The organism is Labrenzia sp. C1B70 (genome assembly GCF_000475395.1).
GTDB lineage: Bacteria > Pseudomonadota > Alphaproteobacteria > Rhizobiales > Stappiaceae > Roseibium > Roseibium algicola.
The window spans coordinates 1-54,710 of record NZ_AXCE01000034.1 but is presented as its reverse complement, the minus strand read 5'-3'; the positions used below and the strand labels follow the sequence as shown (position 1 = coordinate 54,710).

General features: G+C 58.1%; 62 protein-coding genes, 1 tRNA gene, 1 pseudogene and 1 riboswitch. Of the genes and pseudogenes, 15 read left to right on the top strand and 49 right to left on the bottom strand.

The window, feature by feature from the left end; all coding sequences use genetic code 11:
- Nucleotides 1–108: 108 nt before the first annotated feature.
- A tRNA-Leu gene (locus tag Q666_RS54985) sits at nt 109–195 on the bottom strand.
- Between the two features lie 132 nt (nt 196–327).
- The gene (locus Q666_RS54980; protein WP_022998287.1) at nt 328–594 is read right to left on the bottom strand and encodes a FliM/FliN family flagellar motor switch protein; all 267 of its coding nucleotides are present in this window, start codon (nt 592–594) and stop codon (nt 328–330) included.
- Nucleotides 595–692: 98 nt separating this feature from the next.
- Here Q666_RS54980 and lipB point away from each other — a divergent pair, with 98 nt between their 5' ends.
- Both lipB and Q666_RS54970 read left to right on the top strand, forming a co-directional pair.
- On the top strand, nt 693–1,400 hold the full coding sequence (gene lipB, locus Q666_RS54975) for a lipoyl(octanoyl) transferase LipB (protein ID WP_022998286.1): 708 nt from the start codon (nt 693–695) through the stop codon (nt 1,398–1,400).
- 291 nt (nt 1,401–1,691) lie between these two features.
- Entirely contained in the window at nt 1,692–3,614 is a 1,923-nt protein-coding gene (locus Q666_RS54970) for a methyl-accepting chemotaxis protein (protein WP_051990176.1), read from the top strand.
- Nucleotides 3,615–3,703: 89 nt separating this feature from the next.
- Here Q666_RS54970 and Q666_RS54965 read toward each other — a convergent pair whose 3' ends face one another.
- The 8 genes from Q666_RS54965 to Q666_RS54935 form a co-directional block, all read right to left on the bottom strand.
- Entirely contained in the window at nt 3,704–4,612 is a 909-nt protein-coding gene (locus tag Q666_RS54965) for an NAD-dependent epimerase/dehydratase family protein (protein WP_022998284.1), read from the bottom strand.
- Complete coding sequence (locus Q666_RS54960; RefSeq protein WP_022998283.1) at nt 4,588–5,454, bottom strand: glycosyltransferase; 867 nt, start codon at nt 5,452–5,454, stop codon at nt 4,588–4,590. Before Q666_RS54960 ends, Q666_RS54965 begins: the two co-directional genes overlap by 25 nt.
- 8 nt (nt 5,455–5,462) lie before the next feature.
- Nucleotides 5,463–6,683: an NAD-dependent epimerase/dehydratase family protein gene (locus Q666_RS54955; protein WP_022998282.1), complete on the bottom strand. Its 1,221-nt coding sequence runs from the start codon at nt 6,681–6,683 to the stop codon at nt 5,463–5,465.
- Nucleotides 6,684–6,827: 144 nt separating this feature from the next.
- On the bottom strand, nt 6,828–7,115 hold the full coding sequence (locus Q666_RS54950) for an acylphosphatase (protein WP_022998281.1): 288 nt from the start codon (nt 7,113–7,115) through the stop codon (nt 6,828–6,830).
- A gap of 73 nt (nt 7,116–7,188) precedes the next feature.
- Entirely contained in the window at nt 7,189–8,079 is an 891-nt protein-coding gene (locus tag Q666_RS54945; protein WP_031268330.1) for a DMT family transporter, read from the bottom strand.
- Between the two features lie 86 nt (nt 8,080–8,165).
- Nucleotides 8,166–8,339, bottom strand: a riboswitch (FMN riboswitch).
- Between the two features lie 77 nt (nt 8,340–8,416).
- Nucleotides 8,417–9,709 (bottom strand): diguanylate cyclase, encoded by a 1,293-nt coding sequence (locus Q666_RS0133755; protein WP_022998279.1) that lies wholly within the window; start codon nt 9,707–9,709, stop codon nt 8,417–8,419.
- A gap of 110 nt (nt 9,710–9,819) precedes the next feature.
- Nucleotides 9,820–10,473, bottom strand: coding sequence for an HAD family hydrolase (locus Q666_RS54940; RefSeq protein WP_031268327.1), 654 nt, complete (start codon nt 10,471–10,473; stop codon nt 9,820–9,822).
- A 116-nt stretch (nt 10,474–10,589) separates the two neighbouring features.
- Nucleotides 10,590–12,602, bottom strand: coding sequence for an acetyl/propionyl/methylcrotonyl-CoA carboxylase subunit alpha (locus Q666_RS54935; protein ID WP_022998277.1), 2,013 nt, complete (start codon nt 12,600–12,602; stop codon nt 10,590–10,592).
- Nucleotides 12,603–12,826: 224 nt separating this feature from the next.
- Between Q666_RS54935 and Q666_RS54930 the strand changes: the two genes are divergently transcribed.
- The 3 genes from Q666_RS54930 to Q666_RS54920 all read left to right on the top strand — a co-directional run bounded on the left by Q666_RS54930 (nt 12,827) and on the right by Q666_RS54920 (nt 14,368).
- Nucleotides 12,827–13,303, top strand: a complete 477-nt coding sequence (locus tag Q666_RS54930) for a hypothetical protein (protein ID WP_022998276.1) — start codon at nt 12,827–12,829, stop codon at nt 13,301–13,303.
- Between the two features lie 119 nt (nt 13,304–13,422).
- Nucleotides 13,423–13,893, top strand: a complete 471-nt coding sequence (locus Q666_RS54925; protein WP_022998275.1) for a hypothetical protein — start codon at nt 13,423–13,425, stop codon at nt 13,891–13,893.
- Between the two features lie 163 nt (nt 13,894–14,056).
- The gene (locus tag Q666_RS54920) at nt 14,057–14,368 is read left to right on the top strand and encodes a hypothetical protein (RefSeq protein ID WP_022998274.1); all 312 of its coding nucleotides are present in this window, start codon (nt 14,057–14,059) and stop codon (nt 14,366–14,368) included.
- 117 nt (nt 14,369–14,485) lie between these two features.
- On the opposite strand, the gene Q666_RS54915 is transcribed toward Q666_RS54920, so the two are convergent.
- Nucleotides 14,486–16,018 carry an acyl-CoA carboxylase subunit beta gene (locus Q666_RS54915; RefSeq protein WP_022998273.1) on the bottom strand — a complete coding sequence of 511 codons (1,533 nt, stop codon included), beginning with the start codon at nt 16,016–16,018 and terminating at the stop codon, nt 14,486–14,488.
- 308 nt (nt 16,019–16,326) lie between these two features.
- Between Q666_RS54915 and Q666_RS54910 the strand changes: the two genes are divergently transcribed.
- From Q666_RS54910 to mgtE, 6 genes are all read left to right on the top strand, one after another.
- On the top strand, nt 16,327–17,277 hold the full coding sequence (locus Q666_RS54910) for an OmpA family protein (RefSeq protein ID WP_022998272.1): 951 nt from the start codon (nt 16,327–16,329) through the stop codon (nt 17,275–17,277).
- 468 nt (nt 17,278–17,745) lie between these two features.
- On the top strand, nt 17,746–19,170 hold the full coding sequence (locus Q666_RS54905; protein WP_031268326.1) for a circularly permuted type 2 ATP-grasp protein: 1,425 nt from the start codon (nt 17,746–17,748) through the stop codon (nt 19,168–19,170).
- 9 nt (nt 19,171–19,179) lie between these two features.
- Complete coding sequence (locus tag Q666_RS54900) at nt 19,180–20,130, top strand: alpha-E domain-containing protein (RefSeq protein ID WP_022998270.1); 951 nt, start codon at nt 19,180–19,182, stop codon at nt 20,128–20,130.
- 28 nt (nt 20,131–20,158) lie between these two features.
- Nucleotides 20,159–20,977 carry a transglutaminase family protein gene (locus Q666_RS54895; RefSeq protein WP_022998269.1) on the top strand — a complete coding sequence of 273 codons (819 nt, stop codon included), beginning with the start codon at nt 20,159–20,161 and terminating at the stop codon, nt 20,975–20,977.
- Between the two features lie 132 nt (nt 20,978–21,109).
- Nucleotides 21,110–21,841 (top strand): proteasome-type protease, encoded by a 732-nt coding sequence (locus Q666_RS54890; protein WP_022998268.1) that lies wholly within the window; start codon nt 21,110–21,112, stop codon nt 21,839–21,841.
- Nucleotides 21,842–21,918: 77 nt separating this feature from the next.
- Nucleotides 21,919–23,343, top strand: a complete 1,425-nt coding sequence (mgtE, locus tag Q666_RS54885) for a magnesium transporter (protein ID WP_022998267.1) — start codon at nt 21,919–21,921, stop codon at nt 23,341–23,343.
- Nucleotides 23,344–23,379: 36 nt separating this feature from the next.
- Here the strand turns inward: mgtE and Q666_RS54880 are convergent, their stop codons facing one another.
- A complete protein-coding gene (locus Q666_RS54880) occupies nt 23,380–24,153 on the bottom strand; it encodes an ATP12 family protein (RefSeq protein ID WP_022998266.1) in 774 nt (257 codons plus the stop codon).
- The gene (locus Q666_RS54875) at nt 24,153–24,833 is read right to left on the bottom strand and encodes an HAD-IA family hydrolase (protein ID WP_022998265.1); all 681 of its coding nucleotides are present in this window, start codon (nt 24,831–24,833) and stop codon (nt 24,153–24,155) included. Before Q666_RS54875 ends, Q666_RS54880 begins: the two co-directional genes overlap by 1 nt.
- A 401-nt stretch (nt 24,834–25,234) precedes the next feature.
- On the opposite strand from Q666_RS54875, the gene Q666_RS54870 reads away from it, so the two are divergent.
- From Q666_RS54870 to Q666_RS54865, 3 genes are all read left to right on the top strand, one after another.
- Nucleotides 25,235–26,524: a tlde1 domain-containing protein gene (locus tag Q666_RS54870; RefSeq protein WP_022998264.1), complete on the top strand. Its 1,290-nt coding sequence runs from the start codon at nt 25,235–25,237 to the stop codon at nt 26,522–26,524.
- 162 nt (nt 26,525–26,686) lie between these two features.
- Nucleotides 26,687–26,857, top strand: a complete 171-nt coding sequence (locus tag Q666_RS66445) for a hypothetical protein (protein ID WP_022998263.1) — start codon at nt 26,687–26,689, stop codon at nt 26,855–26,857.
- 47 nt (nt 26,858–26,904) lie between these two features.
- Nucleotides 26,905–27,411, top strand: coding sequence for an ATP-binding protein (locus Q666_RS54865; protein WP_022998262.1), 507 nt, complete (start codon nt 26,905–26,907; stop codon nt 27,409–27,411).
- Nucleotides 27,412–27,437: 26 nt separating this feature from the next.
- Here the strand turns inward: Q666_RS54865 and Q666_RS54860 are convergent, their stop codons facing one another.
- From Q666_RS54860 to Q666_RS54835, 6 genes are all read right to left on the bottom strand, one after another.
- Nucleotides 27,438–28,457, bottom strand: coding sequence for an RluA family pseudouridine synthase (locus Q666_RS54860; protein WP_035909367.1), 1,020 nt, complete (start codon nt 28,455–28,457; stop codon nt 27,438–27,440).
- A 123-nt stretch (nt 28,458–28,580) separates the two neighbouring features.
- Complete coding sequence (gene crcB, locus Q666_RS54855) at nt 28,581–28,964, bottom strand: fluoride efflux transporter CrcB (RefSeq protein WP_031268324.1); 384 nt, start codon at nt 28,962–28,964, stop codon at nt 28,581–28,583.
- Nucleotides 28,965–29,066: 102 nt separating this feature from the next.
- Nucleotides 29,067–29,855: a sterol desaturase family protein gene (locus Q666_RS54850; protein WP_022998259.1), complete on the bottom strand. Its 789-nt coding sequence runs from the start codon at nt 29,853–29,855 to the stop codon at nt 29,067–29,069.
- 56 nt (nt 29,856–29,911) lie between these two features.
- Complete coding sequence (locus tag Q666_RS54845) at nt 29,912–30,694, bottom strand: sterol desaturase family protein (RefSeq protein WP_031268323.1); 783 nt, start codon at nt 30,692–30,694, stop codon at nt 29,912–29,914.
- The gene (locus Q666_RS54840; protein ID WP_022998257.1) at nt 30,691–31,476 is read right to left on the bottom strand and encodes a sterol desaturase family protein; all 786 of its coding nucleotides are present in this window, start codon (nt 31,474–31,476) and stop codon (nt 30,691–30,693) included. The genes Q666_RS54845 and Q666_RS54840 overlap by 4 nt, the downstream gene beginning before the upstream one ends.
- A gap of 102 nt (nt 31,477–31,578) precedes the next feature.
- The gene (locus tag Q666_RS54835; RefSeq protein ID WP_022998256.1) at nt 31,579–33,972 is read right to left on the bottom strand and encodes a patatin-like protein; all 2,394 of its coding nucleotides are present in this window, start codon (nt 33,970–33,972) and stop codon (nt 31,579–31,581) included.
- Nucleotides 33,973–34,448: 476 nt separating this feature from the next.
- Between Q666_RS54835 and Q666_RS54830 the strand changes: the two are divergent.
- A pseudogene (locus tag Q666_RS54830) lies at nt 34,449–35,282 on the top strand (adenylate/guanylate cyclase domain-containing protein); the annotation flags it as partial.
- An 18-nt stretch (nt 35,283–35,300) separates the two neighbouring features.
- Here Q666_RS54830 and Q666_RS54825 read toward each other — a convergent pair.
- The 30 genes from Q666_RS54825 to rpsJ form a co-directional block, all read right to left on the bottom strand.
- A complete protein-coding gene (locus Q666_RS54825; RefSeq protein WP_208984281.1) occupies nt 35,301–36,542 on the bottom strand; it encodes a replication-associated recombination protein A in 1,242 nt (413 codons plus the stop codon).
- Between the two features lie 71 nt (nt 36,543–36,613).
- Nucleotides 36,614–38,065 carry a DegQ family serine endoprotease gene (locus Q666_RS54820; protein WP_031268321.1) on the bottom strand — a complete coding sequence of 484 codons (1,452 nt, stop codon included), beginning with the start codon at nt 38,063–38,065 and terminating at the stop codon, nt 36,614–36,616.
- Nucleotides 38,066–38,192: 127 nt separating this feature from the next.
- Nucleotides 38,193–40,295 carry a methyl-accepting chemotaxis protein gene (locus tag Q666_RS54815; protein WP_022998252.1) on the bottom strand — a complete coding sequence of 701 codons (2,103 nt, stop codon included), beginning with the start codon at nt 40,293–40,295 and terminating at the stop codon, nt 38,193–38,195.
- 261 nt (nt 40,296–40,556) lie between these two features.
- Entirely contained in the window at nt 40,557–40,982 is a 426-nt protein-coding gene (gene rplQ, locus Q666_RS54810) for a 50S ribosomal protein L17 (protein WP_055654713.1), read from the bottom strand.
- An 81-nt stretch (nt 40,983–41,063) separates the two neighbouring features.
- Complete coding sequence (locus tag Q666_RS54805) at nt 41,064–42,086, bottom strand: DNA-directed RNA polymerase subunit alpha (protein WP_006936426.1); 1,023 nt, start codon at nt 42,084–42,086, stop codon at nt 41,064–41,066.
- Nucleotides 42,087–42,176: 90 nt separating this feature from the next.
- Nucleotides 42,177–42,566: a 30S ribosomal protein S11 gene (rpsK, locus tag Q666_RS54800; RefSeq protein ID WP_006936427.1), complete on the bottom strand. Its 390-nt coding sequence runs from the start codon at nt 42,564–42,566 to the stop codon at nt 42,177–42,179.
- 71 nt (nt 42,567–42,637) lie between these two features.
- Nucleotides 42,638–43,006 (bottom strand): 30S ribosomal protein S13, encoded by a 369-nt coding sequence (rpsM, locus tag Q666_RS54795; RefSeq protein WP_031268319.1) that lies wholly within the window; start codon nt 43,004–43,006, stop codon nt 42,638–42,640.
- A 179-nt stretch (nt 43,007–43,185) separates the two neighbouring features.
- Entirely contained in the window at nt 43,186–43,782 is a 597-nt protein-coding gene (locus tag Q666_RS54790; protein WP_022998251.1) for an adenylate kinase, read from the bottom strand.
- Nucleotides 43,779–45,110 (bottom strand): preprotein translocase subunit SecY, encoded by a 1,332-nt coding sequence (gene secY / locus Q666_RS54785; protein ID WP_022998250.1) that lies wholly within the window; start codon nt 45,108–45,110, stop codon nt 43,779–43,781. Before secY ends, Q666_RS54790 begins: the two co-directional genes overlap by 4 nt.
- 47 nt (nt 45,111–45,157) lie before the next feature.
- Nucleotides 45,158–45,625 carry a 50S ribosomal protein L15 gene (rplO, locus tag Q666_RS54780; protein ID WP_022998249.1) on the bottom strand — a complete coding sequence of 156 codons (468 nt, stop codon included), beginning with the start codon at nt 45,623–45,625 and terminating at the stop codon, nt 45,158–45,160.
- A gap of 23 nt (nt 45,626–45,648) precedes the next feature.
- Nucleotides 45,649–45,846, bottom strand: a complete 198-nt coding sequence (rpmD, locus tag Q666_RS54775; RefSeq protein WP_006936433.1) for a 50S ribosomal protein L30 — start codon at nt 45,844–45,846, stop codon at nt 45,649–45,651.
- Nucleotides 45,847–45,887: 41 nt separating this feature from the next.
- Nucleotides 45,888–46,454: a 30S ribosomal protein S5 gene (gene rpsE / locus Q666_RS54770; RefSeq protein ID WP_006936434.1), complete on the bottom strand. Its 567-nt coding sequence runs from the start codon at nt 46,452–46,454 to the stop codon at nt 45,888–45,890.
- A gap of 41 nt (nt 46,455–46,495) precedes the next feature.
- Nucleotides 46,496–46,858, bottom strand: a complete 363-nt coding sequence (gene rplR / locus Q666_RS54765; RefSeq protein ID WP_022998248.1) for a 50S ribosomal protein L18 — start codon at nt 46,856–46,858, stop codon at nt 46,496–46,498.
- 12 nt (nt 46,859–46,870) lie between these two features.
- Nucleotides 46,871–47,404, bottom strand: coding sequence for a 50S ribosomal protein L6 (rplF, locus tag Q666_RS54760; RefSeq protein WP_022998247.1), 534 nt, complete (start codon nt 47,402–47,404; stop codon nt 46,871–46,873).
- 41 nt (nt 47,405–47,445) lie between these two features.
- On the bottom strand, nt 47,446–47,844 hold the full coding sequence (gene rpsH, locus Q666_RS54755; RefSeq protein WP_006936438.1) for a 30S ribosomal protein S8: 399 nt from the start codon (nt 47,842–47,844) through the stop codon (nt 47,446–47,448).
- A gap of 12 nt (nt 47,845–47,856) precedes the next feature.
- On the bottom strand, nt 47,857–48,162 hold the full coding sequence (gene rpsN / locus Q666_RS54750) for a 30S ribosomal protein S14 (RefSeq protein WP_006936439.1): 306 nt from the start codon (nt 48,160–48,162) through the stop codon (nt 47,857–47,859).
- 21 nt (nt 48,163–48,183) lie between these two features.
- Nucleotides 48,184–48,741 (bottom strand): 50S ribosomal protein L5, encoded by a 558-nt coding sequence (gene rplE, locus Q666_RS54745; RefSeq protein WP_022998246.1) that lies wholly within the window; start codon nt 48,739–48,741, stop codon nt 48,184–48,186.
- Nucleotides 48,734–49,051: a 50S ribosomal protein L24 gene (gene rplX, locus Q666_RS54740; RefSeq protein ID WP_006936441.1), complete on the bottom strand. Its 318-nt coding sequence runs from the start codon at nt 49,049–49,051 to the stop codon at nt 48,734–48,736. Before rplX ends, rplE begins: the two co-directional genes overlap by 8 nt.
- A complete protein-coding gene (gene rplN, locus Q666_RS54735) occupies nt 49,051–49,419 on the bottom strand; it encodes a 50S ribosomal protein L14 (protein WP_006936443.1) in 369 nt (122 codons plus the stop codon). Before rplN ends, rplX begins: the two co-directional genes overlap by 1 nt.
- A 69-nt stretch (nt 49,420–49,488) precedes the next feature.
- Nucleotides 49,489–49,719 (bottom strand): 30S ribosomal protein S17, encoded by a 231-nt coding sequence (rpsQ, locus tag Q666_RS54730; RefSeq protein ID WP_022998245.1) that lies wholly within the window; start codon nt 49,717–49,719, stop codon nt 49,489–49,491.
- Between the two features lie 10 nt (nt 49,720–49,729).
- Nucleotides 49,730–49,930, bottom strand: a complete 201-nt coding sequence (gene rpmC, locus Q666_RS54725; protein ID WP_006936445.1) for a 50S ribosomal protein L29 — start codon at nt 49,928–49,930, stop codon at nt 49,730–49,732.
- 21 nt (nt 49,931–49,951) lie between these two features.
- Nucleotides 49,952–50,365 (bottom strand): 50S ribosomal protein L16, encoded by a 414-nt coding sequence (gene rplP, locus Q666_RS54720; protein WP_022998244.1) that lies wholly within the window; start codon nt 50,363–50,365, stop codon nt 49,952–49,954.
- 47 nt (nt 50,366–50,412) lie between these two features.
- Nucleotides 50,413–51,141: a 30S ribosomal protein S3 gene (rpsC, locus tag Q666_RS54715; RefSeq protein ID WP_006936448.1), complete on the bottom strand. Its 729-nt coding sequence runs from the start codon at nt 51,139–51,141 to the stop codon at nt 50,413–50,415.
- Entirely contained in the window at nt 51,141–51,521 is a 381-nt protein-coding gene (gene rplV, locus Q666_RS54710; RefSeq protein WP_006936449.1) for a 50S ribosomal protein L22, read from the bottom strand. The genes rpsC and rplV overlap by 1 nt, the downstream gene beginning before the upstream one ends.
- Nucleotides 51,522–51,523: 2 nt before the next feature.
- Nucleotides 51,524–51,802 carry a 30S ribosomal protein S19 gene (rpsS, locus tag Q666_RS54705; RefSeq protein ID WP_022998243.1) on the bottom strand — a complete coding sequence of 93 codons (279 nt, stop codon included), beginning with the start codon at nt 51,800–51,802 and terminating at the stop codon, nt 51,524–51,526.
- A gap of 12 nt (nt 51,803–51,814) precedes the next feature.
- On the bottom strand, nt 51,815–52,645 hold the full coding sequence (gene rplB, locus Q666_RS54700) for a 50S ribosomal protein L2 (RefSeq protein WP_022998242.1): 831 nt from the start codon (nt 52,643–52,645) through the stop codon (nt 51,815–51,817).
- Nucleotides 52,646–52,663: 18 nt separating this feature from the next.
- Nucleotides 52,664–52,957, bottom strand: coding sequence for a 50S ribosomal protein L23 (locus Q666_RS54695; protein ID WP_006936452.1), 294 nt, complete (start codon nt 52,955–52,957; stop codon nt 52,664–52,666).
- Nucleotides 52,954–53,574, bottom strand: a complete 621-nt coding sequence (gene rplD, locus Q666_RS54690; RefSeq protein WP_022998241.1) for a 50S ribosomal protein L4 — start codon at nt 53,572–53,574, stop codon at nt 52,954–52,956. The genes Q666_RS54695 and rplD overlap by 4 nt, the downstream gene beginning before the upstream one ends.
- Complete coding sequence (gene rplC, locus Q666_RS54685; protein WP_031268311.1) at nt 53,574–54,284, bottom strand: 50S ribosomal protein L3; 711 nt, start codon at nt 54,282–54,284, stop codon at nt 53,574–53,576. Before rplC ends, rplD begins: the two co-directional genes overlap by 1 nt.
- 23 nt (nt 54,285–54,307) lie before the next feature.
- Nucleotides 54,308–54,616 carry a 30S ribosomal protein S10 gene (gene rpsJ / locus Q666_RS54680; protein ID WP_006936455.1) on the bottom strand — a complete coding sequence of 103 codons (309 nt, stop codon included), beginning with the start codon at nt 54,614–54,616 and terminating at the stop codon, nt 54,308–54,310.
- Nucleotides 54,617–54,710 lie beyond the last annotated feature (94 nt).

The window sequence follows — 54,710 nt, the reverse complement described above, 5'->3', positions numbered from 1 at the left end:
CTGAATTTTCCCAGAGCAATCAGGTATTTTGCGGGCAGTGCGGAAAAGCAAAAAGGCCGCCCGGAGGGGCAGCCTTTTGAGGAAGCATCGGTAGAAATGCTTCGAATATGGTGCGGTCGAGAAGACTCGAACTTCCACGGGTTTTACCCCACAGCGACCTCAACGCTGCGCGTCTACCAATTCCGCCACGACCGCATATTCGATTGTTCCCGGCGCCTCTCAGCGTCGAGGCGCTCCATGTAGCAAAAGGAATTTGGGGGCGCAAGAGGCCTTTTTGCATTAATTCACAGGCACGCGATTTTTCTTATGCAGAAATGCTTTAGTCCCTCACAGAGGGCCATCGGTACGCATGGGCCGGATGTCCGGCGGACGCATCAGAACTTCCGTGATCGAGATGCCTATCCGCTCACCGAGCAAAACCACCTGCCCCTTGGCGACCAGCGTATTGTTGGCATAGATCTTCACATCGTCGTCTTCGGCCACATCAAGGTCGATAACGGCGCCACGCCCCATGCGGAGCAACTGGTGGACAGGCATCTCGTTCTCCCCGAGAACGACGGAAATATCGACTTTGATTTCATCGAAGGTAGTCATCGGACGCCTTGATCCTTAAATAGGGCTACTGACCCGCCAGCGCTTAACCATACCACGGCATGGCAAGCCAGCTCAAAAAACAATGAAGTGTCATCCACATGTCACCCGCCGATAGAGACGCTCTTTCCCTTAGTTTTCTGCCAGTTTCCGGCTCGCGGCCGGTCGAATGGCGGATTTCCGACGAACTGGTCGATTATGAGACCGCTCTTCGGGAAATGGATGAAAGGGTCCAGAGAATCATTGCCGGCGAAGCCGACGAACAGGTCTGGCTGCTGGAGCATCCCCCGCTCTACACCGCCGGCACCAGCGCCAAGGACAGCGATCTTGTCGCTCCCGACCGCTTTCCGGTCTACCGGACAGGGCGCGGTGGACAGCACACCTACCATGGGCCCGGGCAACGCGTAGCCTATGTCATGCTCGATCTGAAGCGGCGTCAGCAGGATGTGCGGGCTTTTGTTTCCGCACTTGAAGCCTGGCTCATCAGCACGCTCTGGCACTATCACATTCGCGGCGAACGCCGGGAAGACCGCGTCGGCGTCTGGGTGCGCCGGCCAGACCGCGGGGCGACGGTCGAGGACAAGATCGCCGCAATCGGCATCCGCCTGCGCAAATGGGTCACATTCCACGGCATCAGCTTCAACGTGGAGCCTGAACTGGATCATTTTGACGGCATCGTGCCCTGCGGCATTACCGAACATGGCGTAACCAGTCTCGTGGATCTCGGCCTGCCCGTTACCATGGCCGAAAACGACAGCGTCCTTCGGGCCGAATTTGAAAAGATATTTGGCCCCACGGTTTCCGTGTGAAGCCACTCGCGCGGCGCAGGCTTCAAACAGGCACATTGAACTCTAGGTAATATCGAGTTCAAACTTGAGTTGTGTCAAAAACCAAAAAGCAACCTCAAGAAATTCCATTGTTATTTTTGCGAGTAACATTTAAAATCGCATGAAGTTTTCATTTTTTTAGTTCAAAGACGGCTTGGAAGCCGGTCGGATTTAGTATTCCTTCATTCAGATGAGCGAATACAGACACAAACCTTCTCAACTATGGGAATGAAGTTTGTGACCCAGGCTCTCTCAGTTCGCTCCCGTCGGAGCGTGATCACCAAAATCCTGCTGGCAGCCGCCGGCGTCATTGTTCTGATCTTCGCCGGCTTCGGCCTCTTCAACGACACCCTTCAGCGCAACGCAAAGACGGACGAAGTTCGCGACTACATGACCGGTGTCGGCCAGTCGGAAGTCAATATCGTCACAAACTGGTTCGAAGCGCGCATGCTGCTCATCGAGGCGTTGTCCGAACGCATTGCCAAGCAGCCCGAGGTAACGCCCGAGTTCTTCGACCTCAAGACCCTGACCAGCAATTTCAGCGCGACCTATTTTGGTGTGGAAGCAGACGGCGCCTTCAACATGTGGCCGCCGGCAGATCTGCCCGAAGGCTACGATCCGCGCGTGCGCCCCTGGTACAAGGATGCCGTCGCAAAAGGTGGACCCGTGATCACCGCCCCCTATCAGGACGCCTCAACCGGCAATCTCATCGTGACGGCTGCAACACCGGTAAAAACCGGCGGCACCCTTTCCGGTGTGGTCGGTGGTGACTTTGACATCACCACCTTGGCGAACATGCTTGCCTCGTCGAACATGAGCGGCCTCGGATACGTCTTTGTGGCCGACTCCAAGGGCACCATCCTGGTGCACCCGGACAGCAACATGATTTCCAAGCCGCTCAGTGAGCTGTTTCCCAACGAGCCGGTCAAGGTCAGTGCAGAACCGCAATACGCGTCCAGTGTGAATGGCGACCGTATTGTCCAGTTCGTTCCGGTCACCGGTTTGCCGGTCGACTGGCAGATTGGCCTCTCCGTTGATCGAAACGCCGCCTTTGCGAGCCTGACGAGCTTCCGCTATTCGGCACTCTTTGCGACCGTGATTGCAACCGTGCTGATGCTTGCCATCCTCGGTACCTTGTTCCAGACACTGCTGGCCCGTCCGCTCGCGTCCGTGACCAGTTCAATGGCCCAGATTGCGGAAGGCGATCTGGAAACCCCGGTCCAGGGCCTGGAGCGGAACGACGAGATCGGCTCGATCGCCAATGCCGTGGAGGTGTTCAAGACCAACGGCAAGGAACAGCGTCGCCTGGAAGCCGAACGCGCCACCGAGCAGGAAGCAAAGCATCGCAGGGCAGCAACCGTCGACCAGTTGCTTGGTGGTTTCAACCAGGAAATCCGCAGCGTTCTGGAAACCGTTTCCAACGCCACAGAAGAACTGGAACGCACCGCCCGCGAGCTGGCGCAAACTTCCGAACAAAGCTCGACCGATGCGGAATCGGCTGCCCGGACTACCGGCGATACTGCCGCCAATGTCCGCTCGGTTGCCGCAGCCTCCGAGGAACTGACGTCCTCTATCGCCGAAATCGCCCGGCGTGTCGAAGAGCAGGCCGGCATTTCCGAACGGGCCTCCAGCGCGGCTTCCCAGACGGATCAGACCGTACAGAGCCTCGTGGCAACCACCGACCGGATTAGCCAGATCGTCAGCCTGATCAACGACATTGCTGCCCAGACCAACCTTCTGGCGCTGAATGCCACCATTGAGGCGGCCCGCGCCGGTGAAGCCGGCAAAGGCTTTGCGGTTGTTGCATCGGAGGTGAAATCCCTGGCCAACCAGACTGCCCAGGCGACAGAGGAAATCGCAACGCAGATCCAGGCGATGCAGACAGTTTCGAACCGCGCTGCTGAAGCCATACGCGATATCAGCAACGTCATTGCGGAAATGTCCGAGATCTCCAAGGACATCTCTGTGTCGGTTGAACAGCAGAGCCTGGCGACCAACGAGATTTCGCGAAACGTCAACGAAGTCTCCACGGGTACGGACGCCATCTCCGAGACGATTATCCAGGTCTCCAGTGGCGCTCAGTCAACCGGCCGAAACGCTGCGGATGTTCTGTCTACAGCAGAGGCACTGACCAGCGAATCCGCCAACCTCAGCTCGAAGGTCGACCGCTTCTTCGACGACATCCGCGCTGCCTGATCTGGCACAAAGGCAAATGAAAAAGGCGGGCCGTTGAGCCCGCCTTTTTTTTGCCATACCGGCAAAAACACCCGATCAAAAGCTGAGCGTCAGGTGCCGGCCGCACCGCGCCCGGCTATTGAGCGCAGAAACACTTTCAGCTTTTCAGTTCCGCCAGGCGACCACCCAAGTGCCCGCAGCCGATCTGTCGACATTTCGCCTGGCGCCTGGTCCGATGCTGCCGGCACCTCAAGGTTCAAACCTGCTTCGGCCGCATAAAGTGCCAGAAGGTCCTGGCGGTCGAGCAGAAGATCCGAGACATTGTAGATCTGAAATGGTTCTTCATTTTCCCGTCGCTCTTCCAGAACCAGGGCAACGGCAGCAGCAAGGTCGTCCCCGTGAACTTCCGTCCCCCTGCGCGGGGCAATCGGAATACCGGCTGCAAAATCCCTGAAAAGCCCCGACCATTTGTGGTCTGCCGAGCCTGACCCAGGGCCGTAAACACCGGTCGCGCGCAAAACGATGCCGCGCATACTCTGGCCGCATAAAACCTTGAGTGCCCTCTCCCCTGCAAGCTTCACGTCGCCATAAAGCGTATCGGGTGCAGGTGCATCTGTTTCCGTAAGCTTTTCGCCTTGTCGGTGATCACCGTAAACAGCCCTGCTGGAGAGGAAAACGACTGTCCGGCATCCCATCTTCGCGGCCGCTTCAAAAAGACGTCGGGTACCGTCGACATTCAGCTTCCTGAACCGCTCTGGATCGTCCCCCTCACCGCCCCGGAACTTGCCGGGCTCATGGACCAGCGCACAATGAACGAGAGCATCGGCTTGCGGGAGTTGAGGATCCGAGTCAGCAAGGTCATAGGCCTGAAAGGCTGCCACGACGCCGTCAACCGGACGTCTGCCAAGAACCGTGACCGTGCAGCCATCGTCAAGCAGCCGCTTCTGGATGAATCGGCCAACCGTTCCGCTTGCCCCCGTCAGAAGTACATGCATCAGGACGCCTGCTTTGCCGCCCACTCCAGAGGTCCTGGCAGGCCGGCCATATCGTCCGGAATGTCGACCCCGGTCGCAAAAGCCTGCCAGAGATCGATCAGAGGACGCAACTTGGCGGTCTTTTCATGCCCCTCCTGCCAGGGCTTTTCATACTGGTAATGCAGCACATGGATCTGCTTCCAGTTCCAGAGTTCCGGCAGGTTGAACCAGACATACTGGAGCGTGTTGAAGAACACCGGCAACCCGTGCCAGTCGGGAAAATAGTCTTCCAGAAACGTCTGGTCCGTGCGCCGCCAGAAGGCCTCCGGCCTGTCCAGACGCGCCAGCATGGCCTCGAACGTGGCCCTATTCGGCCGGGCGGTAAAGACACCGCTGTTCAGACGGTGGAAGTCCTGCAGGCTTTCGTAGACATTGGGCGCTGCGCAGAACTCGGGATAGCCAAATAGCTTGTCGCAGTTCTGCAGCACGATGGCATCGGCATCGATGAAGATGACCTGGTCATATTCGTCGAGTTGCCACAGCCGCAGCTTGACGAAGTTGTCCAGAGGCGTGTGAAAGACCGGCTTTCCGCCCTTTGTGAACGGGGCCGCCTTGTGAATGCGGCCGCGTTCATGGCGCGCGTTGAAGCTTTCGCTCGTTGGCAGGCGCTCGCACCGGCCAAGCCGAGGTCTGAATTCCGCAAGGGCGGCAAGATCCGCCTCACCGACCCCGGGCGTATAGAGGACCACGAGGTCGGCTTCGGTTCCCGAATGCCGGAGCGAGCGCAGAAGCGCCGTCGCCCCGAGCACATAGTCCCGGTTCGTCACCAGTGTCACATAGGCACATGTGCTTCCAGGTGCCCGGTCGAACTGAGGAGTGTCTTGCATTCCCGGCCTCAGGAGACGGATTTCAGACGCGGATGTTCCGGATCCCGTTCAATCTCGTCGGCAATTTCCTTGGTCCAGGCGGACACTGCCGGTACGCGGCTGCGGTCGACGCGGTAGGCGAAGTTCTTCGCGACGTCCACCACCTCGCTCAACAGGCCTTCTTCCAGCGTGATCGGATTGAGGCCCAGTTCCAGGAACTGCTTGTTCTCGACAACCAGATCGTTTTCTGCCGCTTCCTTGCGCGGGTTTGGCAGATAGGCAACCTTCGCGCCGGTAAGGCGGGAGATCAGTTCTGCCAGATCCCGCACCCGGTGGGTCTCGGTCATCTGGTTGAACACCTTGACCCGGTCGCCCTTTTTCGGCGGGTTCTTCAATGCCAGCTCAATGCAGCGAACCGAATCCTGGATATGGATGAAAGCCCGTGTCTGGCCACCGGTGCCATGAACCGTCAGCGGATAGCCGATGGCTGCCTGGATCAGGAACCGGTTCAGAACCGTGCCATAGTCGCCGTCATAGTCGAACCGGTTGATCAGCTGTTTGTGGCGAAGGGTCTGTTCCGTATGCGTACCCCAGACGATCCCCTGGTGCAGGTCAGTGATCTTTAGCCCGTCGTTCTTGGCGTAGAACTGGAACAGCAGCTGATCCAGGCACTTGGTCATGTGATAGATCGAGCCGGGGTTGGCCGGATAAAGGATTTCCTGAGCCGCTTTGGTGCCGTTCAGGGTCTCGACGTCAACCGACAGGTAGCCTTCCGGAATTGCCGCACCGACACTGGAATAGCCGTAGACGCCCATGGTGCCGAGGTGGACAAGATGCGCATCGAGATCCAGCTCCACCATCGCGTTGAGCAGATGGTGCGTGGCGTTGACGTTGTTGTTGACCGTGTAGTTCTTGTGCTGATCCGATTTCATCGAATAGGGCGCAGCGCGCTGTTCGGCGAAATGGATGATGGCATCCGGCCGGTTCTCAGCAAGCCAGGCCTTGAACACTTCGTAGTCGCGGGCAATATCGATCAGGTGGAACCGGATTGTATTGCCGGTTTCCTGCTTCCAGATCCGGGTGCGTTCCTGGATTGAATCCATGGGCGTCAGCGATTGCACACCAAGCTCGGCATCGATCCAGCGACGGCTCAGATTGTCGATGATATGAACTTCATGGCCCTGATCCGACAAATGCAAGGATGTGGGCCAGCCGACAAAACCATCACCGCCAAGTATCGCAATCTTCACTGAAAATCTCCCGGTTTCACGTTTCGGCGCCGACCGTGCGGCACCGATTGCTTCATCTGAAAGATCAGATCATTGCGATATTTCCGTGACAACTCAACTTCGAATGTCGCGATTGATATAGAAAAGACGATTGGCCACAGCCGGTTAAGCCGTATCGCGCACCTCAAAGGCACCCGAGCAGGGCTCTACCGGCTCAAGATCCTTGACCAGGTTTACCCTTGCAAGAGACGGCCCATGCCAGAGCACATCCAGCATGTCGACAACGGTATCGGATGGGCCTGAAAACACGGCTTCGACCCCACCGGAGCTGAGATTGCGCACCCAGCCGGCCAGTGCCCTGTCTTCAGCTTCACCCGCACACCAGGCGCGGTACCCAACACCCTGGACCCTGCCCTCAATCAGCACGTGAACGGTCAATGGATCGGCGGTCATTCAGGTCTCCGAAGTTCGCGATGCTGCAAAAGCTTAGTGCAATCCTGTCTGTTCGCAAACGTCTGGGTGTGCTTCAGGCTGTGGACACTTGCGTATCGCGCTTTTGCTCGTCCAGCATGACCAGCAGCGACGCACCGACAATCACCAGCGCTCCCGGCCAGAATGCACCGCTCGGGGCAAAACCGAAAGCGAAGAAGCCGACCGCGATATTCAGCGGAAGCTTCAGGTGGTCGAAAGGCTGCACGAAGGCCGCATCGGCCTTCTGGTAGGCAAGGGTCAGCAAGTAGTTTGCCAGCACCGTCAGGGCACCGGCCCCCACGAGCAGCCACAGCGCCGGACCGGTTGGCACGATACCGCCCTCTCCCAGCGCAAGCAGTGCATTGACCGGTGTCAGGAGCAGCAGCAGGTAGATGGTGATGGAATCGGCATCTTCAGTTGCAGTCAACTTTTTGGTGACGAGAGAAGTTCCTGCCCAGAATGCAGCTGCCCCGACCGGCAAAAGTGCTGCCAGGCTGAAGCCTTCCGTCCAGGGCTCCAGAATGACCATGCCACCGGAGAAGCCCGCCAACGTCGCGAGCCACCGGATCAGGCCAACCCGTTCCCTGAAGAACAGCTTGGCGCCAATGATCACGAAAAACGGCGAAGTCATCACCAAGGCAATTGCCTGCCAGATCTCGACCCGCGCAAGACCGGCGACCCACAACTGGATCCCGATCACCGCAAGAACACCCCGCGCCAGATGCCATCCGATCTGATGTGTCTTCAAGGCGGAAAAGCCGCGCCGCAGGACGAATGGCAGGCCAACGAGAAGGCCCAGCGCATATTGCCAGAAGGCCGCGGACGTTGACGGCACGCCCAGTTGCATGGTCGAGGCTTGCAGGGCGCCGTTCACGATGGCAAACGAAGCCCCTGCCCCAATCATGGCAAGCGCGGCAAATATGGGCTTCTTCGAATTTTTTGACATGGGCGTCCTATCTGCGATCCGTTCCGTCATCGTTCAGAACAGTCTCAAAAGACACACGCCCACCGGCCATCATCAAATGGCGGCGGTCAAGTTCTCTCTCATCCGGACTTTCGGGCGGCTTCGCTTGACGCCACCTCAACCGTCGGCTCCGGCATCTCACCGGATCTGCTGACCTTCGAACATTTTATCCGAAGCGCTCGCGGGCTCCGGGTTTCCCCGATACCGCCGGTGGGGAATTTCACCCCGCCCCGAGAACTGCTCTCCAAGAGCTTTCAGTATCCCTGAAATAGACAGGATGCAATAGTGGAAGCATGCCGAAAGGCACGTCAACGGCACATCAGGCCACGCAAACCCGATTTCTGCCAGCCTGCTTGGCGCTGTATAGCGCTTCATCAGCCCTGGCGATGGTCTGGCTGATTTTCTCGCCGTCACGAACGGTGGCGGCCCCTATGCTGACCCGCATCGAGATGAGCTGCTGATCATGCAAGTGGGGCACGGTTTCGACGGCCTTTCGAATGCGCTCGGCGATTTCGAACGCTTCATTGAGGTCGCACCCTTCCAGCAGGCAATAGAACTCCTCACCGCCCGCCCTTGCAAAGATATGCGGCTCTTGAAGTTCACGTTTCAGCAGGCCGACAAGATGATTTAGTGCTGCATCGCCGCAAGCATGACCGTATCGATCGTTGATCAGTTTGAAATGGTCAACGTCCAGCACAAGGATGGACAGGCTGGCTGACGTCTTTTGTGCCCGTTCCTTTGCTGCAGCTGCCAGCTCGAAAAACCTGCGACGGTTGTAGGCCTCTGTCAGCGCATCGCGCTCTGCTGCCCACTTGAGCTGCTCCTCCAGACGTTTGCGTTCAGTGATGTCGAGCATGGATCCAGCAAGGCCGTTCACCTCGCCGGAGACCCGGTCACGGGTAACAGCCTTATGGAAGGTCACCGTTCGGCGCTCACCGTCAGCATAGCAAACGTCCGCCTCATAGATCTGAACACCCCCCTGCTGCATCAGTTCTTCGTCGGCCGCTTCATAGACCTTTGCCAATTCAGCTGGTGCTACGTCATAAACACTGGCGCCGTTCACCTTGCTGGCCGGCAATCCGATAAACGCTTCAAAAGCCTTGTTGCAGCCGCTGTAGATGCCGGCCCGGTTCTTGAAGAAGATGGGTGAAGGCAGGTTGTCGATTGCTGACTGAAGGTTATCCCTCTCAATGGCGAGATCGCGGCATTTGCGGAACAGCCCACCCTGCCGCGCGATCACGAGTTCAGCGCGTTTAAGGGCAAGCAGCAGAAGGTCCGTGTCGTCGGCGTCGACAACATCATCCACACCGCCTTCCAGCAATGTCAGCTGAGTTTTTGCTGCCAGTTCTCCCGACGAACAAGCGATGATGAGGGTCGTGTCCCGTATTCTGTGAAAATCGCAGGGCGGCAATACCCCCGTCGCCCCGACATCCAGAAGACAGACCTGAAACGGGCAAGAGGATAGCGGCTGGACAGTGACCTGGTGCAGGACGTAACCGGCTGGAAGCGACGGCGGCGGTCTTTTGGCAGGCGAATAATACCCGACGTCAACCGCCTTTTCAGACGGTACCGACGTATTTTGGGTATCCGTTGCATGCATCCGTTCTGCCAAGGCGCACTCCTTTGAGCTTAACCTACGGGAAAATCGATAAATTCGGAGTTAAGAAAGTTTGCCGGCAGCAAGAAGCCACTCTCATTGCCGCAGTGTCGGAATGGACGCCATTAGCGGGTCGCGAAATACGCGGCTATGTCTTGAGGCCTATCTGCTATCAATACCGGATTTTCGGCGGCCAATTCTTCACGGCTACCGTAGCCCCACAAAACGCCAATGCCTGCCACTGCGTTGGCGTTTGCCCCAACAAGGTCATGCTTGCGATCACCAACCATGACCGTCTCCGACGCCTGGATGTTTTCCTCGCTCAGGATATGCGCGATCAGCTCGGCCTTCGCGGACCGCGTACCGTCCAACTCCGCACCGTAGACCTTTCCGAAAAAGTCCATCAGGCCGAAATGCTCAACGATCCGACCTGCGTAACTGTGGGGTTTTGAGGTACAGACGTGAAGAAGAAATCCGTCTTTCCTGAGTGTTGTCAGCAGTTCGGGAATACCCTCGATCAGCGAATTCTCGAACAGTCCCGTTACCGTGTAGCGCTCGCGATAAAAGGCTACGGCCTGATCCAGCACAGCCTTGTCTTCCGATCCCAGAAGCACCTTGAAGCTGTCCCAGAGCGGCGGCCCGATGCACCAGCGCAGCTCTTCCACATCAGGTGCCTGCCCACCCATCTTTTCAACCGCATACCCGATTGAACGGGTGATGCCTTCAAAGGGGTCAGTCAGGGTTCCGTCCAGATCGAACAGAATGGTCGAAGTCGTCATGATGCCCCGCAACGTATTGAAAAAGAAAGCGGCCTGGACCGGATGGTCGCAGGCCGCTGAATATCGGCAGTATCCGATGCCTGTCAATCAGGCTGCGTTAGGCGCATCACCCCGGATCAGGAAAACTCCATGATCACGGCGTCAACGGCAAGGCTGTCGCCGGGCGTTGCCTTGATGGCGCTCACGACACAGTCGCGCTCCGCTCTCAGCACGTTTTCCATCTTCATGGCCTCAACGACGGCAAGCTGCTCACCTGCCTTGACTTCCTGTCCTTCGGCCACCGCGATGGACACCACCAGACCAGGCATCGGGCACAGCAGCATCTTCGACGTGTCCGGCGGCAGCTTCTCCGGCATCAGGGCATCCAGCTCGGCAATCCGCGGTGTCATTACTTTCGCGACCACGGAATAGCCCTGCCAGTCAAGGCGGTAGCCACCGCGCAGGGTCCGGACCTGTACTGTCACATCCTTCGCGCAGACCTTGCCCGACCAGAGCGGATCACCTGGTGCCCAGTCAGCCTCCACATTGACAACAGGGCCATCTCCGATCGCGACATCAATTTCGACGGGCGTCCCCGGATACCCGGCAGCAAGCCGGATCGGAACATAGGTCTTGTCGAGCTTGATCACCCAATCTTCGCGGATGGCACCGGAATGGGCCCGCAACCGCCCGGGCAGGTGGTCCAGACGCTCGCGTTGCAACGCCCCCATGGACAGGGCAACGGCTGCAAGAACTGCATAGGCCTCGTCGTCGGGAACTGCCGGCTCGAAGCCGTCCGGATATTCGTCTGCGATGAAACTGGTAGCCAACTCGCCTGACCGCCAGCGCGGATGGTTCATCAGCGCTGTCAGAAACGGTACATTGTGCTGAATACCGTCGACGTAAAACGCATCCAGAGCTGAACTCATCGCATCGATCGCCTCCGCCCGTGTCGGCGCATGGGTGATCAGCTTTGCGATCATCGGGTCGTAGAACATAGAAATTTCCGAACCCTCGACAACGCCGGTATCGTTACGGACGGTAATCCCGTTGCTGGCTTCTTCCGCCGGCGGCCGGTAACGCACAAGCCGGCCAATGGACGGCAGGAAATTGCGGTAGGGATCTTCCGCATAAATTCGGCTTTCGACCGCCCAGCCGTTCAGCTTGACGTCTTCCTGGGCAAGGTCCAGTTTCTCGCCGGCGGCAACGCGGATCATCTGCTCGACGAGATCGATGCCGGTGATCAATTCGGTTACCGGGTGCTCCACCTGCAGACGCGTGTTCATTTCCAGGAAGAAGAAGCTCTTGTCCTGCCCGGCGACGAACTCGACCGTGCCGGCGCTGTCGTAGTCGACGGCCTTTGCAAGCGCGACGGCCTGCTCACCCATCTTGCGGCGCGTTTCCTCATCGAGCAGAGGCGACGGCGCCTCTTCGATGACCTTCTGGTTGCGCCGCTGGATCGAGCATTCACGCTCGCCCAGGTAAATCGCATTGCCGTGCTTGTCGCCCAGGACCTGGATTTCAATATGGCGCGGGTTTTCGATGAATTTCTCGATGAAAACTCGATCGTCGCCGAAGGAAGATGCCGCCTCGGATTTCGAGCGGGTGTAGCCATCCCGCACCTCGTCCGCATTCCAGGCGATGCGCATGCCCTTGCCGCCACCACCCGCGGACGCCTTGATCATGACCGGGTAGCCAATGTCCGCTGCAATTTCGACGGCCTGCTCCGGGCTTTCTATGACGCCAAGATAACCCGGCACCGTGCTGACCTTCGCCTCATTGGCGAATTTCTTGGATTCGATCTTGTCGCCCATCGCCATGATGGCGCGCGGGTTCGGGCCGATCCAGACAATGCCTTCCTTCGCCAGCGCTTCGGGAAAGCTGGCGCGTTCGGACAGGAAGCCATAGCCCGGATGCACGGCTTCAGCCCCGGTCTCCTTGCAGGCCGCGATGATCTTGTCGGCGATCAGATAGGATTCCGACGCCGCCGCGGGACCGATGTGAACCGCTTCGTCTGCCATTTCCACATGAAGGGCATCGCGATCGGCATCGGAATAGACCGCAACTGTCTTTATGCCCATGCGGCGGGCCGTCTTGATGACGCGACAGGCAATCTCACCACGGTTGGCGACTAGTATTTTGGAGAACATGAATTTCCACCCAGCTGGACGATTTTCCATTTTGTAGGCTGCGCCACTTTGGCACGCAACTTATCCAAAGGGCGAGACGTGATTTTGCGGATAGTTGCCCAAACACTCAAAAACGGCATGCCGCGACAAGGACTGGCCAAAGGTAGTTCCGCGGAAAAGCGTCTATTTATCCGAATTTTAATAAACTTATTGCAGGAATTACCAAGGCAATGGGGAACAAATAAATGAAACGCATCCTTTCAGCGGCAATCATTGCGAGTGCTTTACTACCAACTTCCGCACTGGCGGAAACCGCCGGCAAGTGGAAGAGCGGCGAAATCAATGGCTTTACACGTTATTGGACCACCAACAACCTTGGCGCGAACTTCGTAGTCTGGTGTCATCCGAAACGCCGGATCAACGGCACCCTGCTTCATATTGATATCGACGGAAAAATGCCGCCACCACGCAGCAGGATCAAATTGATCATGGACCGCGAGATCCTGGAGCTGCCAATCAACGAGCAGGGATACGTGGAAACGGGTTGCGCCGCGTGTTCCGACAGCTTCGGCTATGTCTGGCACCGTTTGCGGTCATCCCATTCCCTTGCGGTGAAATTCCAGGACGACAGCTATGCTGGATTTTCCCTGCGCGGCGCCCAGAAAATCATTCCCGGTAACGTTTGCCCGACCGACTGGCAGAAACAACATCCCAGGTCCTGACGCATGGCGGCCTGGCCAAGGCCTTGTGGCATGCCAGGCCGCTAGATTGCTTTCTTGATTGAAGGGCTTTTAACAGGACACCTGTAGTTTTGTCGGTGACAGATTACGGAAACGGCTCGATGCGCACCGCCCTCTTTTCTTTTTTCTACCTGACACTTGCCACGTGCTTTCCGGCAATCGCAGCCGATTACGGCAAGTGGCATACCGACACGGCGTATGGCTACGAGCGCTACTGGACCGAAAGCTCATCAGGAGCACGGTTCACGATCTGGTGCCCGCCCAATCATGCCGTCAGGAACACCCTTATCGGCGTGCGCATCAAGGGTCGCAGGCCAGCCCCCGGATCAACTGTCCTGGTCGAACTGGATCACAAGCTGATCAAGTTCAGGGCCGGAAACGACGGTTACATTTACAACGATTGCCCGGCTTGCTCCGACAACATGACCTATTTCTGGCACCGGCTGCGCTCTTCGGTAAAATTCGCCGTGCAACTGGAAGACAGACGCTATTCGGGCTTTTCCCTGAACGGCGTGCGAGAAGCCATGGCGGGGTCTGTCTGCTCCAGCCAGATGGCCCAGAATACGCGGTAAATTCCCGGTAGAGGTCTGACCGATGCGATTTATGTGCTCGCAATCACATTTGCGCGCCAAAAGTTGGTGCACACTTCTCCTGTCACCACCTTTCCGGACCGTTCTGTTAGACTAGATCTTCAGAGCGTTCTTTCCGGTGGCAACGGCACGTCAGGAGACTTTCATGCGGAAAATGCTTCTTTGCGCAGCAGCGCTTGCCCTTCCCGGCCTTGTCATGTCGACGGCGGCCGAGGCACGTCCAGACCTTCGCAAGATGACCTGTGCCCAGGCGCAGAACATGGTGCGCCAGCACGGTGCCGTGGTCTTCACCACGGGGCAGTACACCTATTCGATGTTTGTTTCGAACCGTAGCTACTGCGACCGTAACCAGGTCCTGTTCACGCAGTTCGGCCAGACGCGGGATACACCACGTTGCCCGGTCGCGTTCGAATGCAAGGAACCGCTGTTCCCGCGCGGTCTTTCGCGTTGGGACTGACCTGACAGACAGCAAACAGGCCGGAAAATCCGGCCTGATACAATCTCGTGTGTCACTGCTGCGGACCAGCTATCGTCTTCCGGAACCGAGCGAATGAATGCAAATCGGCTCTTCTTGCTAGAGCGGAATATTGTCGTGCTTTTTCCACGGCATATCTGCCTGCTTGGACCTGAGCAGGGCCAGAGCCTTGGACACACGCCGGCGGGTGGAATGCGGACGAATGACATCGTCTATGTAGCCGCGCTCGGCAGCGACGAACGGATTGGCGAAACGGTCTTCGTAATCCTTCGTCCGCTTGGCGATCTTCTCCTTGTCGCCGAGTTCGGATCTGTAGAGGATTTCGACCGCCCCTTTTGCGCCCATCACCGCGATTTCAGCAGACGGCCAGGCGTAGTTGATGTCGCCGCGGATGTGCTTGGAGCTCATCACGTCGTAAGCACCGCCGTAGGCCTTGCGGGTGATGACGGTGATCTTCGGCACCGTAGCTTCCGCGTAAGCAAACAGCAGCTTGGCACCGTGCTTGATCAGGCCGCCATACTCCTGCGACGTGCCGGGCAGGAAGCCAGGAACATCGACGAAGGTCACGATCGGAATGCTGAAACAGTCACAGAAGCGGACAAACCTTGCAGCCTTGCGGCTGGCATCGGAATCCAGCACGCCGGCCAGAACCATCGGCTGGTTGGCAACGATGCCGACAGTGCGACCCTCGATCCGTCCGAAACCGGTAATGATGTTGCCCGCGAAACTGCCCTGAATTTCGAAGAAGTCGCCCTCGTCGACTGTCTTCAGAACGAGTTCCTTCATGTCGTAGGGCTTGTTCGGGTTGTCCGGAATGAGCGTGTCGAGGCTGGTGTCGATCCGCTCCGGGTCGTCGTAGTTCGTCAACTCCGGCAGGTCCGCACGATTGTTCATCGGCAGATAGTCGATCAGCCGGCGCATTTCCTGCAGGGCTTCGACGTCGTTGTCGAAGGCACCGTCCGCAATCGAAGACTTGGTGGTGTGGATCGACGCGCCGCCCAGTTCCTCGGCCGTCACCGTCTCGTTCGTCACGGTCTTCACCACGTCCGGTCCGGTAACGAACATGTACGACGTGTCACGCACCATGAAGATGAAGTCCGTCATGGCCGGGGAATAGACGTCGCCGCCTGCGCAAGGACCCATGATGAGCGAAATCTGCGGAATGACACCGGATGCCAGAACGTTGCGCTGAAACACTTCGCCGTAACCGCCAAGGGCCGCTACGCCTTCCTGAATGCGGGCGCCACCTGCGTCGAACAGACCGATGATCGGTGCCCGGTTCTGCAGGGCCATGTCCTGAAGCTTGGTGATCTTTTCCGCATGCGTTTCGGAAAGAGACCCGCCGAAGACCGTGAAATCCTTGGAGAACACGTAAACGGTCCGACCGTTGACCGTTCCCCAGCCGGTGATCACGCCGTCTCCGGGGATATGCTGCTCTTCCATGCCGAAATCGGTACAGCGGTGCTGTTTGAACATGTCGAATTCTTCGAAGGACCCTTCGTCCAGAAGAATTTCAATACGTTCACGCGCAGTCAGTTTGCCCTTGGCATGCTGCCCATCGATGCGGCGTTGCCCGCCGCCCAGCCGCGCGGTTTCGCGGCGTTGTTCCAATTCGGCCAGAACTTCTTTCATCCGGTCCTCCCAAAACTTGAGCTTGGATCACGCCGTAGCATGATCCCCCGACAGAGCCTAGTCAGCACATGGGCTTATGGGGAAACTACGCCCTATGAACCTTTCCTGCCAAACGCCCACAGAAGCTGGACGAATGTCAGGCAAAAGCCTTTATGGCCACGCTTTGCCCGATCCCAAATCTGCCCTTGTGTTTCCACACGCCGGGACAGACCAGGATCACTTCAATACGTGCCCTTTTTCGAAGCACGATTTTCAAACTCGAGAAATCTCATTTCAGGTCCACGACCCATTCTTAACGGAGTACATTAATGTCAGGAAATTATGTTGTTGATCATCGCGACGGCGTCATCACGCTCGCACGCCTGCAATATTTCGACGTCAGCCAGGCGAACCTCAAGGAAGATCACAAGAACTGGCTTCGCAGAAACGTCGTACCGCTGCTGAAGGGCAACGGCAGTATCAGTATCGTCGGACTTTCCAGCCGCAGCGGCAAGGCAGCTTTCAACAAGGCCCTGTCGATGAAGCGGGCTAATGCCGTAAAGACGTTCCTGGAAGAATGCCTACTGTCCTGTTTTCCGTTCGATCTGGTCGACGGACTTGGCGAATCCCTGGCTGAAGAAATGGGTCAGGAAGACGGCGTTGAAGACGGACAGTTCCGTGCCGTGATGATTTACGTGCATTCCCTGCCGACGCCGCCCAATCCGAAGGTCATCAAAACGCCCAAGAAGATGAAGCCCAAACCAAAGGCGGCTTCCACCTTGTGGGTCGGCATCGGTGAAAGCCATTCAGGCGACCTTGTGGCTGTCGGGCGGTACAACTGGAATGGACGCCTTTACCGGGCCAGCGCCGATGACAACGGCTATGTCGATTACGTTGACCTCATGGCGGACGGCTGGAAAATCGGCGGCGGCCTGGGGGGCAGTGTCGGCGGCATCGTCATCGTGGCGCATGGTGTCAAGACGCCCAGCGAGTTCAACAAGAAGGGCGAATGGTCTGATTGGGACCTCGATCTGGCGATTGCCGGAAAGCTGGGGGACGTACTCAAAGGCATCAAGGGCATCGGCAAGATCGTCAATACGATGGAGAAATACGAGGAACTGAGCCATGCCGCGATCGAACTCACCAAGAACAAGGGGTTCGTCAAGAAAGGTCTCTACACAATTCCGATGCTTGGCGTCGGTGCAGGCCTCCACGTTTGGACCGGGCGCAAATACGGCGACGTCTCGGTGATCTCGGTCGGCAGGACACTGATGCGCTAGCAATCTGTCTCCGGCCACCTATCCGCACACGCACCGGGCAGCAAATCAGATTTCGATCATGCTGCCCGACCTGCCCATCGACTGTGCATATTGGATTGAACACAGCTTCTGTCTGACTGAACAAGCAGATGTTACCACTCCGGCCTGGCAGGTTTTGACGGGAAGCAGACGCCCCCGATCCGGCCCCTCGTCTTTCCCGGTGAAGCCAGGCAGCAGGGATGCCGTAACGTTCATTTGAGCCCGTCATTTTGGCGAAGTTTGCACGCGCAAGCGGCGAAAAACACCGCCTTCAAATCCTTTTTCAGTGGTCGAAAAAAATATATTCAACCTGAGGGAACCTCAGGATTTTTCGATGAATTTCAGCTCGTTGCCTAATTTGCAGGCACTGTCGCCGCGACATTGAACTTTGACACCTTTCAGAATTTTGCCATGATTGCCCAAGAACGAAGCATCGGCAAAGGGGAGGCAATGGCGGACGAACGCACTTTCTTCAATGAAATGCTCGACGAGGCCAACAAGCCGCGCCAGCCATACGCCCGGCTCGCCAAATGGCTGGAAGACAAACCAGCCAACTTTCTGACCAAGAAGGGCCGCGACGCTGAAACCATTTTCCGCAGACTTGGCATCACCTTCGCGGTTTATGGAGCGGAAGAAGCTACCGAACGGCTGATCCCGTTTGATCCCATCCCGCGCATCATCTCGGCTCCGGAGTGGCGGCGCCTGTCTGCCGGCATCGACCAGCGTGTGCGGGCTCTGAACGCCTTCCTGCACGACATCTACCATCGCCAGGAAATCCTGCGCGCAGGCAGGATCCCGGCGGAGCTCGTGCTGCAGAACGAGGCATTCCTGCCTGAAATGGCCGGGTTCACCCCTGCCCGCAAGGTCTATGCCCACATCATCGGAACCGATCTGGTCCGCGTGTCGGAAAACGAATTCTACGTGCTGGAGGACAACACGCGCACGCCTTCAGGTGTCTCCTACATGATGGAGAACCGGGAGACGATGATGCGTCTCTTCCCCGAGCTCTTTCAGAGTCACCGGGTCGCCGCCGTGGAGCAATATCCCGAGAACCTCCTGCAGACGCTGGAAAGCGTCGCACCGGATCCTTCGAAATCTTCGCAGACGATCGTTGTCCTGACCCCGGGCATCTATAACTCCGCCTATTTCGAACACGCTTTCCTGGCAGATTCCATGGGCGTGGAACTGGTGGAAGGTCGGGATCTGTTCGTGGATGCCGGACATGTCTACATGCGCACAACGCGCGAACCGAAGCAGGTCGACGTCATCTACCGGCGTATCGACGATGCCTTCCTCGATCCACTGACCTTCAATCCGGGCAGCATGCTCGGAGTGCCGGGCCTCTTCGATGCCTATCGCGCCGGCAACGTCACCATCTGCAATGCGCCGGGAACGGGTATTGCCGACGATAAGGCGATCTATGCCTATGTCCCAGACATCATCGAGTTCTACACGGGCCAGAAACCGATCCTGAACAACGTTCCGACGTGGAACTGCTCACGGCCGGATGACCTCGCCTATGTTCTGGATAATCTTGAGGACATTGTCGTCAAGGAGGTCCACGGTTCGGGCGGCTACGGCATGCTGATCGGTCCGACCGCATCGAAGCGGGAAATCGCGGAATTCCGGAAAGTCCTGGAAACCAACCCTTCCAACTATATTGCCCAGCCGACCCTGGCGCTGTCGGCCTGCCCGACGCACGTCGCTTCGGGTGTCGCCCCGCGCCACGTCGATCTGCGCCCCTACGTGCTGATCGGTGATCAGGTCCGCATCACACCAGGTGGCCTGACACGGGTTGCCCTCAAGAAAGGCTCGCTCGTCGTCAACTCCAGCCAGGGTGGCGGCACAAAAGACACCTGGGTACTTGAGGACTGAGAGAACCAGATGCTCGGAAGAACCGCCTCTTCGCTGTTTTGGATGTCGCGCTACCACGAGCGTGCCCAGAATGTTTCCCGTCTCCTTGAGGTCGCCTGTCGTGGCGCGATCATCTCCCATTCGGGTCAGGAGGACGGAACCCACTGGACCTTCGCCCTCGCCTGCTCGGGGTGCGAGACCGGGTACAAGCAGAAATACGAGGAACTGAACGGCCGCAACGTGGCGGCCCATATGATCTTTTCCAAGGAAAACACCTCAAGCGTCCGCAGCTGCCTGGAACTTGCCAGGAACAACGCCCGTGCCGTTCGAACAGGCATCACGGCTGAACTCTGGGAAGCCATCAACACCACATGGATCGAGTTCACTGACGTGAACCCGCAATCCATCACCCAGGAAAAACTGCCGGACTTTCTTGCCTGGGTTAATCAGCGGGCGCACCTGTTCCGGGGCGCGCTGCTGAACACGATCCTGCGCGACGACGGTTATTTCTTCAGCCAGATGGGCAATTTCGTGGAACGGTCGGACAACACGGCCCGCATCCTCGACACCTACTACTGGACCCTGCTGCCGGACAGCGACATCATCGATGACGGCTCTCTGGAGCACTATCAGTGGTCCGCGATCCTGCGTGCCCTGTCCGGGCGGAGAAGCTACCGGTTTGCGTATCCGAATGCCCGACTGAAAGCGTTCAACATTGCCGAGTTTCTGATCCTCAGAACGGAAATGCCCCGGTCCCTTGCCCATTGCTACGACTGGATGGCCGATACCGCGGAAGACCTGGCCCAGTTCTATGGTTCGCGCGAACCAAGCCTGGACATGGCAGCGGACATGGCAAAAGACCTGGCTGAAAAGCAGATGCACGAAATCTATCAGCAGGGACTGCATGATTTCCTCTCGGATTTCATCAACAAAAACAATCTTTTCGCCCATCAGCTTTGCGAAGACTACAATTTCGCCTGACCCTGGAACCCCGCAGAACCGGTGCAGCATGCGACTGACTGTCAGACACACGACCCGATACCGTTACGAGACGCCACTCGCCAACGCCATGCAGCAGTTGCGCCTGACGCCCGAGGATGGCCCGAGCCAGAGAGTTGTCGAATGGTCAATCGAAGCACCCGGCATTGAACGGGCGACGACCTACAAGGACGCCTTCGGCAACCAGGTTCACATGGTGTCGCGCAGCGAGCCGATCGAGGACGTCGAGATCACCGCCAGCGGTATTGTCGAGACGACGGATACCAACGGAATTCTCGGCCACGAACCGGATGCCGGCATCCCACCGCGGATCTACACAAGGGTCACTCCGCTTACGCAATCCAACCAGGCGATCCGCAGATTGGCGGCCAATGCGGAGGGACATGACAAGATTGCCGGTTTCCATGCTCTGATGCATGCCATCCGCGACAAGGTCGACTACAAGGTGGGCGTCACCGAGACGCACGCTCCGGCCACTGCCGTGCTGGCCGCCGGAGAAGGCGTCTGTCAGGATCACGCGCATATTTTCATCGCCGCCGCACGTTCCATCGGCGTTCCGGCAAGATACGTTTCCGGCTATCTGCTGCTCGAAGACGAACAGGCTTCGGAAGCCCATCACGCATGGGCCGAAGTGATGATTAACGGTCTTGGCTGGACCGGATTCGACATATCCAACGCAATGTGTCCGACCGATCGCTATATCCGCTTGACGGTGGGCCTGGATTCCCGTTCAGCTGCCCCTATCAGGGGGATCCGTTTTGGCGGGCTTGAGGAAAACCTGCATGTTGAGGTCGATGTGGCCCAGGCCGCGTTCCAGCAACAGCAGTAAGTGTCCTTTCAAACCGCCCGAACAGGCTCACTCCAGCAAAAGATATTAAAGGGCAACCTGCGCCCTGCCTGATGGATGCTTGCCCTACAGGGGCTCCAGCAACGGGTCTTGGCGCAGTCTGAGGGCTTGGGAATGACCTATTGCGTTGGCTTGAAACTGGATCGCGGGCTGGTGTTCGCCGCGGACACACGCACCAACGCCGGTGTCGACAACATTGCCACCTTCAAGAAACTCCACGTATGGGAAGAGCCAGGCGAGCGGGTGATCACCCTGCTCTCGGCCGGCAACCTTGCCGTCACCCAGGCCGTCGTCTCGCTTTTGAGTGAGCACATCACGTCCGCGGAAAGCGACCGGGCGACGCTGATGACCGCAAAAACCATGTTCCAGGTTGCCCGCCTCGTCGGCAGTGCGGTTCGTGAGGTCAAGGCGATCGACGGCGAAGCCCTTGCAACAAGTGCGGAAAACTTCTTCGTCACCTTCATTCTGGGCGGCCAGATCAAGGGTGAGGAACCGCGCATGTTCCAGATCTATGCGGCCGGCAACTTCATCGAGGTTTGTGAAGACACGCCCTATCTGCAGATCGGCGAGCACAAATACGGCAAGCCGATCCTGGACCGGGTCACGCGTGCGGACATGCGCCTCGGTGAAGCGGCCAAGCTGGTGCTGCTGTCCTTTGACAGCACGCTGAGGTCGAACCTGTCTGTCGGCATGCCCATCGACATGTTGCTCTACAACACCGACAGCTTTTCCACCGACCGCCAGGTGCGCATCCAGCAGGACGACCCGTATTTCCAGAAACTGTCCCGGGGCTGGTCCGACAAGCTGCGGCAGGCCTTTGCCGATATTGAGGAATTTGAGGTCTGATCCGGCAGGAAACTGTCAGGCGGACGTCACAATCGATCAGTAGAAGCGGACCGGACTCTTCCGGAAAGTGAGTATCCATGAGCAATTCCAGCGACGTCGCCGAGCTTGATCCAACCGCATGGACCAGGGAGCCGGCTAACGAACCGCTGGAAATCAATGATGCTGCGCTCAGGGCCGTGCGCGAGATGATCAAGTCGGGCCAGCGCACGCAGCTGGTCGAACTGCTCAAGCGCTGGGACCCCGTCGACGTCATGCAATTGTTGACGCGGCTGCGCCTGAAACAGGCCCGCAAATTGTTCCAGTGGTTGCCGGCCAACCCGTCGATCAAGGTCATTGCCGAGCTTCGACCGGAATTCCGTTCGATCCTGATGGAAGAATCCACTCTTGAGCAGTTTCGGGACATTCTCGCCGGTCTCGATCCGGAAGACGCCATCGAAATTCTCAACGAGTTTCCGGACGATGTCGCGGACGAACTGATCGCGCGCTTGCCGGATGTGGAAGACATCGCAACGCGCGGTTCCTATGCCGACGACACGGCGGGCCGCGTGATGGCCCGCAAGTTCGTCGCCCTTCCCGAAACCTGCACCGCCGGCGAAGCTGTCGCGCAGATGCGCGCGGAAGCCAGCCGCATTCGCAAGGTCTTTACCGTTTATGTGACCGATGCCGACGGCAAACTGACCGGAACGGTGGAAGTCGGCAAGCTTCTGCTCGCGCCGGCGGACGCCACATTGTCCAGTTTCATGAACCGCGACGTCATTGCCGTGTCCACGGACACTGACCAGGAAGAAGTGCTGCGGCTCGCCCGAAAACGCGACATGCGCACCGTGCCGGTCGTCAGCGGAGAAGGCCACCTGATCGGCCGGATCACGCCCAAGCAGTTGACACGCATCGCCTCGGACGAAGCCAACGAAGACATGCTGCTGATGAGCGGCGTTTCCTCAGAAGCCAGGTCGGATGACACGGTGCTGCGTATAGTACGCGGCCGCCTGCCCTGGCTGCTCGCCGGTCTGGTGGGGGCCAGCGTTGCTGCAACGGTGGTCGGTTCCTATGAAGACCAGTTGGCGGAAGCCGCCATCCTGGCCGCTTTCATTCCCGTCACCATGTCGATGGCCGGAAACGCGGGTCTGCAGGCCTCCGCTGTGGCGGTACAAGGCATTGCGACCGGAGCCTTGTGGTCCGGCGATATCTTCTACCGCCTGCTGAAGGAACTGGTGGCGGCGCTCTTCAACGGCGCTATCGCCGGCACGATCCTGGGCTGTCTCGTGCTCGTGGCTTCGCTGATCGTGCCGCTGGAAGACCCGCTGCACCTTGCCCTGGCCACATCGCTATCACTGCTGTGCGTCACCACGCTTGCGGCCATGGTCGGCGCTACCATACCAATCATTCTGGACAAGATCGGCATCGACCCGGCCATGGCCATCGGTGTCTTCATCACCTCGTCCAACGACGTCCTCGGCGTGCTCATTTTCTTTCTGATGGCAACGACGTTCTACTTGGGGTGAAGCGAATACGCTCCACACCACATCGCAGGGAAATTGTTACGCTTCTCGCAGGATCAAAACCGCCGCGTCGAATTCCTTGCGCTTGTAGGCCCGGACGAGAGCAGCTTCCGCGTCTTCGCCCCAGCGCTCGATGTTGAAGTCCTCTTCCACATGAGCGGCCGTCCAGGCGGCATCGGCGTCGAGGTAGTCTTCCAGCAGACCAAGCCCCAGGAGCGCGGAGCCTGTCAGGCTGGTGATCGTATGGAGCGCTGCGAGGCGCATCGGCGTCAGGTCGGAAAGTCGGGCCCGATAGGCGGCAAGCAACGCTTCCGGCTGGGCAGCGTGAATGACACCTTCGATCAGCACGAAACGGCCGCCGAGCAACCCGCCTGCCCAGTCCACGACCGGATCCCACAAGCGCCTTTGGGTGTCGATAAGGCTTTGCGGATCGTCCGCGCGGTAGCACAGCGCATCATTGCCGGCAAACCGGGTGATATCGTCAGCCACTTCGCCAAACCGGATGCTGACTGCATCAAGCGCTGAATTGGAAATCCGGGTCAGCGGCATGGTGGCCGGATTGATTTCCTTCTGCTGTGCCTGCCATTCGGCGGCAACCGCTGCGGCAAGCGCCTCACTCGGCAGCAACAAGGCCGCCTTGCCCGGTGTCTTGACGGGCCTTCCGTCCAGATGGATCGCGAAACCGCCGTCCACGGCAACATGGGTTGCTTCCTTGTAGAAACGCTTAGGCAATTCGCGCCGGGAGAGTTCGCGCGCCCGCTGCTCCGGATCCTTGGCCGCATCTTCCTGCAAGGTTTCAAGAAAGTCGCGCATCACATTGTTTCCTTGTCGAAATCCAGAAGTTCACCAAGTGCCAAATCCAGCTCGGCATAGGTCTGGATGATCTTGTCTGCACCATCAGCACTCAGCCGGTCATGATCATGATAACCCCAGGCAACGCCCAAGGCATGTGTGCCGGCGGCCTTGGCCATCGCCATGTCAAAACCGGTATCACCGATCATGATGGTTCGTGTCCTGTCCGCTCCGGTCTCCGCCATTGCCCGCAGCACCATGTCCGGATGAGGCTTGGAGGGCGAGGTATCAGCTGTCTGGACAGTCACGAAGCGTCCATGCAGATCATGGGTATCCAGCATGTGCTTGACCCCACGCATCGCTTTGCCGGTGGCAATTCCAAGAAGGACATCGTCACGCGCATTCAGCCGCATGATAGCCTCGCGAGCACCCGGATAAAGCGGGTCAAGATCCAGCCCTTCCCTCCTGCGGGACCACTTGGCCTGTTTATACGCATTGGACATCACCGGGATCTTGTCCTGGTGTTCAGGTCCAACGAGATCCAGAAAAGCCTCGTCCAGCGACCGTCCGACGATTGAGAGCGCCGTTTCCCGGTCAGGCATGGGCAGGCCTGCAGCCTCGAAACCGACCTGCAGGCCCTGCAAAATGGTTTTCTGACTGTCCACCAGCGTGCCGTCGACGTCGAAGATGATCAGATACATGGGCATCCTGTGCCAAGCGAACGGAAAGTAGCCCGCATGTGCCGGGTTTTCCCCCGGGGGTCAAGAGCACATTTGACACTGCGCCGGATTGGAAGTTTTGCCGACATCTACGTCATTGATTGGTAAATTCAACAATAGGCAAAGACTTCCACAGTCTGCGGCAAATTGACGTTCAATCTTTGGATATCGCCAATTTTGAAAAACCGCCCGAAAATTGCCTCTTTAGAGTGATTACCGGTCTCTTGGCCGCTTGCATATTTATCGTAAAGAACTTGGTTACCATGATCGACGATACTGCTGCAGGCGGGTGGGCATGAACGTTTGGGGCAAGATTGTCACCAAAGGATACGAATTTGGAGCGCGGTCGAACAAGACCGGCGTAACAGAGTGGTTTTGTCTGAATGATTCAGAAGAAACAAAAGGTCGGCCTGAAGGGGCAAGCAACATCCCGGAAGACCAGCCGGACTTTTTATACGATCCTCGCGGGGGCAACTTTGGTGATATCCGGCTTGGCCGGTACCGCCACTTATCTTGGAACCTCGATCGCCCCGTCTCATTTTGTCGCCGCCGGCACTGAGCCGCAGGAGAAATTGACGCTTGCGCAGACAACCCCTGCCACAGCTTCTCTTGGTCTGGCCCCGATTGCGCTGACAACGAAAAAACGGCAAAGCGCCGAAGCGGAAGCCGCTCTTGCAGCGGAAAAAGCCGCTGAACAGGCAGCAGCAATAGCTGAGAAAGCAGAAGCTGCCCTGAAGGCGGAAGCGGCGGCACTCGAGGCCGAGGCTAAAAAGGCTGCGAAGGTGGCCCTTGCCGCCAAGCTCGCAAGGCTGAAACTCGCCCAGACACTTCTGGCCCATCAAGCTGCTTCAGAAACCACAAGTGTTGCCGCGCTCGATGAACCGGCAGCCGATGACACTGCGCCGAACGTAGAGGTCGCAGCGTTACAAAGCGTCGGCACCACGGCTGAAGCAGAGACGAATGTTGCTGCAAAACCTGAACAAACGACCGTGAACATTGCCATGGCTGCGGGTAGTTCGGCCAAACCCGGCGCCATTCTGCCGCCGACCCCGGACATGAAACCCGAACCGCCGCGCCGCAGCGCGCCTGTGGTTGCAGAAAACCGTCCTGAAGGCAGGGAAAAGCCTGAACAAGCGTCTCCCGTTCTGGCCTATGCAACGCCAGGAAATCCCGAAGATGATGAAAACGGAGTGTTCGGCGGTCTCGGCAAATTGTTCGGCAGCGCCAAGCCCGGACTTCCCGGTGCAGGCAGCAAGATCGCCGTCTATGACATCAGCGCCGCAACCGTTCACATGCCCGACGGCACCAAGCTGGAGGCTCATTCCGGCATTGGACACCGGATGGACAATCCGAAGTTTTCGCACGTGAAGATGCTCGGCCCGACGCCGCCCAACATCTACAACTTGAGAATGCGCGAACGGCGCTTCCATGGCGTGGAGGCCATTCGCATGCTGCCGCAGGACCGTGCTGCCATGAAAGGCCGTGACGGCATGCTGACCCATACGCGTCTGCTGCGCCGCTCCATCGGGTCCCATGGCTGTGTTGCCTTCAAGGACTACAACAAGTTCCTGAACGCATTCAAACGCGGCCACGTAAAGACCTTGATCGTCGTTCCGTCGATGGAAAAGCTGCCGACCTATATGGCAAAACTTCAGCGGAGCACCGGAGCCTGACCTTGCAGGCAACTGCCGGATTGGATATGCCTTCTAAACATCCCGTTTTCAGTCGAGAGCGGGATGTTTCATCGTTTTGAGGCCGCCAGCACATTCTGGTCTGACGGCCTCAATCAGGCAACTGCCGTTGCAGCATAGCGCCCTGCCCGCCCGGAGCTTTTCTTGACCAAGATCATCCTGCTGCTGCTGTTCATGATTGCCGCGATCCAGGTGATCAAACCGCTTGGCTGGCCTGGTCTCAGGAAACGCTCGGATGCCTGGAAACTGGTGGCGGGCGTTGTGTGCATCACCTTTGCGTCGGTGATCCTGGGTGCACTGTTTCAGGGCGTTTGATTACGTCCAGCAGGTTTGCAAACATCCGACAGCGAGCTCCCCATCAAATGCTACGATCTGACGACGCTCCAACTCTTCATCTGTTTTGCGGCAAGGTTGCTTCCGGCAAGTCGACATTGGCGGATCGCTTTGCCGAACGTCCCGGCAACATTCTCCTGCGGGAAGACGTCTGGCTGTCCGGTCTCTACACCGACCAGATGTCCAGCCTCGCAGATTTTGTCCGCTGTTCGTCACTCTTGAGAAAAACGATAGCGCCGCATGTGGCAGCCCTGCTGGAAAGCGGTCTTTCCGTGGTACTGGACTTTCATGCCAACACGAAAGAAAGCCGGCAATGGATGCGCGCCATTGCCGACAAGGTCGAGTGCAAGCATCAGCTTCATTTTCTCGATGTGCCGGATGAGGTCTGCAAGGAACGGCTTCGCCAGCGCAATGCTGCCGGCAAGCACGAGTTCTCGGTGTCCGAGGCCGAATTCGACCGGATCTCAAGCCACTTCCAGCCACCAGCGGAAGACGAGAGCTTCAATCTGAAGGTCTATCCCGCCGCCGGCAGCTAGGCTTCTGGCAAAGCAGAGAAGCGCTATCAGCGCTTGTTGAGCGCGTCGTCGGGATCATCCACTTCCGGATCATAGTCCGTTGCATCAAATCCAAGCAGATTCCAGGTCTGCTGCATGTGCGGCGGCAGCGGCGCCGAAACATCGATCGTGCCATGGCCCGACGGATGCGGGATCACGATCCGGCGCGCCAGCAGATGCAGGCGGTTCTGGATACCACCCGGCAGCTCCCAGTTCTCGATATTGAAATACTTGTCGTCACCGATGATCGGATGGCCGATATGGGCCGCATGTGCGCGCAACTGGTGCGTTCGACCCGTCACCGGTTTCATCGTCACCCAGGAAAGCTTCTGGCCGGACTTTTCGAAGACGGAATAGAGCGACACGGCGTGCTGTGCCTCATCGTCGCCCTGACGAACGATCTGCATGCGTTCTTCGCCGTCATTTCTGGCCAGAAAGGTGGAAATGCGGCCCTGAAACGGCTTCGGAACACCCGCCAGGATTGCCCAGTAGATCTTTTGGGTATTCCGGTGACGGAAGGCCTTCGTCAGTTCCTGCGCGGCCTGACGCGTACGGGCAACCAGAATGATGCCGGAGGTCTCACGGTCAAGACGGTGCACCAGACGCGGCTTGTTGCCCTTGCGGTCGGTATAGGCGTCCAGCATGCCATCCAGGTGGCGCTTGAGGCCTGAACCGCCCTGAACAGCAAGACCTGCCGGCTTGTTGAGCACCATTACCTGGCTGTCTTCAAACAGCAGCATGTCCTCAATGGCCTTGCGGTCGTCAGCAATCAGCTTGGTGGATTTCGGCTTGGCATTCTTCTTGTCGTCCGCCGGAAGTTCCACACCGAGAGGTGGAATACGGATCATCTGCCCCTTGGCGATACGGGTGTTGGTCTCGGCACGCTTGCCGTCGACACGGACCTGCCCCGTACGCAGTAGTTTCTGCAAATGACCGAATCCAAGGCCCGGGTAATGGGACTTGAACCAACGGTCGAGGCGCATGCCCGCCTCATCGGCGGACACTTGTTTCTGTTCAATCGCGGACATGTTTTTCTCAAATTCGGCATCCGGCCTGCCGCCGTGACGCGCATCCATCGCCCCTGCATCAAGGCGGGGGGAAAATTCGTTCCGCAGCGTATAGGCGGAATCGGCCCGAAAGGGAAGGAATTCTTAAGTTGCGACCTGCCGCATGATCATCAGTCCGGCAAACACGGCAAGAATGGACAAGGCGACAGAGGCAAGAACATACATGAGTGCCAGATGCGTGTCGCCGCGCTCCCACAGCACTGAGGTGTCGAGCGAAAACGCGGAGAACGTCGTGAAGCCGCCGAGGAAGCCTGTCGCCACGAAATAGCGCAATGACTGCAGGTTGCCGGTCTCATGGCGAACCAGCCAACCGATGAAAAGCCCCATGGCCAGTGAGCCGACGACATTGACAGTAAGAGTTCCAACAGGAAAACCCGGCCCAAACAAACGGAGCGTCGCAAGCGACACCAGATGCCGTCCGCCCGCACCCAGACCACCGCCCAGAATCACCAGCAAAAGATGTTTCAAACTATCGCCCCGCTTCTAACTGGTCCCAGCCGTCCCTGAATACGCCGAGTTCAATCCATGCATGGGTGAACCATCACGGAATCTGCCAGGCCAGGGAAAGCCCTATTCGCCGGGAGCCGCCGGCTTTGCAGCCGATTTTTCGCCCATCTGTTCAAACACCTTGACCTGTTCATCGTACTTCGGGTCGATGGTGCCGCAGACACGGTCCCAGAACGAAAAGAAATTGGCGTAATTGTAGCGGAAGCGCGAATGGTGCTGGTCGTGGAAAGTCACGCAGACCATCGGCGAAGGCATACGCGACATCGGCGACGCCCAGAATTCGAAACCGGAATGGCCGATTGTGCCATTGAAATGGTCCCACAGCCGGTGAACGATCAGCACGGGGATCGGGATCGGCAGGAAGATGACCGCCCACAGATAATAGCTCTGCATGACAAAGGCATCGACCAGATCGTCGGAATAGGTGCTCCAGACAGTCGGCGCGACCGAGCGGTGATGCTCGGCATGAAAGCGGTACATCGCCTTCGTGTGCATGAACCGGTGGCCCCAGTAGAACCAGGTGTCGAAGGCAAGGATGGAAACGACAAACATCAGGATTGCCGACCACCAGGTCAGCTCCAGCGGCGCGACCAGGGTCCAGCCCTTCATCGAAAGGAAGATGCCACCGGCAAGACAGCCCGCGGTCACGGTCAACGAATAGACGCTGGCCCGGATTTCCTTCCACATGCGCTTTTCACCACGCCGATTCTGCTGAATACGCCGCTCCGGGTGCCGGTCCTGTATCTTCACCAGCACCCAGCCGGTCGCAAAATACAGGAACACGTTCACAGCGTAGCACGCCGCGTAAATCGGCAGGAATTCAAGCAATATCGTCAGCGCCTGATCGAGCATATCTCTTCATACATCCATTTGGTCGGTTGGCTGACACATGTAAGTACTGTGCGGGCTTACCCGGTTGCCTTGACTTTCGTTTCTTCCGAATCCGGAATTTCCCCGGTCTCTTCCATGGACCGCACCAGCACATCGTACTTCGGATGCACCGTTCCGCAGATCCGGTCCCAGAACGAGAAGAAGTTACCGTAATTGTAGTGAAACTGCGAATGATGCAGATCATGGAACGTCGTGCAAATCAGCGGCGAAGGGAATCTCGACGACTTGGACGCGAAATATTCAAAGCCCGAATGGCCGACCATGCCTGAAATCTGGTCGAACAACCGCAGGGCAAAAACGCTCAAGGCCGGCACCGGCAGCACGAACCAGACCAGAAAATAGAAAAAATGCTCGATCAGGGTGTCGACCGTGGTCGAGCTGTCGTTGCTCCAGACCGTCGGTGCAATCGAGCGGTGATGAGGCACATGGAACTTGTAGAGCGACGGCCAGTGAAGAATCCGGTGCCCCCAATAGAACCAGGCATCAAACAGGACGAAGCAAACGGCGAACATCAGCGGAAACGACCACCAGCTGAGTTCCAGCGGAGCGAACAGCGTCCAGCCCTGGGTCTGAGCGAAATATCCAGACGACAGCAGGACGGAAGATGTCGCCAACGCCTTCATGGAGGCGCGGATTTCCTCTGCCTGGCGTTTCATGCCGTCACGGTGTTTCTGGATTCGCCGGTCAGGATGACGGGCATTTATCGCGATCATTGTGAACCCGGTCGCAAAATAGACCGCCACCATGGCCGCGTAGGTGAGCGCCAGAACGATGAGGTAATCGACGAGTAGCCCCATCATGATTTTTCCTGTTTGCCGGTGCCGGCATAAAGCGCCTCGAACCCTTCCACCCGTTCGTCATAGGTCGGATGGATGGTGCCGCAGAACCGGTCCCAGAAGGAAAAGTAGTTGGCGTAGTTGTAGACGAAATACTGGTGATGCTGGTCGTGGTAGAGCGTGCACAGCAGCGGCCAGGGTTTGCGTGCGCTCGGGCTTGCGAAATGCTCATAGCCGCAATGGCCAATGGCGGCCGACACCTGGTCGAACAACCGGTGGCCAAGGAAAACCAGCGGCGGAATAGGCACGACGAATAGCACAAGCGCATAATAGGAATGGGCGAACAGCGTATCCACACTGGAGCCTGCATCGTTGGACCAGACTGTTGGCGTGACCGTCATGTGGTGCGGCTTGTGGAACCGGTAGAACAACTTGGTGTGCAGGATCCGGTGCCCCCAGTAGAACCAGGTATCGTGCAGGGCCAACGAGATGACGAAGAACAACGGCACCGACCACCATGACAACGCGACAGGGTCGAACAGCGTCCAGCCACTCAGCTGGGCATAAAGGCCGATGGAAAGGCAGCAGCTCGTGATCGACAGCTGCCCCATGGAAGATTTGATATCGCGCAGGGCATCGTGGGTCGGCTGGCGCTTCTGGATCTTGCGGTCCGGGTGGCGCCTGTTCATCACCGTCATGGTCAGGCCGGTCGTGAACAGCACGATCAAGCTGGAAGCGTAAAGCACCAGAAAGAAACCCAGAAACACCTCCGGGCCGGTCCCAAAATGTTCGGCAATAAAAGTCATCAACTCAAATATCCACGCGCAATTCCCTGGCCACTTTTGTGCGTAGCGAAAGAGCGGACCTCACGTCAAGGAATGACTTGCCAAATTATGAATATTACCCGGTCAGACGCTTTCCGTCACATGAGCGAAATCGGGATAGATCGACCGGACCAGCTTGTCGACCCGGTCTATTTCCTCTGGAATATCAGAAAGTTTGCCACGTTCTTCTTCCAGAACCGCCAGAAAGATCCGTGCACGCGCCTGGTTTACCTGGATCTGCGGCAAAGTGCCCTCACCTGCCGCAGACAGCACGATGCTGACCAGCCTGTCAGCGGCGTTGAGACGTCCCCACAGATAATCATGTTCCCGCCAGCCGCGATTGAAGAAGGCACCGAACGTATTCAGGGACTTGCCCTTTAGGTCGAAACCTTCCGTATAAAGGCTTGCGGCGTCGGTCGGGCTGATGCGGTCGACCAGGATTTCCGTCACCTCCGAGAAGTCGTTGCGCTGCAACACGGGAAAGGTGATCAGATCGAAAAAACCGAACCCGATATAGGTTCCCATCAGGGATGTGTGACGGCTCTTGTCGAGTAGATTTCGGGCCGTCTCGGCAAAGAGTTCGTCCTGAAGCCTGTCCAGATCGGCAAGCCCCATCATCTGTGTCAGGGATTTCAGCATTGGCTGGACATGCTCGGCAGCGTCCGGACCACCTGCCTCCGCTGCCCGAACGAACGTTTCGGCGAGTTCCCGGCTGCGGCCACCGAAAAACCGGTCATTCCAGCGCCAACCCAGATGATCGATCTGCTCGTAGAGCAATCCCTTCATCTGATCGAGCGCCTCGAAATTGGGCGGCGGCAAGTCGGAGCCCGAACGATAGTGATAGAAGCCGTTGAGCTTGCGTACCGCAAAGCGAAGCCGGCGTATCCGGTAGTCGACATCCAGCCCGCGCAACAAGGCAACAACATGCGGGTCCGTGCGCCCCAGGATGTCCTTGCTCTCGGCTGTCAGGCGGCTGGTGTGACGCGAGTACAGTCCCAGAATTGCTTCTTCCTGTCCACGCGCACTGTCCAGCCCGCTGAGCCGCGCCGTCAGGCCAGCCAGCCGCTCAGCCAGGGAATGAAGTTTCAGGGACTGATAATTGAGAAAGGCGAACCCTGCCTGCTCGAATGCGGCCACGGTTGCCTGCTTCCGGCATAACGAAAGAATGTCAGGTGTCACCCGGCGCCGCTTTGGCAAAATGCCCGCCACCGCCTTTTCCACCATAGGCCCCGCATCATCGATCAGTTGCGAGAGCCAGCGGCTGCGCCGGTTGTTCTGTTCAAGCTCTTTCAGATCATCGCCGATGGGCTCATTGCGCGGAATATGAGCGAGCGAAGCCAGGATCACGCGGAAGAACCCGGGCAGCTCCGAAACGGTGCTATCCGTTTCGACCGGAACCACCGGTGACGGATCCACATAGATCAGCCGCCGGGCAACTTCGCGCACCGCCGGCCGATCCTGAATAACGTCAATCACCGGCGCAAACGGCTTGTTCATGACGACGCTGCCATCGACAAAACAATGCTGCCCGGCTGTCTCGGACGTCAGGTTCAGTCCTCTTGCAAGAAACGCATCCCGGTTGTGCCACGTCAGGTCGTGATCGACCAGCACCCGCTCCATTTCCGCAACCGTTGCAGGAGGGAACGCCCCTGGAAACGAGGACGTCGCACGAGCCGCAAAGACAATTTCCGGAATGCTGTCGGCATCGAACTGGCTTTCGATATCTCCTGGCATTCTGTGCGCGGCATGGAAACTCAGGATCCGGCGATGATCCCACTCCTCGACATAGTCCGGATCGTCCAGGTGAATGCGTCGCTTGATACCGTTGTAATCGGTGATCGTCACGAACAGGTCGAGCGTCTGACCACGCGGGATCAGACTGCGGCCGGGCACGGCACCGTCCTCCATCTTCTGGCAGGCATCAAGCATCCAGCTGATGAACCGTTCACCGGAAAACGGCGGTGTGAACCAACGCGCCTGCATGAACAGTCGCAGCTTCTCGCGCGTTTCCGCGCTTTCTATCTGCTTTGTCAGCCGTGTGGAAATCAGCTGATCCAGCACCGGCGAAATGGAAATCTTCAGGTATCGGGACAAACCGGCCTGCGGCCGGGCCAAACGCGTGACATCGGCATTTTCCAGCCACATCTCGCTGTGGCTGTCGAGTGGCAGGTCGTGGGTGATGGCCCGCGCAAGCATGATGCCGTTGACGCCACCTGCAGACGCACCGGCAATTGCGTCAACCACCACCCGGATGTCGGCAACGGAGGACAACAGATCGAGCAGATCCTTGTAGGCGCTTTGAACCGGAGGAAGCTCCTGATCGGGTACTTCCTGGGCAGAACCGTTCGACTTGCGGTCAAGGCGAACGCTCGACGCCCGAACAAGATTGAGGATTTCCCGGCTTACGCCATGCATGTAGATGGCAAGCGAAACGCCGCCATAAAACACCAGCGCCAATCTGAGTTCGATTTCCTTCATGAGGTCACCGTGGGGAACATGTTGAAGTCCTAACACGAAAGAATGGCTACTATCTTTATGCGGCGGACCTTTCCATTCGCCAATCAAGACATGGCGGAACTATGCTCCCGCCCGATCACTTCTATGCAAACATGGTTTGACGACGAGGCTTGCCGGGAACTTGGCGCTCTGAAGCCTGCTACGATTTTCCCCCGCCTGACCTGTATATTCCGCTAAGATAGTTCATGGATCCGACAGTGATTCTTTAAAGTTCAGCATTATAAAACAGACAATGAGACCAGACTTTTTCGACGCGGAATGAAATGGCCAAGAGTGTAGATACAGCTGCCCAAAGCTCCGATGACACCGGGCAAGCCGACCAGACGACCTCGCTGCAATCCCTGCAGGAAGAGAACGACTATCTGCGATCCGAGTTGGAAGATCTGCGCCTCCTGTACGAGGCGACCATCGAGCATGGCGAAGCGGTCGAGGACCAGCTGGCGGATCAATCCACCAAACTCGAGGCACTTTCGCGGCAGCTCGCCAAATACCTTTCGCCTCAGGTCTATCAATCCATTTTCGAAGGCCGTCAGGAAGTCAAGATTGCGTCCACACGCAAGAAACTGACGGTTTTCTTCTCCGATATAGCCGACTTCACCGAAACGGCAGACCGACTTGAATCAGAAGAACTCACGGCGATCCTCAACCAGTATCTGACGGAGATGTCGAATATCGCGCTGCGCTACGGCGCGACCATCGACAAATACGTCGGCGACGCCATCCTGATCTTTTTCGGTGACCCGGAAACACGTGGTGTGACCGAGGACGCGCTTGCCTGCGTACGCATGGCCATCGACATGCAGGACCGGATGAAGGCGCTCCAGGGTGCCTGGCGGGAAGCCGGTATCTCCAAACCGATGAAATGCCGCATGGGGATCCATACGGACTATTGCACCGTGGGCAATTTCGGCAGCGAAGATCGGTTGGACTACACCATCATCGGACGTGGCGTGAACACGGCCTCACGCCTGGAAAGCCTTGCCACACCAGGCTCTATCCTGATCTCCTTCGAAACCTATTCGCAGGTGAAAGAGCAGATCAAATGCGCTGAAAATGGTGAAGTCAACGTCAAGGGAATTGCCTATCCGGTCTCCACCTACGAAGTAATCGGCCTGAAGGAACCCGTTCCGGTCAAGGATGATCTGGAGGTCGACCTGGTGTCTCGCCAGCTGGACAAGATTTCCGACACGATGGCACCGGAAGACCGCGAAAGGCTGATCGCCACACTCAAGAGCGCCCTCAACCGTCTGACATCAACCGAAACCGCCTGATCTTTCAGGCTACTCGGATCAGCCGCGTTCCTTGCGCCGCTTGTCCCAGAACTCCAGGCGTTTTCTCAGTTCCCGCTCAAACCCTCTCTGGGGTGGGTCGTAATAGGTCTTGCGGCCTAACTGCTCTGGAAAATAGTCCTGACCGGAAAAGCCGTCGGGAGCATCGTGGTCGTATTGATAGCCGTCGCCGTACCCTTCCTGCTTCATCAGCTTGGTGGGCGCGTTGAGGATATGCTTGGGCGGCAGTAGAGAGCCGCTGGATTTGGCATCCCGCATCGCCGCCTTGTAGGCCACGTAAGCACCGTTCGATTTCGGCGCCGTTGCAAGATAGATCACCGACTGCGCAAGCGCCAATTCCCCTTCAGGCGACCCGAGCATCTGGTAAGCGTCACGGGCCGCATTGGCTTGCACCAGTGCATTGGGGTCGGCCAGCCCGATGTCCTCAACCGCCATGCGGATAAGACGCCGGGCAAGATAGAGCGGGTCCTCCCCGCCATCCAGCATCCGGCAGAACCAGTAGAGGGCGGCATCGGGATCAGAACCCCGCACGGACTTGTGCAGCGCGGAAATCAGATTGTAATGGCCGTCAGCACTCTTGTCGTAGATCGGCGCCCGTCTCTGGACAATTTCCTGCAGGCGCTCGGCATCGAAGACCTCGTCCTCTCCTGCGGCGCGCCAGACATCCTCGGCCAGGGTCAGAGAAGAGCGGCCGTCGCCATCGGCCATGCGGATCAGCACCCGTCGGGCTTCCTCGTCAAGCGGCAGCTTACGCTCTTCCAACGCCTCTGCCCGCGCCAGCAGTTTTTCGATGGCGTCCGCGGAAAGGGAATGGAACGTCATGACGTGAGAGCGCGACAACAAGGCCGCGTTAAGCTCAAAGGACGGGTTTTCCGTGGTCGCACCAACCAGCGTGATCGTGCCGTCCTCCATCACCGGAAGGAAGCTGTCCTGCTGCGCCCGGTTGAACCGATGGATCTCGTCTACGAAGAGCAGCGTTGCCCTGCCGCTCATGCGCCGGGCGCGAGCCGTTTCAAACACCTTCTTCAGGTCCGAAACACCGGAAAAGATCGCGGAGATCTGTTCGAACGCAAGGTCCGTTTCATTAGCCAGCAACCGGGCAATGGTTGTCTTGCCGGTACCCGGTGGCCCCCAGAAGATCAACGAACCAAGCGTCCGCGTCTTCAGCATGCGCGACAGCGTGCCTTCCGGCCCGAGCAGGTGATCCTGCCCCACCACATCGGCAAGTTTGGTCGGTCGCATCCGGTCCGCCAGTGGCCGCGGGCCGGACTGGCTTAGTCCGGAAGCTTCGAACAGATCGCTCACACTGTCTCCTAACCGCGCAGGATGAGCTGTGAAACCTTGCCGTCCCGCTCGATATCGAGCTGCCAAACGCGCGGTGGCTTCTTGGTGATACCTTCCAGCATTTCGGTGGTCTCGACGGTTTGCCGGTTGATGCCCCGGATGATGTCGCCCGGGCGAAGCCCCACACGGTCCGCGGTGCTGCCGCGCTTCACTTCGGCGATCACGACACCGTCGAAAATCCCTTCCATTCCCAGTTCCTCGGAAACGGCAGGCGAAAGGTTCATGACCGTCGCGCCTTCGAAAGGCGAATAGTCGACAAGTTCGCGCGTGTCCCGTGGAATGGTTTCTGGAGCCGGCTGCAACGACACGGTCACATGCTGTTCCGCACCGTCCCTCAAGACAACAAAATCGGTCTGTTCGCCAATCATCTTTGTTGCAAAACGATAGCCGAAGGAATTGGGATCGGTCACTTCCTTGCCGTCAACCGCAATCACCAGATCGCTGACCCGAAGCCCGGCCTCAAAGGCAGGTGAACCATCAAAGACTGCCGTCACAAGCACACCGCGTGGCCGATCGAGAGACAGCGCTTCGGCGATTTCGGCATTCACAAGCTGCACGGTCGCACCCAGCCAGGGCCGCTGCACCTTGCCACCATGATCGGCAGCTTTCGCAACGAAACGCGCCATATGCGCCGGAATGGCAAAGCCGATACCGTTGGAGCCGCCGGAGCGAGAATAGATGGCCGAGTTGATGCCAACCAGCTTGCCGGTCATATCGACAAGCGCACCGCCGGAGTTGCCCGGGTTGATTGCAGCGTCGGTCTGGATGAAGAACTGAAAGTCCGTCACGCCGACCTGCGTGCGAGCCGTGGCCGAGACAATGCCCTGGGTAACCGTCTGGCCGACACCGAACGGGTTACCGATGGCAAGCACGATGTCGCCGACTTCAAGGCTGTCGGAATCCGCAAAGTCGATGCTCTCGAAAGGTCCATCACCCCGGATCTTCAGCACCGCAAGGTCAGTACGTTCGTCCATGAGAACGATATCGGCATCGAATTCACGACGGTCGTTCAGGGCGACGCGAACGTCGTCCGCGTCCTTGATCACATGATGGTTGGTGATCACCGTACCATCACTCGAAATGATGACGCCGGATCCAAGGGACGATTCAACCCTCTGCCGTGGCCTGTCGTTCCCGCCGGGCTGGCCGAAGAACCGGCGAAAGAAGGGATCGTCCATGAAGGGCGAAACTTGCCGACGCTGCACCACCTTGCGGCTGGCATAAACGTTGACCACCGCCGGCGCGACCTTTTTCACGATTGGCGCGAAGGAGAGTTTGATCTGCGCATCGCTTTGCGGAACAAGCCGAAGATCGGCCGGAGACGGCTGCACAGTCTGCGAAAGCGCAGCAGACATACCCATCAGGCCGACCAGGCCCGCTATGACAAGGGAACGCGTAAAGCTGGTCAGAACCAGGCGCATGGCGGGTGCCTCTTTTTCGAATCTTCTCATATCCATCGCGATACATGGCAGATAGGGAGGAAAAGAGGCAAATACAAAAGGGGCCGCCGGATTGCCGGCGGCCCCTTTTTCATCATGCAGGCTTACTTCAGGCCGAACGAACCTGCGCAAGGAAGCTGCGCACTTCGTGATCCAGTTCTTCAGCTTTCGATGCCATGTCCGCTGCTTCTTCGGAGAAGTTCTGTGCAGCCATGTTGGTATCGTTCGACAGAGAAGAAACGTTGCGGATGTCCTCGGTAACCTTGGAGGTTCCACCGGCGGCCCGTTGAGTGTTCTCTGCAATGCCCTGCGTCGCATAGCTCTGCTCGGTAACGGCTGCAGCAACTTCGCTCACCGACTTTGTAATCTCGTCGATGGTCTTCTGGATGTCGCCGATGGCATCAACCGCATCGTCGGTCGCCCCGCGGATGGCATCGATCTGCTGCTGGATTTCGCCGGTTGCCTTGCCTGTCTGGGACGCAAGATCCTTGACCTCGGAGGCAACCACCGCAAAGCCCTTGCCGGCTTCACCGGCACGTGCGGCTTCGATGGTGGCGTTGAGAGCCAGAAGGTTGGTCTGGTCGGCGATATCGGAAATCAACGTGACGACTTCTCCGATACGGTTGGCAGCTTCCGCAAGCGAGCGAACGGTGTCGTTGGTCGTTTCCGCACGTTTGGTTGCTTCGGCAGCAACGCTGGAAGAGCGTTCGATCAATGTCGAGATTTCCTGGATCGAGCTGGAAAGCTGATCGGAAGCTGCTGCGATCGATTCCACTTCGGCCAGAGTTTCTTCCGACATAGTGGCCGCATTGGCAGATGTTTCGCCTGCCATGTCGGTCATGCTGCGCATCTTGTTCGCCGATTCGCGCAAGGTTGCAGCGGTATGAGCCACCTTGTCGACGACGGTGCCGACGGTCGCTTCGAAGTCGCCTGCAAGGCTTGCCAGCATTTCCTGGCGCTGCTCTGCCTGACGTCTTGCATCATCGGCTTCCTCGGCTGCACGACGCTCGTTTTCTTCGGCTGCGTTCTGGCGGATCTGAAGAACGGCCCGGCCGATGTCGCCGATTTCGTCCTTGCGGTTCGCAGCCTTGATCTCTGCACCAAGATCACCGGAGGCAATCGCATTGAGAGCCCCTACAAGCGTGGTGAGAGGACGGGTGATCGACTGGGAGAAGAACAGGGCAATGACGGCTGCAACGGCAATTGTTGCAAGCGACCAGAGGAACATCTGATCGCGCATGCGAATGACGGCAGACAGCGTTTCTTCAACACTCTTCTCCGCAACGATGGCCCAGTTCTGCCCCTGGAAGGCCAGCGGACGGGCAACGACAAGATCATCAACGCCATCAGCCCCCTGAACGATACCGGCTGAAGCGGTGCCGGCGGCAGCTTCAATCGCCGGTCCGCTGGAAACGCTGGTGCTGAGCGCGGTCGGTGCACCTGCAAGCGGCATGTCGCTGAGCGCGAGGCCGTCCTGGTTGATCACGTAAACCTGACCGGTTTCCCCGAGGTCTTCACGGTTCGCGACAACTTCACTCAGGAAATCGGAATCGATCCGCATGACCGCAACACCGCTGAGGCTGATCGTACCGAACGAATTCATGAACACGGGCGATGCCAGGAACAGCGAGCCCTTGCCTCCGGCAGGGGTATAGGGTGCAAAGACACTGGCAGCGATCTCCCCCTCACCCAGCTCCTTGGCAGCATTGTAGACCATCTCCAGGCCGGTCCCTTCGGCAACACTGCCTTCACCAAGCTTGGACAGGAATTCGTCACCCTTGGTGACCGAATAAAGAATGAGACCGGCGTTATCGAGCAGATAAAGATCTGCGAAGCCGCCGTTCTTCCAGACATTGTAGAACGCCGGGTGCGCCTCGGTGTGGCGCCAGGCATACATTGTCTTCTGTTCCTTGCCTGTGACCGCTGCACGTTCTTCAGGGCTCTGCGGCGCCTGGAACAGGCCGAGAATTTCGTCTTTTTCCTTGGCAAGGTTCATCGTCGCGTTGCCAAGGTTGCTCAACGGATCCGAAACGCTGGACGCCAGGTTCACGATCTGGGATTCAGCTGCGTGCAGGCGCGACTGCAGGAGCGCGTTACGCGCTGTGATGACCATGCCAAGTTCGGCTTCTGCCGCTTGTTGCAATCCGTCGCGACCGGTCATGTAGCCGATGACACCCACCGCCGCACATGCGGCGACTGTAATCACGATCATCAGAGCCGGAATAACAAAAGAAAGTCGAAGAGAAGGCGACCTCTTCTTAGAAGCGGAATTCGTTTTGGCTATCACAGTAAATCTCCCCAGCCTCTCCCACTAGTCCAGGAGGCATGGCTAGAAGCTAGGCAGTTTTCCTTAAATCATTGATAATTGCGGTCTCATTATTCGAAACGAATACGTTTGGGCGGACAGTCACGAAGACAACAAAAAAAGGCGGGCAAATCTGCCCGCCTTTCCCGATTGCCATCGAGGCAATTATTACGCTGCGTTTTCAGCTGCTTCTTCAGCTTCAACGCGAGCACGGTCTTCAGCACCGCGTGCTTCCGGATCACGGTCGACCAGCTCGATGACAGCCATCGGAGCGTTGTCGCCATAGCGGAAGCCGGCTTTCAGCACGCGGGAGTAACCGCCGCTGCGGTCCTTGTAACGCTCACCGAGCGTTTCGAACAGCTTGGCAACCATTGCCGCATCGCGAATCTGCGAAATGGCCTGGCGGCGTGCATGCAGGTCACCGCGCTTGCCCAGGGTGATGAGCTTGTCGATGATCGGCTTCATTTCTTTAGCCTTCGGCAGGGTCGTTACGATCTGTTCGTGCTTGATCAGCGACGCTGCCATGTTCGCGAACATAGCCTTACGGTGGCTAGAGGTCCGGTTGAGCTTGCGGCCGGATTTACCGTGGCGCATGGCCCTCTCCTTTTTCTTTCAGGCAGTCAGTTCTTCTGGTTGAACTCTTGCCCGGTTGATCCTCACAGGACGCGTACGCCCTTAGTACTGATGGTCTTCGTAGCGCTTGGCGAGATCATCGATGTTCTCAGGCGGCCAGTTGGCAACTTCCATGCCGAGATGGAGACCCATCTGGGCGAGAACTTCCTTGATTTCGTTCAGCGACTTGCGGCCGAAATTCGGGGTCCGCAGCATTTCCGCTTCGGTCTTCTGAATGAGATCGCCAATATACACGATATTGTCGTTCTTCAGGCAGTTTGCAGACCGTACAGACAGTTCCAGCTCGTCGACCTTCTTCAGAAGCGCAGGGTTGAAAGCCAGTTCCGGGACGCTGTCCTCGGCGACTTCACGCTGCGGCTCTTCGAAGTTGACGAAGATGGAGAGCTGATCCTGCAGAATGCGTGCAGCGAATGCCACGGCGTCTTCCGGCTTGACGGAACCATCGGTTTCGACAGTCAGGGTCAGCTTGTCATAGTCAAGAACCTGGCCTTCACGGGTGTTTTCCACCTTGTAGGAGACCTTCTTGACCGGAGAGTAGAGGCTGTCGACCGGGATCAGGCCAATCGGCGCATCTTCCGGACGGTTCCGATCGGAAGAATGGTAGCCCTTGCCGGTGTTGACGGTGAATTCCATGCGGATTTCAGCGCCTTCATCCAGCGTGCAGAGCACCAGTTCCGGATTGAGAACCTCGACGTCGCCAACAGTCTGAATATCACCGGCGGTGACAACACCCGGACCCTGTTTGCGCACGACCATGCGCTTGGGACCCTCGCCTTCCATGCGGATGGCGATTTCCTTGATATTCAGCACGATGTCGGTGACATCTTCCCGGACACCCGGGATCGACGAGAACTCATGCAGAACGCCATCGATCTGAACGGCAGTCACGGCGGCACCCTGCAGAGAAGACAGCAGGATACGGCGCAGCGCGTTGCCAAGGGTCAGACCGTAGCCACGCTCGAGCGGCTCGGCAACGACGGTTGCCAAGAAGCGCGGGTCTTCACCCGGCTTGATCTCGAGTTTGGTCGGCTTGATCAGTTCTTGCCAGTTTTTTTGAATGGTCACGTTTTCGTCCCTTCGGCTATCCCGCCCGGCGGATCAGCGCCAGGCCATTCTTTGCCATTTGGAGAAACAAGTACCTAAAGCTGGGAAGCCTTAGACGCGGCGACGCTTGCGCGGACGGCAGCCGTTGTGCGGAATCGGCGTCACGTCACGGATGGACGTGATCAGGAAACCGGCGGCCTGCAGGGCACGCAGAGCAGATTCACGACCGGAACCCGGACCGCGCACTTCCACTTCCAGGGTGCGCATGCCGTGCTCGGCAGCTTTTTTCGCAGCGTCTTCCGCAGCAACCTGGGCAGCATACGGAGTGGACTTACGGGAACCTTTGAAACCGAGTGCACCGGCGGACGACCAGGAGATCGCGTTGCCCTGTGCGTCGGTGATCGTGATCATGGTGTTGTTGAACGTGGAGTTCACATGCGCGACGCCAGAAGAGATGTTCTTGCGTTCGCGGCGACGCACGCGCGTCGTGTCTTTAGCCATTCTCTTATCCTTGTTTTGATCTCGTCACTGCCGTAATGCCGGCAGCTCCACCACCAATCGAGGCAGGGTAATTACTTCTTCTTACCAGCGATCGGTTTAGCCGGACCCTTGCGGGTACGTGCGTTCGTGTGCGTCCGCTGACCGCGAACCGGCAGGCCGCGACGGTGACGCAGGCCGCGGTAGCAGCCAAGGTCCATCAGACGCTTAATGTTCATCGCGGTCTCACGACGCAGGTCACCTTCAACGAGGTAATCGCGGTCGATGGTTTCGCGGATGGACAGAACTTCTGCGTCGGAAAGCTCGTTCACACGGCGGGCAGCATCGATGTTGTTCTTCTCGATGATTTCCTGCGCGAACTTCGCGCCGATGCCGTGAATATACTGAAGCGCGATGACAACGCGCTTGTTCGTCGGAATGTTAACGCCAGCAATACGTGCCACGTTCGTCTCCATGATTACGCAGCGAGACCATGGTCTTGCCGCAGGTTGTAATGCCCGCGTCCGGTGGAGTCCGGCCCTTGCGGGTACGAAAATGCCGGGGTAACCCCGGCACAGAGAATGCCGGCCCCACTTACATGGAACCGGCTTAACTGTAAGGTAGAGCGGGTCGTTTAACGGCTCTAAACCTTTTCGTCAAGTCCTTGAAGAACGGAATCTATTGAAGCCGTCACTTCATCAATGGACTGCATGCCGTCAATCACGGAAAGAAGACCTGTCTTCTCGTAATACGGCACAACAACTGCGGTATCGCGGTTGTAGGCTTCAAGGCGTTGCTTGAAGACTTCCGGATCATCGTCCTTGCGCACGGGCTGACCAGCAGCCTGTGCATCAGCGGCGCGCTTGATGATCCGATCGACCAGCTTCGACTGGTCGACACGCAGTTCGATGACGGCGTTCAGCTTGAGGCTGTTTGCTTCCAGCATCTCGTCAAGCGCTTCGGCCTGGGCGAGCGTACGGGGAAAACCATCAAGAATGAATCCGTTCCTGGCATCTTCTTCGGCGATCCGGTCGCGGATGATACCGACAACGATCTCATCCGATACGAGACCACCTGCGTCCATGACTTCCTTGGCTTTAACGCCTACCGGGGTCTGGGCAGCCACTGCGGCCCGCAGCATGTCTCCGGTGGAGAGCTGCGGGATCGCGTATTTCGCAACGAGGTGCGCGGCCTGTGTCCCCTTCCCCGCTCCTGGCGGTCCAACCAGAATAAGCCTCATCGACGCCTCCCACTTAATTTCGCTTTTTTCACCAGACCCTCATATTGGTGCGCAAGCAAATGCCCCTGGATCTGTGACACGGTATCCATCGTCACGCTTACGACAATCAACAAAGAGGTGCCACCGAAATAGAACGGAACGCCTGTCGCCGAAATAAGGAATTCGGGTAATAGACAAACGACGGTGATGTAAATTGCACCGACCACCGTAATGCGCGTCAGAACGTAGTCGATATACTGCGCTGTACGCTCGCCGGGACGGATCCCGGGAATGAAACCGCCGTGTTTCTTCAGGTTGTCCGCAGTGTCGCTCGGATTGAAAACGATAGCGGTATAGAAGAAACAGAAGAACACGATCATCGCTGCGTAGAACACCATGAACAACGGCTGGCCGTGACCAAGCGCCGCAGTGATATACGTCAGCCACTCATTGCCCGAACCCTGACTGAAGCCGCCGATGGTGGCAGGAACCAGCAGGAGGGAAGAAGCGAAGATCGGTGGAATCACACCGGCAGTGTTGAGCTTGAGCGGCAGGAACGAGGTGTTGCCCTCGAACATGCGGTTGCCCATCTGGCGCTTAGGATACTGAATCAGCAGTCTGCGCTGAGCCCGTTCCATGAACACGATCAGTGCGATCACCACAACAGCCAGTATCAGGATGCCGAGAATCAGGATCGTCGACATCGAGCCCTGGCGACCGAGTTCAAGCACATTGACCAGCGCGACCGGCAGACCGGCGACAATGCCGGCAAAGATGATCAGCGAAATACCGTTACCGATACCGCGCGATGTGATCTGCTCACCGAGCCACATCAGGAACATGGTACCGCCGACAAGCGTCAGGACAGTTGATGCGCGGAAGAACCAGCCCGGATCGGCGACCACATTGGTTGCTCCTTCCAGACCGACTGCGATACCGTAAGCCTGGAAAGCCGCCAGGATAACAGTACCGTAGCGCGTGTACTGGTTGATGACCTTGCGGCCCTGCTCGCCTTCCTTCTTCATCTGCTCGAGCGTCGGTACGACGGTCGTCATGAGCTGCATGATAATGGAGGCGGAAATATACGGCATAATGCCGAGAGCGAAGATCGCCATGCGCTCGACAGCACCGCCGGCAAACATGTTGAACATGCCGATGATACCGGACTGGGCCTGATTGAAGGCCTGCGCAAAGGCGTCCGGATTGATGCCGGGCAAGGGAATGTAAGTGCCCAGTCGATAAACCAAAAGCGCCCCCAGTGTGAACCAGATGCGCTTTTTGAGTTCTTCAGCCTTGGCGAAAGCTGAGAAATTGAGATTTGACGCCAGTTGCTCGGCGGCCGATGCCATGCCCTACTCCGGAATGCTTGCCCAAGAAATGGGTGAAGCCCAGGCTGTTAAGCCTGAGCTCCCAGAACGGCAACCTTGCCGCCTGCTTTTTCGATCGCTGCTACAGCGCCCTTGGAGGCACCGGCAACTTCAAAGGTCACTGCAGCGGTGAGTTCACCGTTGGCAACGATGCGCACACCGTCACGGACCCGCTTGACAACGCCTGCTGCCTTCAGCGCTTCGACGGTAACCGTCTCGGACGCATTCAGCTTGCCTGCATCAATCGCCTTCTGAACACGGCCAACGGACACAGTGTTGTAGTCCTTGGCAAAAATGTTCGTGAAGCCGCGCTTCGGCAGACGGCGGTGAAGCGGCATCTGACCGCCTTCAAAGCCTTTGATGGCAACGCCGGAACGGGACTTCTGACCTTTGACACCACGGCCACCAGTCTTGCCCTTGCCGGACCCGATGCCGCGAGCCACACGCATGCGGTCTTTTACGGCACCTTCGTTGTCACGAAGTTCATTGAGCTTCATGTTCGTTTCTCCTCACCCCGTTCTTACGCGTTGTCTTCGACGACGCGAACGAGATGCTGGACCTTATTGATCATGCCGCGCACTTCAGGAGTATCCTTCAGTGTGGAACGGCGGTGCATCTTGTTCAGGCCGAGACCGACGAGCGTCGCGCGCTGGTCCTTAGGACGGCGCAGCGGGCTGCCGATCTGTTCGACCGTGACAGTCTTTTCGGTGTTCGCCATGGAACATACCCTCTCTCAGCTGGGGACCGGAGCCGCTAAGGTCAAGCCTCAGCGGCAGCCGAAGCCGCCTCATCGTTGTTGTCACGACGGCGGGACTGCAGCACAGAGACCTTCAGGCCACGGCGGGCAGCGACGGAACGCGGGCTGTCTTCCTTGGTCAGCGCAGCAAAAGTTGCACGCACCATGTTGTAGGGGTTGGAAGTCCCCAGAGACTTGGCCACAACGTCCTGGACGCCGAGCGTTTCGAAAACGGCACGCATCGGACCGCCTGCGATGATACCGGTACCGGCCGGAGCTGCACGAAGCAGAACCTTGCCAGCGCCGTGACGGCCTTCCACATCGTGGTGGAGGGTCCGGCCTTCGCGAAGCGGTACACGGATCATCGTGCGCTTTGCTGCTTCAGTTGCCTTACGGATGGCTTCCGGCACTTCACGCGCCTTGCCATGACCGAAGCCGACGCGGCCCTTCTGGTCACCAACCACAACGAGTGCGGCGAAGCCGAAACGACGGCCACCCTTGACCACTTTCGCAACGCGGTTGATGTGAACGAGCTTGTCGACGAATTCGCTGTCTCGCTCGTCGCGATCGCGATTTTCTTGTCTCGCCATATTATACGTCTTCCGTTCTTAAGAGCGCCAACGGGCGCTGGTCAGAATTCAAGTCCACCTTCACGGGCTGCATCAGCAAGCGCTTTTACGCGCCCATGATACTGGTACCCGCCACGGTCGAACACGACCTGCTTTACGCCAGCGGCAGCAGCACGCTCGGCGACAAGCTTGCCAACGGCTGCAGCTGCAGCGACGTCGGCGCCCGTTTTCAGGCTGCTCTTGAGATCTGTTTCGATCGTTGAAGCAGAGACAATCGTATGTCCCTTCGCATCGTCGATGATCTGGGCGTAGATCTGCTTCGACGAGCGGAAGACAGAAAGGCGCGGACGACCGTTCGCGGCTTTCTGAATCGAACGGCGCACGCGATCGCGGCGGCGCTCGAAAGCTTGTTTGCTGTTCGCCATGATCTGGGTCCGTTACTTCTTCTTGCCTTCTTTGCGGACGATGAACTCGCCTGCATAACGAACGCCTTTGCCCTTGTAGGGCTCCGGCGGGCGGAATTCACGAATTTCAGCAGCAACCTGACCGACGCGCTGTTTGTCGGTACCGGTGATGTTGATTTCCGTGGGTTTCGGGCACACGATATCGATACCATCCGGGATCGGATAGACAACGTCATGAGAGAAACCGAGCGCCAGCTGAAGGTTCTTGCCCTGGACCTGAGCGCGATAACCGACACCGGTGATGGCGAGGTCTTTCTTGAAACCCTCGGTTACGCCAGTGATCAGGTTCGCGACCATGGTGCGGCTCATGCCCCACATGGAGCGAGCCGGCTTGGAGCTGTTGCACGGATCGATTTTGATCCCATCATCCGTCATTTCGGCCAGAACAAGATCATTGAGCACGAAAGACTTTTCGCCTTTCGGGCCCTTGATCGTAACCGTCTGACCGTCGATCGATGCCGTTACCCCGCTTGGCACGGGGACTGGCTTTTTGCCAATACGAGACATATGACCAACCTTGTCGTTGTTTTAAAAGTGAGGATGCCGCATCAGAAGACGCGGCAAAGAACCTCACCACCTACGTTTTCGTCCCGCGCCTGATGGTCGCTCATGACACCACGCGGAGTCGAAATGATCGACACGCCCAGGCCATTAGAGACATGCGGGATGTTTTTCACCGACGAGTACACGCGGCGGCCCGGCTTGGACACACGTTCAATCGTGCGGATAACCGGTTCACCGTCGAAATACTTCAGTTCGATTTCCAACTCGGACTTACCGCCCTCGTATTCAACCGTGGTGTAGCCACGGATGTACCCCTCTTTTGCGAGCACATCAAGTACATGTGCGCGCAATTTGGAATTTGGTGAACTGACCTTGTTCTTGCGACGCATCTGCGCGTTGCGAATGCGGGTCAGCATATCCCCCAACGGATCAGAAATTGCCATCGGAGTTTCTCCTTACCAGCTCGACTTGACCAGGCCCGGGATCTTACCCAGGGAGCCCAGTTCACGAAGCGCAATACGCGACATCTTCAACTTGCGGTAAAAACCGCGCGGACGGCCGGACACTTCGCAACGGTTGCGAACGCGGTTCGGCGCGGAATTCCGCGGCAATTTTGCCAGCTTCAGGCGTGCGTTGTACCGCTCTTCCAGGGACAGGCTTTCATCTTTAGCCAGTGCCTTAAGGGCAGCGCGCTTCTCAGCGTATTTCTTTACAAGCTTCTCGCGGCGCTTGTTCTTCTCGATTGCGCTTTTCTTCGCCATCGTCGATCCCTTCCTTGCCCGTTACTTCGTGAACGGGAAGTTGAACGCGCGCAGAAGCTCGCGTGCTTCGTCGTCATTCGGCGCCGTGGTGCAGATGATCACGTCCATGCCCCAGATCTGGTCGACCTTGTCGTACTCGATTTCCGGGAACACGATGTGTTCTTTGATGCCCATGGCGTAGTTGCCGCGACCGTCGAAGCTCTTCGGGTTCAGACCACGGAAGTCACGTACGCGCGGCAGCGCGATGGTGATCAGACGGTCCAGGAATTCGAACATCTGCTGGCGGCGTAGGGTAACCTTTGCACCAAGCGGCATGCCTTCGCGAACCTTGAAGGTTGCGATCGACTTTTTCGCTTTGGTGATCACCGGCTTCTGACCGGCAATCAGTGCCAGGTCGTCAGCTGCGATACGCGCCTTCTTGGAATCGCTGACCGCTTCGCCGACACCGACGTTGAGGACAATCTTTTCCAGCTGCGGAACCTGCATGACGTTCTTGTACTGGAACTTCTCCAGAAGCTGCTTGCGCACAACTTCGTCATAATGCGTCTTGAGACGCGGCACGTTAGTGGTCTCAGCCATCGATCAGGTCTCCCGAACGCTTGGCCACACGGACCTTGGTGCCATCGTCCTGCACTTTGAAGCCGACGCGGGTCGCCTTGCCGTCCTTCGGATCGGCCAGTGCAACGTTGGAAAGGTGAATCGGGGCTTCCTTGGCCACGATGCCTGCTTCCTGCGTCTGGGTCTGCTTCTGGTGGCGGCGAACCATGTTGATGCCGCGGACCAGGGCCTTGTTGTCAGCCGGCAGCATCTGGATGACTTCGCCGGACTTACCCTTGTCACGGCCGGTCAGCACAACCACCGTGTCGCCTTTTTTAATTTTCGCAGCCATCAGAGCACCTCCGGCGCGAGCGAAATGATTTTCATATGGTTCTTTGCACGGAGTTCACGCGGTACCGGTCCGAAGATACGGGTGCCGATCGGCTCCTTGTTGTTGTTGACCAGCACGGCCGCATTGCGGTCGAACCGGATCACGCTGCCATCGGGACGGCGGATATCCTTTGCCGTGCGCACGACGACAGCCTTCATCACGTCGCCCTTCTTAACGCGGCCCCGCGGAATTGCCTCTTTCACGGAGACGACGATGATGTCGCCTACCTGGGCATATTTACGCTTGGAGCCGCCGAGCACTTTGATGCACATGACACGACGAGCGCCGGAATTATCCGCGACGTCGAGGTTTGTTTGCATCTGAATCATGACTGGCTGCCTTGTTCTTCTGATGGCGCTCGGGTCACGGGCGCCTGATGCTCACTGAATGGAGCGCGGTCACTGAGCGACCACGGTCCAACGTTTGTTTTTAGAGATCGGCGCGCATTCTTCGATCTGAACAATGTCGCCAACCTTGTACTGGTTGGTTTCGTCGTGTGCGCGGTACTTCTTGGTCCGGCGCACAGTCTTCTTCAGCAGCGGGTGCGTGAAGCGGCGCTCCACATTCACCGTCACCGTCTTGTCATTGGCGTCGCTGACAACGGTGCCCTGCAGGATACGCTTCGGCATGGCCGTCTCCTTACGCGTTCGCCGACACGCGCTTTTCGCGCATGATCGTCTGGATACGCGCGATATCACGGCGGATCTGCCGGACACGCGCAGTGTTTTCAAGCTGACCCGTAGCCCGCTGGAAGCGCAGGTTGAACTGCTCTTTCTTCAGGCCTTCAAGCTCACTGCGGAGCTCGTCGAGGGTCTTAGCCCGTACATCGGTAGCCTTCATGGCTCTAACTCCTCGCCTGCCCTACTCGCCGATACGCTGAACGAAGCGGCACTTGATCGGCAGTTTGGCTGCAGCAAGACGCATGGCTTCACGCGCAATGTCTTCCGGCACACCGTCGATTTCGAACATGATCCGGCCTGGCTTGACACGGCAAGCCCAGTAATCCGGAGAACCCTTACCTTTACCCATGCGGACTTCAGCAGGTTTCGAGGAAACCGGGACGTCCGGGAAGATGCGGATCCAAACACGACCCGCACGCTTCATGTGGCGGGTCATAGCACGGCGGGCCGCTTCGATCTGACGTGCCGTAACACGCTCCGGCTCAATCGCCTTCAGACCGAATGCGCCGAAGTTGAGGTCAGTGCCTCCCTTCGACAAGCCGTGGATGCGGCCCTTGTGCTGCTTGCGGAACTTTGTGCGCTTCGGTTGCAGCATCGTTCTTCTCTCGTCTTTCTTAAGTTACGAGCGGCAGGCAGCTTGAATTAAGCTGCGCGCTCGCGGCCCCGATCCCGGCGTCCGCCGCGATCACCCTGGTTGCCTTCGGAAGCAGCGGTCGCACGGCGCTCAGACGCCATCGGATCGTGTTCCAGAATTTCACCCTTGAAGATCCAGACCTTCACACCGCACACGCCGTAGGCCGTGTGAGCGCTTGCAACACCGTAGTCGATGTCTGCACGCAGCGTGTGAAGCGGGACGCGGCCTTCGCGGTACCATTCGATACGCGCAATTTCCGCACCGCCGAGACGGCCACCGCAGTTGATACGGATGCCCTGTGCACCGAGACGCATGGCGGACTGGACGGCCCGCTTCATGGCGCGACGGAAAGCAACGCGGCGTTCCAGCTGCTGGGCAATCGACTGGGCGACCAGGGTCGCGTCGATTTCCGGCTTGCGCACTTCAACGATGTTGAGATGCACTTCGGAATTGGTGATGTCGGCGATCTTCTTGCGAAGACGCTCGATATCGGCACCCTTTTTACCGATGACCACACCCGGACGACCGGAGTGAATGGACACGCGGCACTTCTTGTGCGGGCGTTCGATAACAACCTTGGACACAGCAGCCTGCTTCAGTTCCTTCAGCAGGAGCTCACGGATGCGGAAATCTTCGTGCAGAAGATCGCCGTATTCGTTCTTGTTCGCGTACCAGCGGCTGTCCCAGGTGCGGTTGATCCCGAGGCGCATGCCGATCGGGTTTGTCTTATGTCCCATCAGGCAGTCTCCTCAACTTCGCGCACGACGATGGTCAGGTTCGAGAACGGCTTCTCGATCCGGCCAACGCGGCCGCGTGCACGGGCCTGGAACCGCTTGATCACAAATGCCTTGCCGACATGTGCTTCAGCAACCACCAGGTTGTCGATGTCTAGGTCATGGTTGTTTTCCGCGTTGGCTATGGCCGACATCAAGGTCTTCTTGACGTCCTGCGCAATGCGCTTGCGGGAGAATGTCAGGTCCGCAATCGCGGAACCGACTTTTTTGCCACGGATCGAAGCCGCAACGAGGTTCAGCTTGCGCGGGGAAACGCGCAGCATGCGGGTCATTGCCCGGGCCTCATTGTCAGCGAGCGTCCGCTCACGCTTCGGCTTGCCCATCGTTACTTCCTCTTCGCCTTCTTGTCGGCGCCGTGTCCATAATAGGTCCGGCTCGGCGAGAACTCACCGAACTTGTGACCGATCATTTCCTCAGACACCAGCACCGGAACGTGCTTTTGACCGTTGTAGACGCCGAAGGTCAAACCGACGAACTGCGGCAGGATGGTAGAGCGGCGGCTCCAGGTCTTGATGACCTCATTCCGGCCGGACTCACGGACCTTGTCCGCTTTCTTCAGCAGATACCCGTCGACAAACGGACCTTTCCAGATCGAACGTGCCACGATCCTTGCCCTTTACTTCTTCGCGTGACGGCTGCGGACGATAAACTTATCAGTCTGCTTATTGCGCCGCGTACGCTTACCTTTGGTCGGTTTACCCCAAGGAGTAACCGGATGACGACCGCCGGAGGTCCTGCCTTCACCACCACCGTGCGGGTGGTCGATCGGGTTCATGGCAACACCGCGAGTATGCGGACGAATGCCAAGCCAGCGGGAACGGCCTGCTTTACCCAGGTTAACGTTGGCGTGGTCCGGGTTGGACACGGCGCCAATGGAAGCCATGCAGGTTCCGAGCGCACGGCGCTGCTCGCCAGACATAAGGCGCAGCGTAGTGTAGCCCTGGTCGCGGCCGACGATCTGAACGAACGCGCCTGCCGAACGAGCGATCTGGGCGCCTTTGCCCGGCTTCAGCTCGACATTGTGCACGATCGTGCCAACCGGAATGCGAGCCAGCGGCGCGGCATTGCCCGGTTTCACGTCGACGGATTCACCGGCGATGACGGTATCGCCAGCAGCCAGGCGCTGCGGCGCCAGGATGTAGCTCAGTTCACCGTCTTCGTAACGGATGAGTGCAATGAACGCGGTCCGGTTCGGATCGTATTCAAGGCGCTCGACCGTTGCCGGAACGTCCCATTTACGGCGCTTGAAGTCGACAAGACGGTAAGACCGCTTGTGACCGCCACCGCGGTTCGGAGACGTCAGGCGGCCGGCGTTGTTGCGGCCACCGGACTTGGACAGGCCTTCGGTCAGGGTCTTGACCGGCTTGCCTTTCCACAGACCAGAGCGATCAACTTGAACCAGCTGACGGCGGCCTGGGGACGTCGGGTTGAATGTCTTAAGTGCCATTTTTCTTAAGTCCCCGTCTTAGAGCCCGGTGGTCACGTCGATTGCGTGACCTTCCTGCAGCGTAACGACGGCCTTCTTGTAGTCGGACTGACGGCCGATGCGACCGCGGAAGCGCTTGACCTTGCCCTTGCGGACCAGGGTGTTCACTGCCGTGACCTTCACACCGAACAGCGCTTCGACTGCGGCCTTGATTTCCGGCTTCGTTGCATCGTTAGCAACTTTGAAGACAACCTTGTTCTCTTCGGAAGCCATCGTCGACTTTTCGGTGATTACCGGGCCGACGATTTTGTCGTAGTGAGGAAGTTTGCTCATTTAAAGCGCTCCTCAAGTGCGGACACCGCAGCCTTGGTCAACACCAGGGTGTTGGCACGCAGGATGTCGTAAACGTTGATGCCCTGAACCGGCAGCACATCCAGATGCGGAATGTTGCGGGATGCCAGAGCAAAGTTTGCATCGACCTCGGCGCCGTCAATGATCAGGGCGCTGGTCAGGCCGAGCTTGGTCAGCTGTGCCTTGAGTGCCTTGGTCTTTGCTTCGGCTGCCTTCGCGTCTTCGACAACAACGATGCTGTCTGTCTTGGCTTTCGCAGACAGGGCATGCTTCAGGCCGAGGGCGCGAACCTTCTTCGGCAGGTCATGGCTGTGATCGCGAACGATCGGGCCAAATGCCTTACCACCACCGCGGAACTGCGGGGCCTTCTTGTTGCCGTGACGTGCGCCGCCGGAGCCTTTCTGGCGAACGAATTTCTTCGTCGTACCGGAAACTTCCGAACGGCCCAGCGACTTGTGGGTGCCTGCCTGGCGCTTGGCCAGCTGCCAACGCACCACACGGTGGATCAAATCGGTGCGCGGCTCGAGACCGAAGATCTCGTCAGACACCGTGATCGAACCGGCCGCCCCACCTTCGAGGGTCTTGACCTGGAGTTCCATCACTCACTCTCCTTCCCGGCGGCCGCAGTCGCTTCGGTTGCTTTGAAAGCACCCGGAACCGGAACGTTTTCCGGCAGCGCCTTTTTGATCGCGTCGCGGACCAGGATCCAGCCGCCCTTGGCGCCCGGAACAGAGCCCTCGACCATGATCAGGCCACGCTCAACATCAGTGCGCACAACCTTCAGGTTCTGCGTGGTCACGCGGGCATCACCCATGTGACCGGCCATTTTCTTGCCCTTGAACACGCGGCCCGGGTCCTGACACTGACCGGTAGAACCGTGCGAACGGTGCGAGATCGAGTTACCGTGCGATGCACGGCCACCACCGAAGTTGTGACGCTTCATGGCACCGGCAAAACCCTTACCGATAGAAGTGCCGGTCACGTCGACAAACTGGCCTTCGACGTAGTGGTCAGCGGTCAGTTCCGCGCCAACGTCGATCAGGTTTTCCGCAGAAACGCGGAATTCGGCCACGGTCCGCTTCGGCTCGACCTTTGCAACAGCAAAGTGGCCACGCAGTGCCTTCGGCGTATTCTTTACTTTACGGGTACCTGCACCGAGCTGCAGCGCAGTGTAACCATTTTTTTCGTCAGTGCGGTGGGCAACCACCTGGCAATTTTCCAGCCGCAGAACGGTGACCGGAACATGCTCGCCTGCATCGTTATAGATGCGGGTCATGCCCACTTTCTGAGCGATCACTCCAGAACGCATGGATGTGTCCCCTTCGACCCGGCTTAGAGCTTGATCTCGACGTCGACACCAGCGGCGAGGTCGAGCTTCATGAGCGCGTCCACCGTCTGGGGCGTCGGATCAACGATATCGAGAAGGCGTTTATGCGTACGCATCTCGAACTGATCGCGGCTTTTCTTATCGATATGCGGCCCGCGAAGCACCGTGTACTTCTCGATCCGCGTCGGCAGCGGCACGGGACCCCGTACCTGAGCACCGGTCCGCTTGGCCGTATTGACGATCTCCTTGGTGGAGGCGTCGAGAATACGGTGGTCAAACGCCTTCAGGCGGATCCGGATATTCTGACCGTTCATTGTTGTTGTTCCCAATAAGACTGCGGGCCTGCCCGCGTTTCACTTGAAAGTCACCGGCAGGCCCGGCTGTCGATTATTCGATGATGGATGCGAC

What these genes read in the sequence shown, in the direction of transcription:
- rpsQ (WP_022998245.1), bottom strand. Translation starts at nt 49,719, where the DNA reads ATGCCGAAGCGTATCCTGCAGGGCACCGTTGTCAGCGACGCCAATGAC.
- rpsN (WP_006936439.1), bottom strand. Translation starts at nt 48,162, where the DNA reads ATGGCGAAGAAAAGCGCAATCGAGAAGAACAAGCGCCGCGAGAAGCTT.
- Q666_RS54820 (WP_031268321.1), bottom strand. Translation starts at nt 38,065, where the DNA reads ATGCGCCTGGTTCTGACCAGCTTTACGCGTTCCCTTGTCATAGCGGGC.
- Q666_RS54935 (WP_022998277.1), bottom strand. Translation starts at nt 12,602, where the DNA reads ATGTTCTCCAAAATACTAGTCGCCAACCGTGGTGAGATTGCCTGTCGC.
- rpsJ (WP_006936455.1), bottom strand. Translation starts at nt 54,616, where the DNA reads ATGAACGGTCAGAATATCCGGATCCGCCTGAAGGCGTTTGACCACCGT.
- mgtE (WP_022998267.1), top strand. Translation starts at nt 21,919, where the DNA reads ATGAGCAATTCCAGCGACGTCGCCGAGCTTGATCCAACCGCATGGACC.
- Q666_RS54910 (WP_022998272.1), top strand. Translation starts at nt 16,327, where the DNA reads ATGTCAGGAAATTATGTTGTTGATCATCGCGACGGCGTCATCACGCTC.
- Q666_RS54835 (WP_022998256.1), bottom strand. Translation starts at nt 33,972, where the DNA reads ATGAAGGAAATCGAACTCAGATTGGCGCTGGTGTTTTATGGCGGCGTT.
- Q666_RS54850 (WP_022998259.1), bottom strand. Translation starts at nt 29,855, where the DNA reads ATGCTCGATCAGGCGCTGACGATATTGCTTGAATTCCTGCCGATTTAC.
- lipB (WP_022998286.1), top strand. Translation starts at nt 693, where the DNA reads ATGTCACCCGCCGATAGAGACGCTCTTTCCCTTAGTTTTCTGCCAGTT.
- rplN (WP_006936443.1), bottom strand. Translation starts at nt 49,419, where the DNA reads ATGATTCAGATGCAAACAAACCTCGACGTCGCGGATAATTCCGGCGCT.
- secY (WP_022998250.1), bottom strand. Translation starts at nt 45,110, where the DNA reads ATGGCATCGGCCGCCGAGCAACTGGCGTCAAATCTCAATTTCTCAGCT.
- Q666_RS54925 (WP_022998275.1), top strand. Translation starts at nt 13,423, where the DNA reads ATGCGCACCGCCCTCTTTTCTTTTTTCTACCTGACACTTGCCACGTGC.
- rplP (WP_022998244.1), bottom strand. Translation starts at nt 50,365, where the DNA reads ATGCTGCAACCGAAGCGCACAAAGTTCCGCAAGCAGCACAAGGGCCGC.
- rplD (WP_022998241.1), bottom strand. Translation starts at nt 53,574, where the DNA reads ATGGAACTCCAGGTCAAGACCCTCGAAGGTGGGGCGGCCGGTTCGATC.
- rpsC (WP_006936448.1), bottom strand. Translation starts at nt 51,141, where the DNA reads ATGGGACATAAGACAAACCCGATCGGCATGCGCCTCGGGATCAACCGC.
- rplF (WP_022998247.1), bottom strand. Translation starts at nt 47,404, where the DNA reads ATGTCTCGTATTGGCAAAAAGCCAGTCCCCGTGCCAAGCGGGGTAACG.
- rplR (WP_022998248.1), bottom strand. Translation starts at nt 46,858, where the DNA reads ATGGCGAACAGCAAACAAGCTTTCGAGCGCCGCCGCGATCGCGTGCGC.
- Q666_RS54875 (WP_022998265.1), bottom strand. Translation starts at nt 24,833, where the DNA reads ATGTATCTGATCATCTTCGACGTCGACGGCACGCTGGTGGACAGTCAG.
- Q666_RS54840 (WP_022998257.1), bottom strand. Translation starts at nt 31,476, where the DNA reads ATGACTTTTATTGCCGAACATTTTGGGACCGGCCCGGAGGTGTTTCTG.
- Q666_RS54945 (WP_031268330.1), bottom strand. Translation starts at nt 8,079, where the DNA reads ATGTCAAAAAATTCGAAGAAGCCCATATTTGCCGCGCTTGCCATGATT.
- Q666_RS54845 (WP_031268323.1), bottom strand. Translation starts at nt 30,694, where the DNA reads ATGATGGGGCTACTCGTCGATTACCTCATCGTTCTGGCGCTCACCTAC.
- rpsE (WP_006936434.1), bottom strand. Translation starts at nt 46,454, where the DNA reads ATGGCGAGACAAGAAAATCGCGATCGCGACGAGCGAGACAGCGAATTC.
- rplX (WP_006936441.1), bottom strand. Translation starts at nt 49,051, where the DNA reads ATGGCTGCGAAAATTAAAAAAGGCGACACGGTGGTTGTGCTGACCGGC.
- Q666_RS54915 (WP_022998273.1), bottom strand. Translation starts at nt 16,018, where the DNA reads ATGAAAGAAGTTCTGGCCGAATTGGAACAACGCCGCGAAACCGCGCGG.
- Q666_RS54950 (WP_022998281.1), bottom strand. Translation starts at nt 7,115, where the DNA reads ATGACCGCCGATCCATTGACCGTTCACGTGCTGATTGAGGGCAGGGTC.
- Q666_RS54825 (WP_208984281.1), bottom strand. Translation starts at nt 36,542, where the DNA reads ATGCGACCGACCAAACTTGCCGATGTGGTGGGGCAGGATCACCTGCTC.
- Q666_RS54900 (WP_022998270.1), top strand. Translation starts at nt 19,180, where the DNA reads ATGCTCGGAAGAACCGCCTCTTCGCTGTTTTGGATGTCGCGCTACCAC.
- Q666_RS54890 (WP_022998268.1), top strand. Translation starts at nt 21,110, where the DNA reads ATGACCTATTGCGTTGGCTTGAAACTGGATCGCGGGCTGGTGTTCGCC.
- Q666_RS54865 (WP_022998262.1), top strand. Translation starts at nt 26,905, where the DNA reads ATGCTACGATCTGACGACGCTCCAACTCTTCATCTGTTTTGCGGCAAG.
- Q666_RS54870 (WP_022998264.1), top strand. Translation starts at nt 25,235, where the DNA reads ATGATTCAGAAGAAACAAAAGGTCGGCCTGAAGGGGCAAGCAACATCC.
- Q666_RS54790 (WP_022998251.1), bottom strand. Translation starts at nt 43,782, where the DNA reads ATGAGGCTTATTCTGGTTGGACCGCCAGGAGCGGGGAAGGGGACACAG.
- Q666_RS54860 (WP_035909367.1), bottom strand. Translation starts at nt 28,457, where the DNA reads ATGTCCGCGATTGAACAGAAACAAGTGTCCGCCGATGAGGCGGGCATG.
- Q666_RS54920 (WP_022998274.1), top strand. Translation starts at nt 14,057, where the DNA reads ATGCGGAAAATGCTTCTTTGCGCAGCAGCGCTTGCCCTTCCCGGCCTT.
- rpsH (WP_006936438.1), bottom strand. Translation starts at nt 47,844, where the DNA reads ATGGCAATTTCTGATCCGTTGGGGGATATGCTGACCCGCATTCGCAAC.
- rplQ (WP_055654713.1), bottom strand. Translation starts at nt 40,982, where the DNA reads ATGCGCCACGGTAAATCCGGCCGCAAGCTCAACCGGACCTCTAGCCAC.
- Q666_RS54940 (WP_031268327.1), bottom strand. Translation starts at nt 10,473, where the DNA reads ATGACGACTTCGACCATTCTGTTCGATCTGGACGGAACCCTGACTGAC.
- Q666_RS54980 (WP_022998287.1), bottom strand. Translation starts at nt 594, where the DNA reads ATGACTACCTTCGATGAAATCAAAGTCGATATTTCCGTCGTTCTCGGG.
- rplC (WP_031268311.1), bottom strand. Translation starts at nt 54,284, where the DNA reads ATGCGTTCTGGAGTGATCGCTCAGAAAGTGGGCATGACCCGCATCTAT.
- Q666_RS54895 (WP_022998269.1), top strand. Translation starts at nt 20,159, where the DNA reads ATGCGACTGACTGTCAGACACACGACCCGATACCGTTACGAGACGCCA.
- Q666_RS54930 (WP_022998276.1), top strand. Translation starts at nt 12,827, where the DNA reads ATGAAACGCATCCTTTCAGCGGCAATCATTGCGAGTGCTTTACTACCA.
- rpsK (WP_006936427.1), bottom strand. Translation starts at nt 42,566, where the DNA reads ATGGCTAAAGACACGACGCGCGTGCGTCGCCGCGAACGCAAGAACATC.
- Q666_RS54880 (WP_022998266.1), bottom strand. Translation starts at nt 24,153, where the DNA reads ATGCGCGACTTTCTTGAAACCTTGCAGGAAGATGCGGCCAAGGATCCG.
- rpmC (WP_006936445.1), bottom strand. Translation starts at nt 49,930, where the DNA reads ATGAAGGCTACCGATGTACGGGCTAAGACCCTCGACGAGCTCCGCAGT.
- Q666_RS54815 (WP_022998252.1), bottom strand. Translation starts at nt 40,295, where the DNA reads ATGATCGTGATTACAGTCGCCGCATGTGCGGCGGTGGGTGTCATCGGC.
- rpmD (WP_006936433.1), bottom strand. Translation starts at nt 45,846, where the DNA reads ATGGCGAACACCGAAAAGACTGTCACGGTCGAACAGATCGGCAGCCCG.
- Q666_RS54905 (WP_031268326.1), top strand. Translation starts at nt 17,746, where the DNA reads ATGGCGGACGAACGCACTTTCTTCAATGAAATGCTCGACGAGGCCAAC.
- rplE (WP_022998246.1), bottom strand. Translation starts at nt 48,741, where the DNA reads ATGGCTGAGACCACTAACGTGCCGCGTCTCAAGACGCATTATGACGAA.
- Q666_RS54960 (WP_022998283.1), bottom strand. Translation starts at nt 5,454, where the DNA reads ATGCAAGACACTCCTCAGTTCGACCGGGCACCTGGAAGCACATGTGCC.
- rplO (WP_022998249.1), bottom strand. Translation starts at nt 45,625, where the DNA reads ATGAAGCTCAATGAACTTCGTGACAACGAAGGTGCCGTAAAAGACCGC.
- rplB (WP_022998242.1), bottom strand. Translation starts at nt 52,645, where the DNA reads ATGGCACTTAAGACATTCAACCCGACGTCCCCAGGCCGCCGTCAGCTG.
- Q666_RS54695 (WP_006936452.1), bottom strand. Translation starts at nt 52,957, where the DNA reads ATGAGCAAACTTCCTCACTACGACAAAATCGTCGGCCCGGTAATCACC.
- rplV (WP_006936449.1), bottom strand. Translation starts at nt 51,521, where the DNA reads ATGGGCAAGCCGAAGCGTGAGCGGACGCTCGCTGACAATGAGGCCCGG.